We start from the raw sequence: 55,095 nt of genomic DNA on the forward strand, positions 1-55,095 counted from the left end.
GAGGATCACGCTGACGAAGTCCAACGGCCGTTGCTGGACGGGCTCGACCTTCGACAACGCAACCTGTCCCGAGCTGGACCTGCAGCGTTCCGGCAGCACCTGGGAGTCGGGGGCCGCTCTCACGTGGCAGAACGGCAACGGACAGCCGAACTTCACCAGCGGGACCTACACCCTGGTGGTGACCGTCACTGACACGGCCGGCAGGACGACGACGCAGACGACCACCTTCAGCATCAACGGCTCCTGAGCCTCGTCTCCGCCTCTCCAGAAGCGGGAGCCACTTCCCCTGTCCACGGATGGACACATCATGATGGTCCGGACATGTAGGGGGTGTACCCCAACGAAGGAGACACCCCCATGGACCTCGACGACCTGCTCGACCGTTCCGCACCGTCCGTGACCCCGCCGAGCGCCGAGCTCGAGAACGACCTCGGTGCGATGGTCCGGGCCAGCGCCCCGCGCGGCCCCGGCCGCCGCCCGATCCGCGTGCTGGTCGGGACCGGCGTAACGGCCGGGCTGCTCGGCCTGGGAGCGGTGGGCGCTGCGGCGGCCATCAACGGCGGAGTCCCGTGGTTCACCAGCACCGGTTCCGGCGAGAGCTGTGAGCTGGAGTTCGACGTACGGCCGGTGGGCCCGGAGGGCGCTGCCAGCGGGGAGCTTGCAGCCGTCATGGCGGGCCGGACCGCGTGGCCCAGCCTCGAGGAGCAGCAGGAGGTCGCCGTTGCGGCGCGCGACTACCTGGCCGCCTACGACTTCGACGCCGTCGACCGCGAGGCAGCGGTGCAGGACGCCGACGCAGCCCAGCGTCGGGTCCGCGCCGAGGCAGCACCGGAGGAGGCCCAGCAGCTCCTGACCGGTGACGACCTGGAGATGCACGCCGTCTCCCGGAAGGTCGTCGCCGACCTCACCGCGCACCTCGAGTCCCGGGGCATGGACCCGCACGTCATCGTCAGCACCGTCGGCAGCACGGGCGGGTGCGCGGAGTGAGCGCGGACTCCCTCCGCGTCGCACTGGAGGCGACGTCGGCCGACCTCCTCGCCTACTTCGAGCGTCGGGTCCTCGTCCGCGAGGACGCGGCCGACCTCCTCGCCGAGGTCATGCTGCAGTCGTGGCGCCGCGTCGACTCCCTCCCCGTGGAACCGCACCGGCGCCGGATGTGGCTGTTCACCATCGCGGCCCACGTCCTGGCGAACCAGCGCCGCGGGTCGCGCCGCCGCGCGGCGCTGGCGGACCGGGTCCGTCACCACCTGGCAGCCTCCCACGCGCCGGACCACGCGGAAGCCATCGCCGTCCAGGCCGCCGTCCGGGACCTGGCGGCGGCCCACCGCGAGCTGGTCATGCTGGTCCACTGGGACGGCCTCACCCTGGCCGAGGCAGCCGAGCTCCTCGGCCTGAACCCGTCCACGGCCCGCAGCCGCTACTCCGCGGCCCGGGAGGCACTGCGGGCCGCACTCGTCGACACCCGCGAGGTCGCCGGGACCGGGTGACGTCGGGTCCCGGTTGCGCTCCTGGCTGGTGAGTCGGGCCCTGTCGTACGGCGGGCGGTACGTCCAGGACACCCGACGGCGAAAGACCTGCACCCAGCGCGGCACGAGCGGACGGTTCGCGCAGTCCTCGCGTGCCGGGTCGTCGAACCGGACGGCTGGTGCCGTCGAGACCGGCGGCTTCAGACCCCGACCTGCACACTCGATGGGGATGAGCCCTCTACCGTCGGTCCATGACCACTCGACTGAACCCTTACCTGAGCTTCGCGGGTGATGCCTCCGCCGCCCTGGCGTTCTACCAGGACGTGTTCGGCGGCGATCTCACGATCAACCACTTCGGTGACTTCGGCACCGACGACCACGGCATTGGCGACCGGGTCATGCACGGTCAGCTCGAAACAACGTCTGGCCTCACGCTGATGGCCGCCGACATGCTGCCGGGCGAGACGTTGCGGCCCGGGAACAACCTCGCGGTCAGCCTCGGCGGGGACGACGCCGAGGAACTGCGCGGCTACTGGCGGGCGCTGTCGGACGGAGGGACCGTGACGGTCGAGCTGGCCACCCAGCCGTGGGGCGACGAGTTCGGGATGTGCGTCGACCGGTTCGGGACCTCGTGGTTGGTCAACATCGCCGGGAGCGGCTGACCTACCCGATCCGCGCTGCGCCCGGTCGGTCAGGCTGTCCGCCGGTACCGCAGGTCGGCGATGCCGCGGGCGGCGGCAGTCCCCTTGCGCTCGAACCTCGTCACCGGCCGCTCGGCCCAGCGATCGACCACGCCAAGTCGACCCGCAGGAGTGCAGTGATAGGCCCGACCGGCGGCACGAGCGGGTTCGCACGCCATGCCCACAGCGCGGCATGGTCGGGCGCTCCGCCCCGACAGCGGCATGGTCGGGCCTTCGGTGCTGCTATTGCAGCCCACGCCATGCCTCGGTGACGCACCCTTCCTCGTAGTAGCAACGACCCTCGGATTCGCCGCTGGCAAGGAGCGACTTCACTGAGGACTGCGGTGCGTCCGGCCCGATGTCCAGCGAGACCATGTTGACCGGACTCGACATTCCCTCGGCCTCAACGCCCAGGGGCGAGAACACGTCGAGGATGGCTTGGCGGTCGCCGTGGAGCGGGCCGTCCTCTCGCGGGATCACCCTGACGACGACGCGGCCCCCGCGCTCTCGAACCTCGGCGAACCAGAGCACGCCGTCAGCGTCTGGGTGCGCTTCGACTACATCGTCTGCGGCGACTCCTCTTACGAACCATGGCGTGTTGTCCAGTCGGTAGAGGTCGCCTCCAACTGGCACGGCCCAGAGTCCCTCGGACTCGGCGAGCGTCCACCCGTCCTGATCTCGCTCAAGCGCGAATCGGACCTTCACCGGCGTGCTCACGGATGCATCCTGCCCGAACGAGGAGTCGCCCGCTCATCGGCATGAGCGTGCGACAGGTCGGCTTGCTCCGGGTACCGATCACTCCGGCAGGTCGTCGCGGTCCGCCCAGTCCAGGAGCGGGGTGAGGTCGAAGACCTGGTCGTCGATGTCGTGGTGCAGGTCGCCGAGCTCGGCGAAGCGGGCGGGGACGGTGCGGATGGTGAAGTCGCGGGGGTCGGCGTCGTCGACCTCGTTCCAGCGGATCGGCGTCGACACCCGGGCGTCCGGCAGGCCGCGCACGGAGTAGGCGGCCGCGATGGTGTGGTCACATGTTGTTCTCTAACGTTGCAATACACCGAGCACAACCAGAACGCGTGACGTCATGCATTTCCATCGGCGACAAGCAGCCACGCTCCGCCGGCGTCGCTCGACGCCACCCACGGTCAGCGGCTGCGGAATCGCCCTGAGGCAGGCCGACGTGGCAAAACGGTGCTGTGCGAGAACACATCGAGGACATGCTCAAAGATCTGACCGAGGACGAGCGTGAGCATGTGGAACGGGTAGTGCGCAACTCTCGCGCACTGTCCCAGTCGCAGATCGACCGCCTAAATCGCCTGCGCTGTATGACCTCGTTGACCGAGATCACTCAGGCCAGATAGGAGTTGCCGTCCACGTACGCCGTGACGCTCTCAACGATGTGGCGGCCCAGGTCGCGCAACTCCAGCACAAAGGCCGCCACCGCATCGGCCGATCGATCAGGGCCGTTCAGCGCAAGATTCAACGGGAGGCGAGCGTGTGCAACGTCGTTTCGGATCTCCGCTAGTTCGCCGAGTGCCCGGCGCCAGGACAACTTCGGGATCGGAGAACCAGGCAACTCGTAGACGAGCCACAGACGAGCGATCATGGCGGGCTTTGGCGTACTGCTCCCTAGCGGCTGAATGAAGCCACGGGAGTCTGCGCGCGGCAACGCAGGCACGTCGCCGCTATTGTGCGCGTCGGCCACCTGCAGCCGCGACTCCCAAACTTTTTCGAGAGACGAACTCGAAGCAGAAGCGAATCGCGAGTCCAGATGGAGCATCCGCAGGCCCAGACGTAAGGCACCGACCGCGTGGCCCGACTGCTCAATGGCGCTGTTAACTTCCTCAACGCATGTCTTGATCAAGCACTCGAACTCGGCCATCGCCATGACCACGGCTCCGGCGCGAACATCGCGGCTCACCGACTTCCAACCGGCCACTTTGCCCAGCTGCAGGACGTCGGCGACCATGATCGAGAGCCAACACTGATCGAGGCGCTGCTCGAATCGAGCTTCCTGAGTTGCCAGCACCCTGGCTACTCCGGCTGCGCGCCAAGCAACAACTGGTACGACAAGTCGATGCGTTCGTCGAGTTTGCCAGGCGTGTTGTGCCCCCCGCCGGAAACAGCTCGAAGGCGCTTATCTTCCTTCCAGCCGGCCTGAGGTTGCGCGACCTGCTCAGAATCGGCAAGGCGGGCCGCCGCCAGAAGAGCAGCTTCGAACGGCACCATCGGCGTCGAGTGATAGTCGGCGCGAAGATAAGGACCGTCTGGAAAAACTGTCCGCAAGATGTCTACGGCACCGACGAACTCCTTGCGAAACTGCGCCTCGGGGAACTGCGTACGCCAAAGCTTCATGCAGTCGTTCAAGAACGGCTTGATGGGACCCCGGTAGGAAGCGCGGGCGTGGCGGTATCCGAAAAACTTGAGGACAGTCTCCTCAAGTGTTCCGTCCCGGAGACGCTGCTCATCGAGTCGTATCAAGGACCTGAACTTCGGCAGCGCAGCCATCTCATGAAGGAATGCAACGAAGGGTCCGCGGTAGACGGCGTTTCGGACTTCTTGGTTGGTAAGCCTGAGCGACCCTGCGTTCAGGCGGTCGAACAACTCGAATCGCACGTCGTAGTCCGACTTGTCTGTCAAGGCTGTCAACTGAAGTGTCGTCCGAGAGAAGTGTAGTTGCAGTTCTTTCGGTAGATCCGCGTAAGAGACGCCGTTAAGTTGCGGAACCGTCTCAAGTTCGTTCAGGACGAGTGCGCTGTCTTTACCTAGCGCCTTCAAGCTGTCCTTGGTCGGGTCCACGAAGTGCACCAACGTCGAGAGGCGCTGGAGCCCATCCACCACCTCGAGTGTGAAATCGTCGTTTGTCGCGACGAAGAGCGATGGCACCGGCAAACCAAGAATCAGAGATTCAATCAGCCGTGACTCGCTCTGCACATCCCAGCGGAAGAGGCGTTGATACTCCGGCGAGACGTTGAGCTCGCCTTCGCTCACCATCCGGACGAGCTCACGCACAGAAAAGTTGGTCGTCTGCACGTCGACGTTCCGTCGGCGCTCCGTGACTATGGCAGTGAGATCGGAGTAGTCCATTTGCAACCTTCTTTCGCGTCCACCCGAGCCTAGTTGAGAGCCTCTTGAGCGGCGCCAGCAGCCGAGATTTAGGGCGTGCCTTGCCCGTCCTCACCGTCGTCGCGGTCTGCCCACTCCAGCAGTGGACCCAGGTCGAAGACGTGGTTGTCAAGGGCCGCGTGCAGGTCACCTAGGACAGCGAACCGTGCCGGGACGGTTTTGATCGTGAGGTCGCGCGGGTCAGCGTCATCGATCTCATCCCACCGGATCGGTGTCGACACCCGTGCGTCTGGGACACCACGCACCGAATAGGCGCTCGCCACGGTCCTATCCCTGGCGTTCTGGTTGTAGTCGACGAAGACGGCCGCAGGGTCGCGGTCCTTCTTCCACCACTCGGTGGTGACCAGGTCGGGCGCGCGTCGCTCGACCTCGCGGGCGAAGGCGAGCGCGGCGCGGCGGACGCCCTTGTGGTCGTGCTCGGGCTTCACCCGCACGTAGACGTGGAGGCCCTTGCTGCCGCTGGTCTTCGGGTAGCCGACGGCACCGAGCTCGTCGAGGACCTCGTGCACGACGTGTGCGGTCCTCCGGACGTCGTCGTACGACGACTCCGGGCCCGGGTCGAGGTCGATGCGCCACTCGTCGGGCATCTCGGTGGCACCGCGGCGGCTGTTCCAGGGGTGGAACTCGACGGTCGACATCTGCACCGCCCAGATGACCGAGGCCAGCTCGGTCACGCAGAGCTCGTCGGCGGTGCGCTTCCACCGCGGGAAGAACAGCTCGACCGTCTCGACCCAGTCGGGGGCGCCGGAGGGGAGCCGCTTCTGGTGCACCTTGTCGCCGTCGAGCCCCTTCGGGAAGCGGTGCAGCATGCACGGCCGCTCGTAGAGGGCGTTGACGATGCCGTCGCCGACGGCGAGGTAGTACTCGACCAGGTCGAGCTTGGTCGCCCCGATCTCCGGGAAGTAGACGCGGTCGGGGTTGCTGACCCGGACGACGCGGCTCTCGACCTCGATCTCCACCGACGGGGACGCCATGGGGCGACACTAGTCGGGCCGGACCACGTGTCACGCGATGACGACCCCGGAGCGTCGAATGGGTGTGAAGGACAGCAGCACGAGCCAGCAGGCCGCGAAGTTCACCGCGTTCGTGCGGGAGACGGGCACGCAGCTCCACCGGGCGGCGATGTGCTCCTCACCGGGGACCACCACGCCGCCGAGGACCTCACCCAGGCGGCGTACGCGAAGGTGTTCGTCCACTGGCGCAAGGTACGACGCACGGAGAACCCGCTCGCGTACACCCGCACCGTCCTGCTCAACACCTTCCTGTCCCACCGCAGGCCGCGCCGCAGTGCGGAGGTCCCGGCGGAGGTCACACCGCCGGACACCGGCCACGAGCCCGACCCGGGGCAACGGGTCGACCTCCTCGCCGCGTTGCGCACCCTGGCGCCGGTCGACCGGGCCGTCGTGGTCCACCGCTACTGGGAGGACCGCAGCGTCGCGGAGACCGCGACCGACCTCGGGCTGACCGAGGCGGTCGTCCGCACCCGGGCCCGCCGCGCGCTGCAGCGCCTGCGCCCGCTCGTCGACATCCCCGAGAGGACCCTCCCGTGAGCACGAACGACCTGCCCGACCTCGAGAACAGCCTCGAGAACGGCCTCGACAACGGCCTCGAGACCGGCCTCGACACCCGCCTCGGCCCCGCGCTGCGGGACCGGATGGCCACCGAGCACCCCGACCTCGAGCACCTGGCCGCCGGGGCGCTGCGGCAGGGCCGGACGCAGCGACGCCGCCGCACGATCGGCGTCGCCGTCGGAGGCGTCGCGCTGGTCACGGCCGCCAGTCTCGGTGCCGCTGCACTGGCCGGCGGAGCCACGCCGGGCGCGGTCGACGAGACCCCTGTCGCGTCCGGGCCGGAGGAGGACGCGCCGACCACCGACGGGCTGACGGTCGGGCAGGTGCTCGACCTCGGTGACGGGCTGAGCGCCACCATCGCCGCCGACGACAAGGGCCTCTACCGGCTGGGGGCCAGCACCTCCCCCGGCCCCGGTCGCGGGTTCGTCGCGGTCGTCTCCGGACCCGTCGCCGCGCTGGACGCGTGGTGGGCCTCCGACGGCCTCGACCCGCTGCTGGAGGACTGGCCGGGGATCACCGTCGCGATCACCCAGACGGACGCCGGCGCGCTCGGCATGCTCGGCAAGGTCGACGAGGTCCCCGTGACGGTCGGCGCCGAATGGACCTGCGAGTGGTTCCTCGCCGACGACAGCGCCAGCTGCACCCGCACCGACGGCACCCTCGCCTCCCTGGTCGTCCGCGACGCCGCCGACCGCGACGCGTGGCTGGCCGACCCCGACAAGGGCGCCACGCCGGACGCCTGGGTCACCGAGGCACACGACGGCATCTTCATCTCCGTCCAGGCCGGCTCCAACGCCACTCCCGAGGACGTCGAAGAGCTCGGCCGCTCGCTCACCTGGGTCGACTGAGCACCACCATGCCGACGGCTGCCGCGCCCACCAGCGCGGCAGCCGGGGCCGCCACCGCCCCGGCCCCGCCGACCGACACGACTCCCGCGGCCAGGGCCGCACCGACGGCGATCCCGCCGTTGAAGAGCACCGGGATCAGCGCGCCGGCCATCGTGCGGTGCGTCGGGCCGGCCAGCCGGAGCACCAGCGTCTGCGCGAGCGGTGGCAGCGCGCCGGAAAGCACGCCCCACGCGACCACCGCGGCCAGCACGGGCCACCCCGCCGACCCGGCGGCACCGACCGCGAGGATCGCCGCCGCCGTGCCCGCCGTGGCGATGACCAGGCCGCCGCGGGTGTCGCCGGTGACCCGCCCGGCGAGCACCACGCCGACCGCCGACGCCAGGCCGAAGACCAGGAGCACGCTAGCCACGCCTCCCGGCAGCAGGTCGGCGGCGGGCTCACCGAGGCGCGTGATGAAGGTGTAGGCACCGTGGTGCCCGACCAGCGCCAGGGCCACGAGCGCGGTCACGACGACCATCGGCCACAGCGAGGTCCCCGGCGCCTGCTCCCCCGCGCCGGCTCCGGCAGCGTGCCCCTCCTCGGGCACGACGACCCGGACCAGCACGGCCGCCACGACGCTCGCCGCAGCCAGCACCCAGAAGGCGGCCCGCCAGCCGGCGAGGTCCGCGACGAACCGGCCCACCGGCGTGCCGAGCACCATGCCGAGCGTGGCGCCGCCGAGCACCACCGCCGTCGCACGCCCCAGCAGGCGGTCCGGGACGAGGTCGGCCACGTGGGCGTTGACGGTCGACCACAGCAGGCCGACGGACGCGGCACCGAGCGTGCGCGCACCGACCACGACGCCGTACGACGGAGCGAGGGCGGTCAACGCGGACGCGACCGCGAATGCGGCCAGGCTGCCGGTGATCACCGTGGTGCGGCGCCACCGGCGGGTCAGAGCCACCAGCGGGAAGCTCGCCACCACCACGACGGCCGCCCAGGCGCTCACCAGCAGCCCGCCCGCGGCGTCGCTGACGCCGAGGCCGCGGCTCATCGGACCGAGCACGGCGGTCGGCAGCATCTCGCCGGTCACCATGGTCAGGGTCGCTCCGCCGAGCACCAGCAGGGCCGGCCAAGGCAGGTCCGGCCCGACGACCGCAGGGGCCGGAGCGGGACGGGTCGGGGTGGGTCGAGAGCACGTCGTCGTCATGCTCTCGACGGTAAAGATTTACACTGATGTCAATGTCAAGGTCGAGATGACGACGTGAGGCGACGGACATGAAGATCGGCGAGCTGGCGGAGCGGACCGGGGTGGCCGCACGGCTGATCCGCTACTACGAGCAGCAGGGCCTCCTCGAGGCCGACCGGCTGCCCAACGGCTACCGGACTTACACCGACGAGCACGTCGAGCAGGTCGGGCGGATCGCCGGGCTCGTCCAGTCCGGCATCCCGACCCGGCTGGTCAGGGCACTGCTCGAGGCCGAGGCGGCCTGCGCGACCGAGGCCGCGGCCTGCTCGCGCGAGGTGGCCGCGCTCCTGGCCGCCGAGCTCGACGGCCTGGAGCAGCGGATCGCCTGCCTGGTCCGCAGCCGGGACACGATCCGGAAGGTGCTCGCCGCCCAGGACCGGTGACCCGTCCGGCTCAGCGCCAGCCGAGCTCCGGTGCGACGTGGGTGAGGATCGACTCCAGCACGTGTGCGTTGTAGTCGACGCCGAGCTGGTTCGGCACCGTCAGCAGCAGCGTGTCCGCCGCGGCGATCGCCTCGTCCTCGCGCAGCTGCTCGACCAGCTGGTCCGGCTCGGCGGCGTACGAGCGCCCGAAGATCGCGCGCATGTTGTCGATCTGGCCGACCTGGTCGCCCTCGGGACGGCCGCCGAAGTACATCCGGTCCTCGTCGGAGACGATCGGGAAGATCGACCGGCTCACCGAGACCCGCGGCTCCCCCGCGTGGCCGGCCTCGGCCCACGCCTCGCGGAAGACGCGGATCTGCTCGGCCTGCTGGACGTGGAACGGCTGCCCGCCCTCGTCCTCCTTGAGGGTGGAGCTCATCAGGTTCATGCCCAGCTCGGCGGTCCAGCGGGCGGTGCCGTTGGACGCGGCGCCCCACCAGATCCGCTCGCGCAGGCCCTCGGAGTGCGGCTCGAGACGGAGCAGACCCGGCGGGTTGGGGAACATCGGGCGCGGGTTCGGCGTCGCGAAGCCCTCGCCCTCCAGCAGGCGCAGGAAGACCTGGGTGTGGCGCCGCGCCATGTCGGCCTCGGTCTCGCCCTCCGCCGGGGCGAAGCCGAAGTAGCGCCAGCCGTCGACGACCTGCTCCGGTGAGCCCCGCGAGATGCCGAGCTGGAGCCTGCCGCCGGAGATGAGGTCGGCCGCGCCGGCGTCCTCGACCATGTACATGGGGTTCTCGTAGCGCATGTCGATCACGCCGGTGCCGATCTCGATCCGGCTGGTGCGCGCGCCGATGGCGGCGAGCAGCGGGAACGGGCTGGCCAGCTGGCGGGCGAAGTGGTGCACCCGGAAGTACGCGCCGTCCGCGCCGAGCTCCTCGGCCGCGACGGCCAGGTCGATCGACTGCAGCAGCGTGTCGGAGGCCGAGCGCGTCTGTGACTGCGGGCTCGGCGTCCAGTGCCCGAAGGAGAGGAACCCGATCTTCTTCATGACTGGTTGAACCGTCAACCTTCCCGGATCATTCCGTCACTGCTTGCGCAGCAGCGCGAGGAACATCGCGTCGGTGCCGTGGCGGTGCGGCCACAGCTGCAGGGTCCCGGGCAGCGGTCCGTCGGCGCCGCTGACGGCCGGCAGGACGGGGGCGAGGTCGTCGACCACGACGCCCTCGCGCCCGGAGGCGCGCGCCACGACCTCGGCGGTCTCGGCCAGCAGCGGCGAGCAGGTGGCGTAGAGCAACGCTCCCCCGGGGCGCAGCACGCGGACGGCCTCCTCGAGCAGAGCCTGCTGGAGCTCGACGAGCTCGGCCAGGTCCTCCGGAGTGCGGCGCCACCGGGCTTCGGGACGGCGGCGCAGCGCGCCGAGGCCGGTGCACGGGGCGTCGAGCAGGATGCGGTCGACCGAGTCGTCGGCGAAGGGTGCGCGGGTGCCGTCGGACTGCACGACGAGCACCCCGGGGTCGGCACCGACGGCCCGTCGTACCAGCCCGGCACGGTGGTGGTGGCGCTCGACGGCGACGAGGCGGGCGCCGCGCTGCGCGGCGAGGGCGGCGAGGAGCGAGGCCTTGCCACCGGGTCCGGCGCACAGGTCGACCCACGCCTCGTCGCGGCCCTCGACCGGCGCGTCCGCGGCGGCGAGCGCGACCAGCTGCGAGCCCTCGTCCTGCACCCCGGCGCGGCCCTCCGCGACGGCGGGCACCGCGGACGGGTCACCGCCCTCCAGCACCACCCCGTGCGGGGAGTACGACGTCGGGGTGCCGGGCAGCTCGTCGCGGGTCGCGCGACCGGGCCGGGCCACGAGCGTGACCCGCGGCGGCAGGTTGTCGGCGGCCAGCAGCTCCGGGAGCTCGCCGGACGCGTCGCGCAGCGCGGTCCGCAGCTCCTCGACCACCCACGCCGGGTGGCTGTGGGCCACGGCGAGGTCGCCCGGCGCGACCTGGGCGAGCCAGGCGTCGAGGTCCTGTGCGGCGACCTTGCGCAGCACCGCGTTGCAGAAGCCGGCGGCGCCCTGGTTCACCTTCGCCCGCACGAGCGTCACCGTGGTGTCGATCGCCGCATGGGTCGGGACCCGCATGCCCAGCACCTGGTGGGCGCCCAGGCGCAGCGCGTCGAGGACCTTGGCCTCGACCTTGCGCAGGGGTCGGTCGATGCAGGCGGCCAGCACGGCGTCGTACGTGCCCTGCCGGCGGATGGTGCCGGAGGCGAGCTCGGTGGCGAAGGCGGCGTCGCGACCGGTCAGGCCGTGCCGGGCGAGCGCGGCGGGCAGCAGGAGGTTGGCGTACCCGTCGTCGACGCGGACGCCCTTGAGGACCTCGAAGGCGGCGAGGCGAGCCGGGTCGACCCGCTTGCGCGCCGCGGTCACCGGAAGGTCGCGCTCTCCGGGAGCCGGACCCCACGGGCCCAGTCGGCCGCGCCCATCTGCTTCTTGCCGAACGCCTTGACGTCACCGAGGCGGACCGCGTCGGTGGCGGTGCCCACGAGGACGTGGTTCTTCGCGACCCGGATCGCACCGGGAGCGAGGTCGTCCACGCCGGCCTCGACGGTCACCGGGCCGAGCTTCACCCGGTCGTCGTCGAGGGTGGTCCACGCGCCGGGGCCCGGCGTGCAGGCACGGATCCGGCGGTCGACCGCGACGGCGGGCTCGGTCCAGTCGACGCGGGCGTCGTCGACGGAGATCTTCGGCGCCAGGCTGACCCCGTCCTCGGGCTGCTCGCGCGCCTCGAGGGAGCCGTCCTCGATGCCGTCGAGGGTCGCGACCAGCAGGCTGGAGCCGCCCTCGGCGAGCCGGGCGAGCAGGTCGCCGGCGGTGTCGGTCGGGCGGATCCGCTCGGTCATCACACCGAAGGTCGGCCCGGCGTCGAGCGCCTCGACGATGCGGAAGGTGGTGGCGCCGGTGAACTCGTCACCGGCCCAGATCGAGTGCTGCACGGGCGCGGCTCCGCGCCAGGCGGGCAGGACCGAGAAGTGCAGGTTGACCCAGCCGTGCTGCGGTATGTCGAGCGCGCTGCGCGGGATGAGCGCGCCGTAGGCGACGACCGGGCAGCAGTCGGGCTCGAGTGCGCGCAGCGCCTCCTGGAACTCCGGCTCGCGCGGGTGCGTCGGCTTCAGCACGGGTACGCCGAGCTCCTCGGCGCGCTGGGCGACCGGGCTCGGGGTGAGCTTGCGGCCGCGACCAGCCGGGGCGTCGGGACGGGTGACGACGCCGACCAGCTCGTGGCCCGACTTCGCGATCGCGTCGAGCGCGGGGACGGCGACCTCGGGGGTGCCGGCGAACACGACCCTCATCGGCCGAACCCTCCCGTCGCGTGCGGGGACACCTTGATCGTCGGCTTCTCCAGGCCGAACCACTCGGACTCGCGGATCTCCCGCATCGCGGCCTTGCGACCGGCGTCGTCGAGGCGGTCGATGAACAGGATGCCGTCGAGGTGGTCGGTCTCGTGCTGGATCGCCCGGGCGAGCAGCTCGGAGCCCTCGATGGTCACCGGGTCGCCGTGCATGTTGAAGCCGCGGGCGACGACCGACATCGCCCGCAGGCAGTCATAGGTCAGCTCCGGCAGGGACAGGCAGCCCTCGGGGCCGTCCTGGGTCTCCTCGGACAGGTCGAGGACCGGGTTGACGAGGTGGCCGACCTCGCCGTCGACGTACCAGGTGAACACGCGCAGCCCGACGCCGATCTGGGGCGCGGCGAGGCCGGCGCCCGGGGCGTCGAGCATGGTGTCGGTCAGGTCGGTGACGAGCTGGCGCAGCTCGGCGTCGAACTCCACGACCTCGATCGCGGGCTTGCGCAGGATCGGGTCGCCGAACAGGCGGATGGGTCGGATGGCCACCGCGTCATCCTAGTGAGGGAGCGGTCGCTCCCCCGCATCAGGCGATCTCGAGCGGGTCCAGCTGGACCCGCACCGGCTCCAGCTTGCGCGCCGAGCGCAGCCGTTGCGCTTCCGCGAGGGCCCGCGCGAGCGCCGCGCCCTGCGCGCGGGGCACCCGCACCACGAGCCGCTCGTCCTCGTCGTCGGCCGGGACCGGCCCCAGCACGTCGGCCGACTCCGGCAACGCCACGAGCGCCTGCAGGTCGTCCAGCGCGCCCGGCGCCCCGGTGAGGGTGGCGACCCGGGCGGCGGGTGGCAGGCGCGCGGCCCACCGGTCCTCGGCCTCGCGCCGCGCGAACCCCGCGGGGTCCCAGCGCACGAGCGCCTGCAGCACCGGCAGCGCGGGGTCGCCGACGGCGAGCGCCCGACCGCCGGGGCTGACCAGGCCGATGGCGTTGCACCAGCGGCGCAGCGCCTCCTCCTGGGCGCGCATGCTGTCGCGCCCCAGCGCCCACCAGGTGTCGAGGAGCAGGACCACGGCGTAGCCGCCGTCGGCGACCGGCTCGGCGCCGGGCGTGGCGACCACGATCCGGGGGCCGCCCGGGACCTCCGAGCGGATCCGCTCCCCCGACGAGGTGACCACCGGGACGGACGGGAAGCTGCGGCCGAGCTCGTCGGCGGTGCGGGCGTCGCCGAGGACGGGGGCGCGCAGGCCGGTGCCGCCGCACTCCGGGCACGACCAGTCGGTCGCCTCGGTGGCGCACCAGCGGCACCGGGGCGGCGAGGTCGGGCCGGTGAGCTCCAGCGGTCCGGTGCACTCCGCGCACCGCGCCGGCGTGCGGCACCGCTCGCAGGCCAGCTTCACGGCATAGCCGGCGCGCGGCGTCTGCACCAGCACGGGGCCGCGCTCCAGGCCCCAGCGGACCGCGTCGAAGGCCTCCTTCGGCATCCGCGCCGTCGACGCGAACGGGTCGCGGGCCAGCGCGTGGTCGGAGGCGCCGGTGATCCCGACGAGCACCCGCTCGCGCAGCGCGGCGCGGGGCAGCGCGAGCTCGTGCGCCCAGCCGGAGCGCAGCAGCTGGTCCGCCTCGACGGTCCGCGCGAAGCCGCCCACGAGCGCGGCGGCGCCCTCCGACTCGGAGCGGAGCAGCAGCACCTCGCGGGTGTGGGGGTACGGCGCACGCGGCTCGGCGTGCAGGTCGTCGCCGTCGTCCCAGATCACCACGAGGCCGAGGTCGTGGACCGGGGCGAACGCCGCCGAGCGGGTGCCGACGACGATCCGCCGGGTGCCGCGGCTGACGGCGAGGAAGTCGCGGTAGCGGGCGGCCGGTCCCGGCTCGGCGCGCAGTGTGACGTGGTGGCCCTCGCCGAGCAGCGCGGTCAGCGCGGCGTCGACGCGGGCGACGTCGCGGTGGTCGGGCAGGCACAGGATGCTGCCGCGGCCGGCGGCGAGCGCGGCGCCGGCGAGGTGGGCGAGCAGCGCGGGCCAGTCCTCGCCCGGACCGGCGCCCCAGACCGCCCGCGGGGCGCCGCCGTCGCGCAGGTGGGCGACGAACGCCCCCGCCGCGGGGTACGACGACCACGCCTCCTCGCACCGTCCCGGCTCGAGGTCGAGGGCCGGCTCGGCGGGCGACTCCTCCTTCTCGGTGGTGGCGTGCCGCGGCGGCACGGCCAGCCGGCGCACGTCGGCGCTGACGCCGGCGTACCGCTCCGCGACGCGGGTGCACAGCTCGGCGACGGCCGGGCTGAGCACCGGCTCGGGGCTGACCACGCGGCGCAGCGGGGCGAGCCGCCCGTCGTGCTCGGAGGCGGCGCTGCGGGCGACGACGAAGCCGTCGACGTCCTGGCCGCCGAAGCGGACCTTCACGCGGGCGCCGGGGACCGCACCCTCGGCCATCGCGACCGGCACGGCGTAGTCGAAGGGCCGGTCGAGGTGGGCCAGCGGCAGGTCGAGGACCACCCGGGCGACCGGGTCGACCTCGGCGATCTTCGCCTCCGCCGCCTTGCGGGCGCGGGTGGCGGCGGCCTTCGCGCGGCCCTCGGCGGCACGGTCGCGCACGAGGCCGGGCAGGTCGAGTGCCGGCTCCTCGTGCGTGGGCGTCATGGGCGCAGTTCTACCAGCGCTCCCAGACGCATCGAGCCCGCCGTCCACTGCGGGACGGCGGGCTCGTGCAGGACGACCGGGGTCGTGCGGGTCAGAGGCCCGCAGCGGCCTTCAGCGCCTCGGCGCGGTCGGTGCGCTCCCAGGTGAACTCCGGCAGCTCGCGGCCGAAGTGGCCGTAGGCAGCGGTCTTCGCGTAGATCGGGCGGCGCAGGTCGAGGTCGCGCAGGATCGCGGCGGGGCGGAGGTCGAAGACCTCGAGCACCGCCTCCTGGATCTTCTCGTCCGCGACGACGCCGGTGCCGAAGGTCTCGACGAAGACGCCGACGGGCTTCGCGACGCCGATCGCGTAGGCCACCTGGACCTCGGCGCGACGGGCCAGGCCTGCGGCGACGATGTTCTTCGCGACCCAGCGCATGGCGTAGGCAGCCGAGCGGTCCACCTTCGACGGGTCCTTGCCCGAGAAGGCGCCACCACCGTGGCGGGCCATGCCGCCGTAGGTGTCGACGATGATCTTGCGTCCGGTCAGGCCGGCGTCGCCCATCGGGCCACCGACGACGAACTTGCCGGTCGGGTTGATGTGCAGCTTGTAGCCGTCGAACGGGACGCTGGTCTTGAACTGCTCGAGGACCGGCTCGATGACCTTCGCGGTGACGTCGGCAGCGATCTGCTCCTGCGAGACGTCCTCGGAGTGCTGGGTCGACAGCACGACGGTGTCGACGCGCACGGCGCGGTCGTCCTCGTCGTACTCGATGGTGACCTGGGTCTTCCCGTCGGGGCGCAGGTAGGGCAGCGTGCCGTCCTTGCGCACCTCGGTGAGCTTCTCCGCGAGGGTCTGCGCGATCTTGATCGGCAGCGGGAAGAGCTCGGGCGTGTCGTCGCAGGCGTAGCCGAACATCAGGCCCTGGTCGCCCGCACCCTGGCGGTCGAGCTCGTCGGAGGAGCCGCCGAGGCGGACGTCCTCGGCGGTGTCGACGCCCTGGGCGATGTCGGGCGACTGCGCACCGATCGCGACCTGGACGCCGCACGAGTTGCCGTCGAAGCCCTTGTCGGAGGAGTCGTAGCCGATCTCGAGGATCTTCTCGCGCACCAGCTGGGCGACCGGGGCGTAGGCCTCGGTGGTCACCTCGCCGGCCACGACCACCAGGCCGGTGGTCAGCAGGGTCTCGACCGCGACGCGGCTGGAGGGGTCGTGCTCGAGGAGGTAGTCGAGCACGGTGTCGCTGATCTGGTCGGCGATCTTGTCCGGGTGACCCTCGGTCACCGACTCCGACGTGAACAGACGTCCGGTCATGGCGTGGGAACTCCTGGTTCTCATGTACCGCGGCGGAACCCCCTCGCCGGCGCGGTCAAGTGTCGTTTTCTACGTGTTGAACTCGGGTTGGTGCCGTTCCAACGATACGGACGGGCAGGGGTGATGCCCGAACGTCTCATCAACCAGAAGACGCCGGTCTCGACAGGCGAGCGACGACCTCGTCCCAGATCTGGTGGGCCAGCGCGGACTTCGACCCGTGGGGTACGTCGACCGCGGAGCCGTCCGCGCCGAGGATCACCGCCTCGTTGTCGGTGCTGCCGAAGACCGCTCCCCCGCTGACGTCGTTGACGACCAGCAGGTCACAGCCCTTGCGGGCCAGCTTGGCGCGCGCGAGGTCGAGCACGCTGCCCGTCGCGTCGCCGGTCTCGGCGGCGAACCCAACGACCACCTGGTCCGGGCGGGCCCGGTGGTGGGAGATCTCCTTGAGGATGTCGGGGTTCTGCTGCAGCGTGATCGAGGGTGCCGAACCGTCGTCGGCCTTCTTGATCTTGGTGTCGGAGGTCGTGGTCGGCCGGAAGTCGGACGGGGCGGCCGCCATCACGACCGCGTCGGCGCCGGCGGCCGCGGAGAGCACGGCGTCGCGCAGCTCGGCGGTCGACTCGACCCGCACCACCTTGACGCCGGCGGGGTCGGCGAGGGCCACGTTGGCGGCCACGAGGGTGACCTCCGCGCCCCGGGCGGCCGCGGCGCGGGCCAGGGCGTAGCCCTGCCGGCCCGAGGACCGGTTGCTGAGGAAGCGCACCGGGTCGAGGCGCTCCCGGGTGCCGCCGGCCGACACCACCACATGGCGACCGGCGAGGTCCGCTGCGCCCCCGGTCGCGGCGCTCGTGCCCGACGCGGCCCTGCCGAGCACGTCGCGGCAGACCTCGAAGATCTCCTCGGGGTCCGGCAGCCGGCCCTTGCCGGTGTCGGCACCGGTGAGCCGGCCCTCGGCGGGCTCGACGACGAGCACACCGCGCGAGCGCAGGGTGGCGACGTTGGCGGTCGTGGCCGGGTGCTCCCACATCTCGGTGTGCATCGCCGGGGCGAGCACGACCGGGCAGCGGGCCGTGAGCAGGGTGTTGGTGAGCAGGTCGTCCGCGAGGCCGTGCGCGGCCTTCGCGAGCAGGTCGGCGGTCGCCGGGGCGACCACGACCAGGTCGGCGGTCTGGCCGAGGCGGACGTGCGGCACCTCGTGCACGCCCGTCCACACCTCGGCGGAGACCGGCTTGCCCGACAGGGCGGCCCACGTCGGCGCGCCGACGAACTCGAGCGCCGCCGCGGTCGGCACGACGGTCACGTCGTGGCCGGACTCGGTGAACCGCCGCAGCAGCTCGCACGCCTTGTAGGCGGCGATACCGCCGGAGACGCCGAGCACCACGCGGGGCCGGGACATGTGGGTCGTCAGATCACTCGGCGTCGGCAGCCGGGGCCTCGGCGGCCTGGGCAGCAGCGGCCTGCTCGGCGGCGAGCTCGGCCGGGTCGACGTCCTCGCAGGTCAGCAGGTCCTCGTTGATCTCGCGCAGCGCGATCGAGAGGGGCTTCTCCTGCACGTGGGTCTCCACGAGCGGGCCGACGTACTCCAGCAGGCCCTCGCCGAGCTGGGAGTAGTAGGCGTTGATCTGCCGCGCGCGCTTGGCGCTGTAGAGGACCAGCTTGTACTTGCTGTCGGTCTTGGACAGCAGGTCGTCGATCGGGGGGTTGGTGACACCCTCGGCGGCGATGTTCGGGGCAGACACGTAGGTCCTCACTCGTTGTGGACGGAATCAACCATCAAGGCTACCAACTCCTCGACGGCAGCGTGAACTTCACGGTTGACGATGGTGACGTCGAACTCGGACTCGGCGGCCAGCTCCTGACGGGCGGTCGCGAGGCGGCGCTCGCGCTCCTCCTCGTCCTCGGTGCCGCGCCCGACGAGCCGGCGCACCAGCTCCTCCCAGGACGGCGGCTTGAGGAAGACGAAGACCGCCTCCGGCATCGACTCGCGCACCTGGCGCGCGCCCTGCAGGTCGATCTCGAGCAGCGCCGGACGACCGGCGGCGAGCGCCTCCTCGACCGGGCCGCGCGGGGTGCCGTACCGGTTGATGCCGTGCACGACGGCCCACTCGAGCATCTGGCCCTCGTCGACCAGCCGGTCGAACTCCTCGTGGGTGACGAAGTGGTAGTGCACGCCGTCGACCTCGCCCGGCCGCGGCTGGCGGGTCGTGGCGGAGACGGACAGGTAGATCTCGGGGTGCTGCTCGCGCATGGCGGCAGCGACCGTGCCCTTGCCGACGGCCGTCGGGCCGGCGAGGACGAAGAGCTTCGCCCGGCTCATCCTTCGGAGGAGAACTCGCGCTCCAGGGCGGCGACCTGCTTGGCGCCGAGCCCCCGGACCCGCCGCGACTCGGCGATGCCGAGGCGCTCCATCACCTGGCGGGCGCGGACCTTGCCCAGGCCGGGGACCGACGTGAGCAGGTCGACGACCTTCATCTTGCCGATGACCTCGTTGACCTGGCCCTGCTGCAGGACCTCGCTGATGGAGGCGCCGGAGTTCTTCAGCCGGTTCTTCACCTCGGCCCGCTCGCGGCGTGCGGCGGCTGCCTTCTCGAGGGCGGCCTGGCGCTGTTCGGGAGTGAGAGGGGGCAGGGCCACGAGGCAGGAGTCCTTCGGTGTTGATCGAGGTGGGACGGCGGGTGGGCCGACGCCGGTCAATCTAGCCATTCCCGAACTACCGGGGCAATCGGGGCCCTCGCCGCGGGACGCAGGTGTGACCTCCGAGACGCTCAGAGGCTCAGCGGCGTCTTGCAGACGTCGCGCGCCTGCTGCTCCACCCCGGTCAGGGCGGCCCTGGTGTCGGTGGCTCCGAGCCGGGTGGCCGCCGTGCGGATCGCGGACCGGTCCTCGTCGGAGAGGCCCTCCGGCGGGCGGGCCGGGTCGTACGACGCCGGTTCGACCCCCGCCGCGTCGAGTGCCTCCTCGAGCGCGCTGATCCGCTCGACGACGAGTCCCCACTCGTCGCGGATGTCGTCGGGCGCCTTGTCGGCGAGGTCCTCGAAGACCGGGAGCGCGCGCAGCAGGCCGGTCTCCTTGCCGGCCGACAGCGCGGCGCCGAGCTCGGCGCGGTGGTCCTCCACCGCCGAGCAGTACCTCGCGAACGGGTCGTCGGTCTCCTGTCCCCGCCACAGCAGGAAGCCCGCCACCACGACGGCGGCGAGCAGGAGGACGACGACGAGGGACGGCCGGCGCCGTCCCTCGCGCGCAGGCGCCTCGGCGTTCACCCCAGCAGCGCCCGGAGCTCGTCGTTGGCGCGCAGCACCGCGTCGCGCATCGCGACGGGATCCGGGCCGAGCCGCAGCACGCCGCGCGAGGACGACGCGACGACGTTGCGGGCGCTGGCGCCGAAGATGCGCAGGATGTCGCTGCTGGTGCCGCCCTGCTCGCCGTAGCCGGGCGCGAGGATCGGGCCATCGATGTCGAGGTCGAGGCCGCTGCCGTCGATGGTGGCGCCCACGACGGCACCGAAGGACCCGAGCGGCGTCGCGCCGGCGTTCAGCTCGCGCAGGTGGTCGAGCATCGCCGAGGCGACGGTGCGTCCGCCGAACGCCTCCGACGTGACGGCCTCCTGCACCTCAGGGCCCTCCTTGTTGGAGGTCGCGGCGAGCACGAACAGGCCCGCGTCGTGGCGACGCGCAGCGTCGACGAACGGCAGCAGCGAGCCGAAGCCGAGGTAGGGGCTGACCGTGATCGCGTCGGACGCCAGCGGCGAGGCCGGGTCGAGGTAGGCGTCGGCGTAGGCCTGCGACGTCGAGCCGATGTCACCGCGCTTGACGTCGAGCAGCACCAGGGCGCCCGCGGCGCGGGACTCGGCGATGACCCGCTCCAGCACGGCGATCCCACGGCTGCCGAAGCGCTCGTAGAAGGCGGACTGCGGCTTGACGACGCTGCAGTGCGGCGCCACCGCCTCGACCGCGCCCAGGGCGAACCGCTCGAGGCCGGAGAGGTCGTCGTCGTACCCCCAGTCGCGGAGCAGCGCGCCGTGCGGGTCGATGCCCACGCAGAGCTGGCCGCGCTCGGCGAGGGCGGCGGCGTAGCGGGTGCCGAAGGTCATCTGGTTCTCCTGGTCAGAGGGCCGCGAGGACGTGGCGGGGCCACCGGGGGCCACCGTAGATGAGGCCGCTGTAGACCTGCACGAGGTCGGCGCCGGCGTCGATGCGCTCGCGCGCGTCCGCCGGGGTCGTGATGCCGCCGACGCCGATGAGCACGAGCCGGTCCCCCACCTGCTCGCGCAGGATGCGCAGCACCTCGGTGGACCGCTCGCGCAGCGGCGCGCCGGAGAGGCCGCCCAGGCCGCACGCCTCGACGGTCGCCGGGGCCGAGCGCAGGCCCTCGCGGGCGATCGTGGTGTTGGTCGCGATGACACCGGCCAGGCGCAGGTCGAGCGCCATGTCGGCGACGGCGCGCACGTCGTCGTCGGACAGGTCGGGCGCGATCTTCACCAGCAGCGGCACGGTGCCGACGCCGGTCGCCTCGTCGGCGGTGCGCCGCACGTGGGCCAGCAGCGGCGCGAGCCGCTCGACGGCCTGCAGGTTACGCAGCCCCGGGGTGTTGGGCGAGCTGACGTTGACGACGAGGTAGTCGGCGTGCGGGGCGAGCAACCGGGTCGAGGTCTCGTAGTCGGCCTCGACGGCCTGCTGGTCCTCGTCCGGGACGACCTTCGACTTGCCGATGTTGACGCCGAGCACGAGGCCGCCGGGCTTGCGGCGGCGCTTCGCGAGCCGCCGGGCGACCGCCTCCGCGCCGTCGTTGTTGAAGCCCATCCGGTTGACGATCGCCCGGTCCTCGGGGAGCCGGAACAGCCGCGGCTTCGGGTTGCCGGGCTGGGGCAGCGCGGTGACCGTGCCGATCTCGACGTGCCCGAAGCCGAACGCGCCCATCCGGTCCCAGACCTCGGCGGTCTTGTCGAAGCCGGGCGCGAGGCCGAGCCGGTTGGGGAACGTCAGCCCCATCAGCTCGACCGGCTCTCCCCCGCGGACCGGCGTGCGCTTGAGCAGCGGGCCGCCGAGCCGCAGGGCGTCGTAGGTCAGGTGGTGCGCCTTCTCGGCGTCCATCCGGACCAGGACGTTGTCGAAGACCTTGTCGTACAGGGTCACCGCGCGTGCCACTCCTGGAGGGAGCGCACGCCGATGGACCCGGCGCGAATGGCCGCGATGCCCTGCACCGCGGCCGCGAGGCCCTGCACCGTGGTGATGCACGGGGTGCCGGTGAGCACCGCGGCGGCGCGGATCTCGTAGCCATCGACGCGCGAGTCGCCGCCACCGCCGGCGGCGGTGGTGTTGCCGTGCGGGGTGTTGACGATCAGGTCGATCTCGCCGTCGAGGATCATCTGCACGGTCGTCTTCTCGCCGTGCGGGCCGGGACCCTCGAAGTGCTTGCGCACGATCGTGGCCTGGATGCCGTTGCGGCGCAGCACCTCCGCGGTGCCCTGCGTGGCCAGGATCTCGAAGCCGTAGTCGGCCAGGACGCGGGCCGGGAAGATCATCGTCCGCTTGTCGCGGTTGGCGATGGAGATGAACACCTTGCCCTCGGTGGGCAGCGAGCCGTAGGCCGCGGCCTGCGACTTGCTGAACGCCGTGCCGAAGTCGGCGTCGAAGCCCATCACCTCGCCGGTCGACTTCATCTCGGGCCCGAGGACGGTGTCGACGAAGCTGCCCTCCTTCGTGCGGAACCGGTTGAACGGCAGCACCGCCTCCTTGACCGCGATCGGCGCGTCGGCCGGCAGCGTGCCGCCGTCGCCCTCGGCGGGCAGCGCCCCGGCCTGGCGGAGGTCGGCGATCGTCTCGCCGAGCATCACCCGGGCAGCGGCCTTGGCCAGCTGGGTGCCGGTGGCCTTGGAGACGAACGGGACCGTCCGCGACGCACGCGGGTTGGCCTCGATCACGTAGAGCACGTCGGCGCCGAGCGCGAACTGGATGTTGATCAGGCCGCGCACTCCCACGCCCCGGGCGATCGCCTCCGTCGCCTCGCGGATCCGCGCGATCTCGGCGTCACCGAGGGTGGCCGGCGGCAGGGCGCACGACGAGTCGCCGGAGTGGATGCCGGCTTCCTCGATGTGCTCCATCACGCCGCCGAGGAAGAGCTGCTCGCCGTCGTACAGCGCGTCGACGTCGATCTCGACCGCGTCGTCGATGAACCGGTCGACCAGCACCGGCCGGTCGGGGCTGATCTCGGTCGCGGCCTCGATGTAGGCCTTCAGCGCCGCGTCGCTGTAGACGATCTGCATGCCGCGGCCGCCGAGGACGTACGACGGACGCACCAGCACCGGGTAGCCGATGGCGTGCGCGATCTCCTGGGCGTCCTCGAAGGACACCGCGGTGCCGTGCTTGGGCGCGACCAGGCCGGCCTCGGCGAGCACCCGACCGAACGCGCCGCGCTCCTCGGCGAGGTCGATGGCCTCGGGGCTGGTGCCGACGATCGGCACGCCCGCGTCCTGCAGGCCCTGGGCCAGGCCCAGCGGCGTCTGGCCGCCGAGGGTGGCGATGACGCCGGCGATCGGGCCAGCGGCCTTCTCGGCCTCGTAGATCTCGAGCACGTCCTCCAGGGTGAGCGGCTCGAAGTAGAGCCGGTCGGAGGTGTCGTAGTCGGTCGAGACGGTCTCCGGGTTGCAGTTGACCATGATCGTCTCGTAGCCGGCCTCCGCCAGCGCGAGCGAGGCGTGCACGCACGAGTAGTCGAACTCGATGCCCTGGCCGATCCGGTTCGGGCCCGAGCCGAGGATGATCACGGCCTGCTTGCCCTCGGCCCGCGGGAGGACCTCGGTCTCCTCGTCGTAGGAGGAGTAGTAGTACGGCGTCTTGGCCGCGAACTCCGCCGCGCACGTGTCGACGGTCTTGTAGACCGGCCGGACGCCGAGCTCGCCACGCAGCGCGCGGACCTCGGCCTCGTCCAGGCCCCGGAGCCCGGCGACCTGGGCGTCGGAGAAGCCGTGGCGCTTGGCCCGGCGCAGCACGGCGGCGTCCAGCTCGGGCGCCTCCGCGACCGCCTGCGCGACCTCGTCGATGAGGAAGAGCTGGTCGACGTACCACGGGTCGATCTTCGTCGCGTCGAAGATCTCCTCCGGCGTCGCGCCGGCGCGGATGGCCTGCATCAGCTTCTGGATGCGGCCGTCGTGGGGGCGCTGCACGTCGGCGAGGAGCGCGTCCTTGTCGCCGGGCTCGCCGACCCAGGTGAACGCCGAGCCCTTCGACTCCAGCGAGCGCAAGGCCTTGTTCAGCGCCTCGGAGAAGTTGCGGCCGATCGCCATCGCCTCGCCGACCGACTTCATGTGCGTGGTCAGCGTCGAGTCGGCGGTCGGGAACTTCTCGAACGCGAACCGGGGCACCTTGACCACGACGTAGTCGAGGGTCGGCTCGAACGAGGCCGCGGTCGAACCCTGCGGGCCGGCGGTGATGTCGTTCTCGATCTCGTCGAGGGTGTAGCCGATGGCGACCTTCGCCGCGATCTTGGCGATCGGGTAGCCGGTGGCCTTCGAGGCGAGCGCCGAGGAGCGCGAGACCCGCGGGTTCATCTCGATGACGATGACCCGGCCGTTCTCGGGGTTGACGGCGTACTGGATGTTGCAGCCGCCGGTGTCGACGCCGACCTCGCGGATGACGCCGATCGCCAGGTTGCGCAGGTGCTGGTACTCGCGGTCGGTCAGCGTCATCGCGGGCGCGACGGTGATCGAGTCGCCGGTGTGCACGCCGACCGGGTCGAAGTTCTCGATGGAGCAGATGATGACGACGTTGTCGTTCTTGTCGCGCATCACCTCCAGCTCGTACTCCTTCCAGCCGAGGATCGACTCCTCGATGAGCACCTCGGTGGTCGGCGAGGCCGACAGGCCGGCGCCGGCGATGCGGTGCAGGTCCTCGTCGTCGAAGGCGATGCCGGAGCCCAGGCCGCCCATGGTGAAGGAGGGGCGCACGACGACCGGGAACCCGAGCTCCTCGGTGGCCTTCTCGACCTCGTCCATCGAGTGGCAGATGAAGGAGCGGGCGACCTCACCGCCGACCTTGCGGACGATGTCGTTGAACATCTCGCGGTTCTCGCCGCGGTGGATGGCCTCGAAGGAGGCGCCGATCATCTCGACGCCGTACTTCTCCAGCACGCCGTTCTCGTGCAGCGCCGTCGCGGTGTTGAGCGCCGTCTGGCCGCCGAGGGTCGGCAGGATCGCGTCAGGGCGCTCCTTGGCGATGACCTTCTCGACGAACTCCGGGGTGATCGGCTCGACGTAGGTGGCGTCGGCGAACTCCGGGTCGGTCATGATCGTGGCCGGGTTGGAGTTCACCAGGACGACCCGCAGGCCCTCCTCCTTGAGCACGCGGCAGGCCTGGGTGCCGGAGTAGTCGAACTCGCAGGCCTGGCCGATGACGATCGGGCCGGAGCCGATGACCAGGACCGACTTGATGTCGTCGCGCTTCGGCACGTCAGTTCTCCTCACTGGTCGAGCGGGCGGTGAGCAGCTCGACGAAACGGTCGAAGAGGTACGCCGCGTCGTGCGGGCCGGCGGCGGCCTCCGGGTGGTACTGGACGGAGAAGCTCTTGAGCGCACCGGAGGCGTCGCGGAGCTCGAGGCCCTCGACGACGTCGTCGTTGAGGCAGACGTGGCTGACCGTCGCGCTGCCGTACGGCGTCTCGGCGGCCCGGTCGAGAGGGGCGTCGACCGCGAAGCCGTGGTTGTGCGCGGTCACCTCGACCTTGCGGGTCGTGAGGTCCATGACCGGCTGGTTGATGCCGCGGTGGCCGTACTTCAGCTTATAGGTGCCGAAGCCGAGCGCGCGGCCGAAGAGCTGGTTGCCGAAGCAGATGCCGAAGTAGGGCAGCTCGCGACCCAGCGCCTCCTTCAGCAGCTCGACCTGGCCGGTGGTCGCAGCCGGGTCGCCGGGGCCGTTGGAGAAGAACAGCCCGTCCGGCTGGACCGCGAGGACGTCCTCGATGGAGGAGGTCGCGGGCAGCACGTGCACCTCGATGCCGCGCTCGCTCATCCGGTAGGGCGTCATGTCCTTGATGCCGAGGTCGAGGGCGGCCACGGTGAACCGCTTCTCCCCCTGCGCCGGGACGACGTAGGCCTCGGCCGTCGAGACGGCATCGGACAGGTTGGCGCCGGTCATCCCGGCGGACGCCTTGACCTTCTCCAGCAGCTTCGCCGGGTCGGTCTCGACCGTGGAGATGCCCACCCGCATCGCGCCGCGCTCACGCAGGTGGCGGGTCAGCGCACGGGTGTCGATGCCGGAGATGCCGACCACGCCCTGGGCCGCGAGCTCCTCGTCGAGGGTGCGCCGCGAGCGCCAGCTGCTCGGGACGCGGGCGGGGTCGCGCACGACGTAGCCGGCGACCCAGATCTTCCGGGACTCCGGGTCCTCGTCGTTCATGCCGGTGTTGCCGATGTGCGGCGCGGTCATCACGACCACCTGGCGGTGGTAGGAGGGGTCGGTCAGCGTCTCCTGGTAGCCGGTCATGCCGGTGTTGAAGACGGCCTCGCCGAAGGTCTCCCCCTCGGCGCCGTAGGCCTCGCCGTGGAAGGTGCGTCCGTCCTCGAGGACGAGCAGGGCTGGGGCGGTCATGCGAGGGCTCCTTCCAGCACGGTCGGCGTGCCACGCAGGAGCGTGGCGATCACCCGACCCGTGAGCTTGCGGTCGTGCCAGGGGTTGTTGCGGCTCAGCGAGACGCTGGCGGCGCGGTCGACGACCACCTGGGCGGAGGGGTCGACGAGGGTCAGGTTGGCGGGCTCGCCCACCGCGACCGGGCGGCCCTGGGGGCGGTCGCCGTCCGCGAGGCCGGCGATCCGGGCGGGGTTGGTGCTCATGACGCGGGCGACGCCGGCCCAGTCGAGCAGGCCGTTCTCGACCATCACCGTGGTGACGACCGGCAGTGCCGTCTCGAGGCCGAGCATCCCGAAGGCCGCGTCGACGAAGGCGTGCTCCTTGTCGTGGCGGGCGTGGGGGGCGTGGTCGGTCGCGACGGCGTCGATGGTGCCGTCGGCGAGCGCCGTGCGCAGCGCCTCGACGTCCTCGGACGGGCGCAGCGGCGGGTTCACCTTGAACGTGGGGTCGTACCCGGCCAGCAGGTCGGTGGTGAGCAGCAGGTGGTGCGGGGTGACCTCGGCGGTGACGTCGATCCCCTGCGCCTTCGCCCAGCGGATCACCTCGACGCTGCCGGCGGTCGAGACGTGCGCGACGTGGACGCGGCTGCCGGTGTGGCGGGCGAGCATCACGTCGCGGGCGACGATGACCTCCTCGGCCACGCCGGGCCAGCCGGGCAGGCCGAGGCGGCCGGAGAGCTCGCCCTCGTGGCAGCACGCGGTCGGTCCGGCGAGGGCCGGGTCCTGGCTGTGCTGGCTGACGACGCCGCCGAACGCCTTGACGTACTCCAGCGCGCGGCGCATGACGCGGGCGTCGTGGACGCACTTGCCGTCGTCGGAGAACACCCGCACCTTCGCGCGGGAGCGGGCCATCAGGCCGAGCTCGGCGAGCTCCTCGCCGGCGAGCCCCTTGGTGACCGCGCCCACCGGCTGCACGTCGACCAGGCCGGCGGCCCGGCCGAGGTCGAGCACCCGCTCGGCAGCCTCGGCGGTGTCGGTGACCGGGTTGGTGTTGGCCATGGCCAGGACGGCGGTGTAGCCGCCGACCGCCGCGGCGCGGGAGCCGGTCAGGACGGTCTCGGCGTCCTCGCGGCCGGGCTCGCGCAGGTGTGTGTGCAGGTCGACGAAGCCGGGCAGCAGGCGCAGGCCGTCGGCGTCGATGGTGCGCTCGGCGGTCGCGGAGACCTTGCCGATCTCGGCGATGACACCGTCGGCGACGAGGACGTCGCTCGTGGTGCCGTCGGGCAGGGTGGCGCCCTTGATCAGGGTGCTCATGCGGTGGCTCCCTCGTTCTGGCCGTCGCCGGCGAGCAGGTGGTAGAGCACGGACATCCGCACCGCGACGCCGGCCGAGACCTGGTCGAGGACCAGGCTGTCGGCGGCGTCGGCGGCGTCCGGCGAGATCTCCAGGCCGCGGTTCATCGGGCCCGGGTGGAGGATCGGCGCTCCGGGTCGCAGCAGCGCGAGCCGGTCGCGGGTCAGGCCGTAGCCGACGGTGTACTCGCGGGCAGTGGGGAAGAACCCGCCGCTCATCCGCTCGCGCTGGACACGCAGCATCATCACCGCGTCCGCCTGGGGCAGCACCGCGTCGAGGTCGTACGACGTCGCGAACCCGGCCGCCTTCGACCAGTCCCCCACGCCGGCGGGCATGAGCGTCGGCGGGGCGACGACGGTGACGCTGGCGCCGAGCTTGACCAGGCTCTTGACGTTGCTGCGGAACACCCGGCTGTGCGTCACGTCGCCGACGATCGCGACGTGCTTGCCCTCGAGCGAACCGAGGCGGCGGGTCAGCGCGTAGGCGTCGAGCAGCGCCTGGGTGGGGTGCTCGTGGGTGCCGTCGCCGGCGTTGATGACCGGCACGTCGATCCAGCGGCTGATCTGCTCGGCGGCCCCACTGGCCGCATGCCGCACGACCAGGCCGTCGATGCCCATCGCGGTCACCGTGAGCGCGGTGTCGCGCAGCGACTCGCCCTTGCTGGCGCTGCTCCCCTTCGCGGAGAGGTTGATGACGTCGGCGGAGAGCCACTTGCCCGCGATCTCGAAGCTCGAACGGGTGCGGGTGGAGTCCTCGAAGAAGAGGTTGATGACGGTGCGGCCGCGCAGGGCGGGCAGCTTCTTCACCGCACGCTTCTGCACGTCGTGCATCTCGGTGGCGGTGGTGAGGATCTCGTGGATCTCCTCGACCGTCAGGTCGTCGATGCTGAGCAGGTGGCGGGTCACTGGATCGTCACCCCGTCCTCCCCGTCGATCTCGCTGAGGCGCAGGCTGACGCGTTCGCTGCGCGCGGTGGGCAGGTTCTTGCCGACGTGGTCGGCGCGGATCGGGAGCTCGCGGTGACCGCGGTCGACGAGCACGGCGAGCCGGACCACGGCGGGCCGGCCCAGGTCGGACAGGGCGTCGAGTGCGGCCCGGATGGTGCGCCCGGAGTAGAGCACGTCGTCGACGAGCACGACGGTCTTGCCGTCGATGCCACCGGCGGGCAGCTCGGTGCGGTGCGGTGCCCGCGTCGGGTGCGACTTCAGGTCGTCGCGGTACATCGTCACGTCGAGCGACCCGGTCGCGACGGTGGTGCCCTCGACGGACGCGATGTTGGCCGCGATCCGGTGGGCGAGCGGGACGCCGCGGGTGTGCAGCCCCAGAAGCAGGAGATCCTCGGCGCCCTTGTTGCGCTCGAGGATCTCGTGGGAAATGCGGGTCAACGCCCGGTTGATGTCACCGGCGTCGAGGACGACGCGGCCCTCTGCGGGGACCTGCGCGTGGGTAGGCATATGTGTGCCTGACCTCCTTCTCCGCCTCACAGGACGGCTCCTTAAAGGATGTCTGAACGGGTGTCACCCTACCGGTCCCGGCGCCGTCCGGCCGAACCGGTCCACGTGTGCCGCGCGACACTTGCCTCAGCCGGCGCGCAGCTTCTCCAGCAGCGGTCCGGCCACCTCGTCGAGGAACTGCTGCTGGTAGCGGTCCCCCACCTGGACCAGCGCGACGTCGGTGAAACCCGCCTTCGGGAACGCGAGGACCGCCTCGGCGATGGCGTCCAGATCGGGTCCGCACGGGATCGACCCGGCGACGTCCTCGGGCCGTACGAACTGGCTGGCGGCAGCGAACCCGGCCGGCGTCGGCAGGTCGGCGTTGACGCTCCAGCCACCGCCGAACCAGCGGAACTCGTCGTGCGCGAGCTGCACCGCCGACTCCTCGTCGGGCGCCCAGCAGATCGGCACCTGCCCGATCGCCCGCGCGCCACCGTCACCGACCCGCGGGGCGCCGTCGGTCCGGTTCCACTGCTCGACGTACTCCCCCTTGGGCTCGACGGCGACGAGGTGGTCGGCGAGCGGTGCCAGCGCCTCGATCGCGCGATCACCCCCGACCGCGACGCCGATCTGGACCGGGTCGTCGGGCAGGTCCCAGACCCGCGCGGACTCGACGTCGAAGAACTCCCCGTGGTGGTCGACCAGCTCCCCCGTGTGCAGGGCGCGGATCACCTCGATCGCCTCGGCCAGCATCTCCTGGCGCGTCCCGACGCCGGGCCAGCCTCCGCCGACGACGTGCTCGTTGAGGCTCTCCCCGGTGCCGACCCCGAGGGTGAACCGACCCTCCGACAGCACGGCGAGGGTGGCGGCCTTCTGCGCCACCACCGCAGGGTGGTACCTCGTGGTCGGGCAGGTCACGTAGGTCATCAGCTGCAGGTCCGAGGTGGCCTGCGCGACGGCCCCGAGGACGGTCCACGCGTACGGCGCGTGCCCCTGCTCCACCAGCCAGGGCGAGTAGTGGTCGCTGCAGACGGCGAAGTCGAAGCCGGTCCGCTCAGCGTCCTGCGCGTAGGAGACGAGCTCACGCGGCCCGCTCTGCTCGGTCATCAGGGTGTAGCCGAATCGCGTCATGGCCGGCCGGTACCCGGCGGGTCGGCGGCCAACGCTCCGCCCCGGACAGGACGAAGGGGCTCCGTGTCCCCGGAGCCCCTTCGCGTCTCTCTCGTGCTGACCCTCAAGCTGTCACTTGAAGGCGTCCTTGACCTTCTCGCCGGCCTGCTTGAGGTTGCCCTTGAGCTGGTCGCCCTTGCCCTCGGCCTCGAGGTCCTCGTTGTCCGTGGCCTTGCCGAAGGCCTCCTTGGCCTTGCCGCCCTTCTCCTCGGCGGCGTTGCTGATCTTGTCGTCGAGCCCCATGGTGCTCTCCTCTCGATCGTCGGGTGCGATGCGCTCGTGGTACCCCCGCTCGCGTGGCTGATCCGGGTCCGTTTTGTTGCCCGGCTCACTCCCGGCGGGTGGTCGGGTCCGGCGGGTCGGCTTGCGGTCGCGTAGGTCCCTGATCTCTGCGGGCTGCGGTTGCGTAGTCGGCACAGTTCCGAAAGGCAGCGACGAGGGAGTACGGCGGGTGGCTGGCTCCGGCGGTCGGCCTGCGGTCGCGTCGGCACCGCCGGCTCCCGGTGGTTGAGGTGCGAGGCGCCCCAGCGCCGAGCCTCGAAACCACCGGGCCTTGAAGCCGGACCGTCGATGGAGACTTGGGAGAATCGCCAGTCCACAGGCGGGTTTCCGGCCCACCTTTTGTCGGTGGTGTCTGGAAGAATCCAGTCATGGATCTCGGAACCAGCGCTCCCTCGGTGGAGCAGTACGACGGCCACTCGGTCGCCGAGCTGTTCACCGAGCTCCGCACTGGAGCCCGGATCCGCACCACCGCGATGATCAACGAGTGGATCGCCATCGTCGCCTGGGCCGACCAGAACGTGATTGAGACCGAAGAGGGTGCGGCGACGCTGCTGGACGGTGTCGTGGACACTGGTGTCCCGATCGCCGGCCCCGGCGCACCTCTGGTGTCGGAGTTCGCGTTGATGGAGCTCATCGCCGTCCTCGGCCGCTCACCCATCGGTGGCCGTGCCTACGTCGGACAAGTCATCGAGTGCGCCTGGCGACTGCCCCGCCTCTACCAGGCCGTCGTCGCCGGACGCGTCGACACCTGGAAGGCCCAGCGCATCGCGGACGTCACCCACCCTCTGTGCCCCGAAGCGGTCGAGTTCGTGGACCGACAGCTCGACGCCGCGATTGATGACGTCGGCTGGAAGCAGCTCGAGAGGTTGGTTGCCGAAGCGATCCTGAGGTTCGACCCGGACCAGGCGGAGGCCGAGCGGCAGCGGGCCAGCGACCACCGGCACTTCGACGTCGACGAGCCCAGCGACACCGGCCACGTCGTGATCCACGGCCTGATGGACGCAGTCGACGGCCACGACCTCGACGAAGCCATCAACCGCCGCGCGGTCCTGCTCGGCTAGTGCGGGGACGAGTCCTCCCTCGACGTCCGTCGCTCCAAGGCAGCCGCCGAGCTGGCACGGCAGGACCTGTCGCTGGACCTGTTGTTCGCCGACCCCGACACGCGCGAGGTCATCGCCACCTCCCCCGGCCGGCGCGTCACGCTCAACGTCCACGTCACCGACACCACCCTCACCGGCGACAACCCCGTCGCCCGCTGCGAGGAGACCGGCACCCCGGTCCTCGCCAGCCAGGTGAAGGAGTGGCTCCAGGCACCGAGGACGACCGTCATCGTCCGCCCGGTCATCGACCTGGCCGACTGCATCCCCGTCGACTCCTACGAGATCCCCGACCGCCACCGCCAACGGGTCCAGCTGCGCGACCACACCTGCAGGTTCCCCGGCNGGACACGTGGAAGGCGCAGCGGATCTCCGACCTCACCCACCCGCTCAGTCCTGAGGCGGCCGAGTTCGTCGACCGGCAGCTCGACGCCGCCGTCGACGACGTCGGCTGGAAGCAGCTCGAGAGGTTGGTGGCCGAAGCCGTCGTTCGGTTCGACCCGGACCACGCGGAGGCCGAGCGGCAGCGGGCCAGCGACCACCGCCACTTCGACGTCGACGAGCCCAGCGACACCGGCCACGTGATCGTGCACGGCCTGATGGACGCCGCCGACGGCCACGACCTCGACCAGGCCGTCACCCGCCGCGCGGTCCTGCTCGGCAAGTGCGGGGACGACTCCTCCCTCGACGTCCGCCGGTCCAAGGCCGCCGCGGAGCTGGCCCGGCAGGACCTGTCGCTGGACCTCCTGTTCGCCGACCCCGACACCGGCGAGATCCTCGCCACCGCACCCGGCCGACGCGTCACGTTGAACGTCCACGTCACCGACGCCACGCTGACCGGCGACAACCCCGTCGCCCGCTGCGAGGAAACCGGCGGACCGGTCCTCGCCAGCCAGGTGAAGGAGTGGCTGCAGGCACCGAGGACGACTGTGATCGTGCGCCCGGTGATCGACCTGGCCGACTGCGTTCCGGTGGACTCGTACGAGATCCCCGACCGCCACCGGCAGCGGGTCCAGCTGCGCGACCACACCTGCAGGTTCCCCGGCTGCACCATCAGCGCGAGCCGCTGCGACCTCGACCACACGATCGAGCACAACAAGGGCGGACCCACCTGCCCCTGCAACCTCGTCCCGCTCTGTCGACGCCACCACCGCGCCAAGACCTTCAGCCTCTGGCGCTACGTGACCGTCGAGCCGGGTCTCTACCTGTGGCTGTCGCCGACCGGCCGTCACTTCCTGGTGGGACCGAAGGGGACGCGGGTCCTCGACGCCCCGCGCCGCCTCGACCCCGACGACTACTAGCTCCCACGCTTCGCGCCCCGCCCACGAGCACCACCGGGGGGGGGGGGGGGGGGGGGGCTGTGGCATGCCCGGGTGGTGACGGCGCCGAGCGACGCCTACCCGATCCTGGGTACGTCTGCCGGCGATGCTCTCCTCGCCAGGCGTCGGACGGGGGAGTGGTACCTGACCGGACGGAGAGTCGCATGCGTGCAACGCGTTGGGTGGTGGGCCTGCTCGCGATCGCGGGCGTCGTCGCCCAGCTCTGGGTCCAGGTCGACTGGATCGGCGGACTCAGCGAGCACTGCGACTACCCCGAGGACTGCGAGACGCGCTGGTTGCCGGACGCCTTCGCGGCCGCGCAGCTCGTCTGGCTGGCGACCGCCGCCTGCGACATCGCGACCCTGCTCCTCGCACTCCGCCTCGGCCAGGGCCGAGCGTCGCTGGGGGCTGCAGCGGCCGCGACCTTCCTCGCGCTGGTCGCCTACTTCTTCACGGACGCATGGCAGTGGCGAGGCGATGTGGACGGCCTCGTCCCTGTGCACGGCCCTCGCTGGGACAACGGCTACCGACTCGCCCTGCTGCTGTGGACGCTGAGCCTGGCGCTGCACGCCTTCGCCCTCGGGCAGGCAGCCGGCCGGGACCACCGTGCCGGTCGCCGTGACGCCCCCGCGGTGGCCGCTTCGCATCGCGCCCGCTGACGCACCCGCCGCGCGTCGCCGTCAGCGCCGAGCCCCTCAGGTCGCGTCCGGGGCCCCCGAATCCTCGACCCCCACCGTCGGGCCGCTCCGGTGCTCCCTGCGCCACTGGCTCCAGTGCCAGGACAGGAAGCGGTCGGTGGCGCGGACCAGGTGCTGGGAGCGGATGGACGGGAAGATGTCGAAGGCGTGCTGGGCGCCGGGGAGCTCGGCGTACACGACGGTCCGCTTCGAGGTGGCACGCAGCGCGGCGACGAAGGAGCGGGCCTGGCCGGGGTCGACGAGGGTGTCCTTGGAGCCGTGGATGACGAAGAAGTCCGGGTCGTCGGGGGTGACGCGCAGCAGGGGAGAGGCCTGTTCGTAGACCTCGGGGTGCTCGCTGAACTTCTCCTTGACCACCCAGCCCTGCAGGAAGCGGTCGCGCATGAGGCGTGCTGTCTTGAGGCCGCTCGCGCCGGCCCAGTCGTAGACGCCGTAGTAGGGGACCGCGGCCTGCAGCGAGGTGTCGGCGTCCTCGAAGCCGGGCTGGAACTCGGGCTCGTTGGGGGTGGTGGCGGCCAGGGCGGTGAGGTGGCCGCCGGCGGAGCCGCCGGTGATCGCGATGTAGTCGGGGTCGCCGCCGTACTCGGCGATGTTCTCCCGGATCCACGCGATCGCGGCCTTCACGTCGACGATCTGCGCGGGCCACCGGCTGCGGGGGGCGAGGCGGTAGTTGATCGCGACGCACACCCAGCCCTTGGCGGCCATGTGCTGCATGAGGGGCAGCCCCTGCTGGTCCTTGTTGCCGATCGTCCACCCGCCGCCGTGCACCTGCAGCAGGACGGGCGCGCCGCTGGCGGGGGTGACCTCGGAGGTGTAGACGTCGAGCAGCCCGCGGGGGCCGTACGGCGCGTAGGAGATGTTGCGGTGCACCTCGATGCCGGCCTTGCGGGCGGCGCGGCGGAAGGCGAACGGGTTCGCGATCCGGCCCCACGGGGTGGCGAGCTCGGCGGGGGTCGGCTTCGCGTCGAGCTGCTCGACGTAGTCGACGCCGAGGCCCTCGACGAGGGCGTCCTCGGCGACGGTGACCGCCTGGCGGCTCTGGTGGACCAGGTAGGCCAGTCCCGCGGCCGACGCGCCGGCCAGGGCGAGGCCGCGCCAGTCACGGCGCGAGCCCGTCAGGTGGGCGGCGGCGTCGGCGGCGGTGAGGCCCAGCACGTGCGGGGCGAGCTCACCGGTGAGCCAGCCGGCGAAGAAGGCCGGGATCCCGGCGCGGAAGCCGGGCAGGGGACGGATGGCGTTGGCAGTCAGCGCGGCGGTGATGGCCTGTCGCCGTACGAATCCCATGACCCGAGCGTATCCGGATCGTTGTGGGAAACTGGTACCCGTTCTACTTCATGGGGGAGTTTGCTGGATGGACCGGTTGTCGGGGCTCGACGCGAGCTTCCTGTACCTCGAGACTCCCGCGCAGCTCATGCACGTGTGCGCCGTGATGGTGCTCGACCCGGCGACGATGACGACGCCGTACTCGTTCGCCGCCCTGCAGGAGCAGGTCGACCGCCGGGTGCGCGACGTGCCCGGCTTCACCCGCAAGATCCGCGGCGTCCCGCTCGGCCTCGACCACCCGGTGTGGGTGCGTGACCAGGGCTTCGACGTCGAGCGGCACCTCCACCGCCTCGCGCTGCCGGCGCCGGGCGGGTACGCCGAGCTGATGGACCTGTGCGCGCACCTGGCCTCGCTCCCGCTGGACCGCTCCCGCCCGCTGTGGGAGATGTGGGTCATCGAGGGCTACCGCCCCGGCCCCGAGGCGGGGGAGAAGGTCGTCGTGTTCGCGAAGATGCACCACGCGACCGTCGACGGCGTCTCCGGCGCCAACCTGCTCTCGCACCTGTGCTCCATCGAGCCCGACGCCGAGCCGCTCGGTCCCGGCGAGGTGCGCCACCCCCGCGACCCCGGTCGCGGTGAGCTGCTCGGCCGCGCCGTCGTCGGTACGGCGGCCCGTCCGGTCACCCTCGCCCGGGTGCTCAAGCCGTCGGTGGAGCTGGTCGCCAAGAGCGTCGGCCGCGTCCGCCGGGGCACGGCGATGGCAGCGCCCTTCTCGGCGCCGCGCACGTCGTTCAACGGCACGATCACCTCCCACCGCTCGATCGCGATGACCGACCTCGACCTCGACGAGATCCGGCGGGTCAAGAAGGCGACCGGCACGACGGTCAACGACGTGGTGCTCTCGGTCGCGGGCGGCGCGCTGCGGCGCTACCTCGCCGAGCGCGGCGAGCTGCCGTCGTCCTCGCTGCTCGCCACGGTCCCGGTCAGCGTCCGCGACAGCTCGCGGCGCGAGGGCGGCGCCAACAAGGTGTCCGCGCTGTTCACCAAGCTGGGCACCGACGTCGAGGACCCGGTGGAGCGGCTGCAGATGATGGCGCAGCGCAACAAGCACGCCAAGGAGCACCACAACGCGATCAGCGCCGACGCGCTCCAGGACTGGGCGGAGTTCGCCGCGCCGCGCACCTTCGGCCTCGCGGTGCGCACCTACGCCAACCTGCGCCTCGCCGAGCGGCACCCGGTCGTGCACAACCTGGTCATCTCGAACGTCCCCGGCCCGCCCATCCCGCTCTACTTCATGGGCGCCCGGATCGACGCGCTCTGCCCGCTCGGCCCGGTCTTCCACGGCGCCGGCCTGAACATCACCGTGATGTCCAACGCCGGCCACATGCACGTCGGGGCGATCGCCTGCCGTGAGTCGGTCCCGGACGCCGACGCCCTGGTCCGGCACTTCCCGGCCGAGCTCGGCCGGCTCACCGCCAGGGTCGGCGCCGGCTGATCCGTCCCCGGGGCCCCGGGACAGTGGTCGATGTGGCAGGTCAGGCTACGCTTCCCTCGCCTTTCCCTACTCCACGAGGACCCCCATGATTCTCCGGACCTTCGGCTGGTCTTTCCTCTTCACCGCCCTCGGCGTGCTCGGCGCACTGTGGTATGGCGGCATCGAGGGCATCGCCCTCGCCCTCATCCTGATCATCCTCGAGATCTCGTTGTCGTTCGACAACGCCGTGGTCAACGCCAAGGTCCTCGAGCGGATGTCCGACTTCTGGCAGAAGATCTTCCTCACCGTCGGCATCGTCATCGCCGTCTTCGGCATGCGCCTGGTTTTCCCCTTCGTGGTCGTCGCGATGGCCGCGGGGCTGTCTCCGGTCGAGGTGATCGAACTGGCGCTCGAGAAGGGTGACCCGGAGACGCCGGGCACCTACGGCTACTACCTCGCCGACGCGCACCACACGATCGCCGCGTTCGGCGGCATGTTCCTCCTGATGATCTTCCTCAACTTCCTGTTCGAGGAGAAGGACGTCACCTGGCTGTCCTGGATCGAGAAGCCGCTGGAGAAGGCCGGCAAGGTCGAGGCGCTGTCCATCATCGTCGCCGTCGGCATCCTCTTCGTCGCCGCCCGCACCATCGGCGACGAGCACGAGGCCAGCGTGCTGACCGCCGGCCTCGCCGGCCTGCTGACCTACCTCGTCGTCAACGGTCTCGCCGAGGCCTTCGGCCCCGACGAGGAGGAGCTCGAGCACCTCGGCGAGGACGCCAACGGCAACGTGATGAAGGTCGTCGGCAAGGCCGCGTTCTTCCTGTTCCTCTACCTCGAGGTGCTCGACGCCAGCTTCAGCTTCGACGGCGTCATCGGTGCCTTCGCGGTCACGACCGACCCGATCATCATCGCCATCGGCCTCGGTGTCGGCGCGTTCTACGTCCGTTCGGTGACCATCTACCTGGTCCACCAGGGCACGCTGTCGGACTACCGCTACCTCGACCACGGCGCGCACTGGGCGATCGGTGCCCTCGCGGCCCTGCTGATCGTCTCGATCGGCTACCACGTGCCCGAGGTGATCACCGGCCTGATCGGCGTCGCCTTCATCGGCGCCGCGTTCTTCATGAGCATCCGAGCCAACAAGCGCGAGGCCGCCGCCGAGGCGCAGGACGAGCCGGAGGCCGTGTCCTCCTGAGGCACGCCCCCCGCTGACCTCGTACGACGGCCGCTGCCCGCCCGGGTGGCGGCCGTCGTCGTGTCCGCGGGTCCTGCGTGCGCAAAGAACTAGAACACGTTACAGTTTGCTCCGTGGATGCTGAGGCGATCAACGCAGTTCGCGCCGTCGTCGGCGAGGTGCTCGAGCGCGAGTCGGACGCCCGGGAGTGGTCGGCCTGGGCCGCCGCCGGGCTGACCGCGCTCCCGGTGCCCGAGGAGCACGGCGGCGAGGGACTCGGCCTGACCGAGGTCGCGGTGCTGCTGCGCGAGGCCGGGCGCCGCGGCGTGCAGGTGCCGGCGTGGGAGACGCTGTGCTGCGGCGCACTCACCCTGGCGTCGTACGGCACGGACGCGCAGCGCAAGGAGCTGCTGCCCGGCGTCGCCTCCGGCGAGGTGGTGCTGACGCCGGCGCTCCGGGGCACCGCCGTGCACGACGGTGGCCGGGTCTCCGGCCGCAAGCTGGCCGTGACGCACGCGGACACCGCCCACCGGCTGCTGGTGGTCGCGGCCGAGGGTGGCCGTGAGGTCGTCGCGCTGGTCGACCCGCGGGGCGAGGGCGTCGAGCTGCTCCCCGCGAGCGCCTCCAGTGGCACGCCCCAGCACACCGTGGTCCTCGACGGTGCCCCGGCTGACCTGCTCGAGGACGGCGCCGCCGCGCGGCTGCTCGACCTCGCCCGCGCGGGGCTGGCCGTGACCGCGGCCGGTGTCCTGGCCGGGGCCCGCGACCTGACGGCCGACTACGTGAAGGGCCGCCGCCAGTTCGGCCGCGCGCTGGCCGAGTTCCAGGCCGTCTCGCTGCAGATGGCCGACGTCTACATCACCTCCCGCACCCTCGACCTCGCCGCCGACAACGCGGTCTGGCGGGTCGCCGAGGGCCTGCCGGCCGGTGACGACCTCGCGGTCGCGGGCTACTGGGCGAGCCAGGTGGCGCCGTACGCGCTGCGCACCTGCCACCACCTGCACGGCGGCATGGGCGTCGACATCACCTACCCGCTCGTCGGGCTCACGACGTGGGGCACCGACCTCGCGCACGCCCTCGACACCACCGCGAGCCAGGTCCCCGTCGAGGACCCCGCGACCAAGAACCTCGAGCTCACCGAGGAGCAGCGCGCGCTCAAGGCGCGCCTGCGCGACTACTTCGGCCAGGTCGCCGAGGAGTTCCACGGCCAGAACGACCCGGACCCGGTCGAGGGCGCCTGGGACCGGCACGGCCCGACCTACGAGCGGCTGATCCGCCGCCTCGGCAGCGACGGCTGGATGGGCGTCGGCTGGCCGAAGGAGTACGGCGGCCACGGGCTCGGCGAGGTCGAGCAGACGATCTTCGCCAACGAAGCGCAGTACGCCGACGTGCACCTGCCGTCGGTCACCCTGCAGACCGTCGGCCCGACGCTCATCCGCTACGGCTCGGAGAAGCAGAAGGAGATGTTCCTGTCGCGGATCCTCGCCGGCGACGTCCACTTCGCGATCGGCTACAGCGAGCCCGATGCCGGCACCGACCTCGCCTCGCTGCGCACCACCGCGCGCCGCGACGGCGACCACTACGTCGTCAACGGCCAGAAGCTGTGGACCACCGGCGGCCACCAGGCCGACTACATCTGGCTCGCGGTGCGCACGGACCCCGACGCGCCGAAGCACAAGGGCATCTCGATCCTGATCGTCGACACGAAGGACCCCGGCTACAGCTGGACGCCGATCATCACCGCCGACGGCTCGCACCACGTCAACGCGACGTACTTCAACGACGTCCGGGTGCCCGTCGACATGCTCGTCGGTGAGGAGAACCAGGGCTGGAGGCTGATCACCACCCAGCTCAACCACGAGCGGGTCATGCTCGGCCCGGCCGGCCGCATCGAGGGCCTGCGCGACCGCGTCGTGCGCTGGGCCGACGCCGCCGGCGTCCGCGACGAGGCCGACGTGCGCGAGGTCCTCGGCCGCACCACCGCGGTGGTCCGGATCAACGAGCTCCTCAACTGGGAGGTCGCCCGCGCAGCCGCCGCCGGCGAGATCGAGGTCGCTGACGCGTCCTCCTCGAAGGTCTTCGCCTCCGACCAGGTCCAGCACCTGCTCGCCGACCTGGTCAGCCTGGTCCACCGCCACGGCGACCCCGGCGACCCGGCGACCCGGGAGCTGCTCGACTACCTCGACGCCCAGGCCAAGCGGAACCTCGTCCTCACGTTCGGGGGCGGCGTCCAGGAGGTCCAGCGCGAGCTGATCTCCATGTTCGGCCTCGGCCTGCCGCGGGTGCCGCGATGAGCGCCCCGGCACTGCAGCAGGAGCTCGTCCCCGCGGACGTGCACGCGCACGTGATGGCGGAGGCGGAGCGGATCAAGGCCTGGGGCGAGGCCGCCGAGCGGCGCGCCCGCGACGACGTCAACCAGCCCACGATCAACAACTGGCTCGAGGCGATGGGCTTGGACAACCCCCGCTTCAAGGCGGGCGAGGCGCCCCCGTCGATGGCGCAGGTGTGGACCATGTACGGCCTCGGCGGCAAGCCCGCCGACGACGACCCGCTGCACTCGATGATGCGGGTCCTCACCGACGCCGGCTTCACCGCCGTGCTCGGCACCAACTGCGAGCAGTCCTACGACCGCTACCTGACGGTGGGGGAGCAGGTCCGGGTCACCACCGCGCTCGACTCCGTCGTCGGTCCCAAGGCCACCGGCATGGGCGTCGGCTACTTCGTGACCTCCCGCAACACGTGGTACGTCGACCACCCGGACGGCACGAGCGAGCGGGTCGCCACCATGCTCTTCCGCGTGCTCAAGTTCGTGCCGAAGGCCCGGTCGAAGGACGCGGAGGTCCCGGCGTGAGCGGCCCGGTGCGCCCGGTCGTCAACCGGGACAACGCGTACTTCTTCGAGGGCACCCGGCAGCGGGAGCTCCGCATCCAGCAGTGCAACGCCTGCGGCGCGCTGCGCCACCCGCCCGGACCGGCCTGCCCCGACTGCGGCGCCCTCGACCGCGGCCACGTGGTGGCGAAGGGGGAGGGCACCGTCTTCTCCTGGATCGTCCACCACGCGCCGCAGGTGCCCGGCAAGCAGCTGCCCCTGGTCATCGCGCTCGTCGACCTCGACGAGGGCGTGCGGATGGTCGCCGAGGTGACCGGTGTGCCGCCGGAGGGGCCGGACGGGCTGCAGATCGGCGACCGGCTCGCCGTGGACTGGAACGTCGTCGACGACGAGCTGACCCTGCCGATCTGGCGGCGGGTCGAGGGAGGTGCCCGATGAAGGTCGGAGACAAGCTGCCCGAGTGGACGCTGCCGATCACCCCGACCCTGGTGGTCTCGACGGCAATCGCGACCCGCGACTTCCAGGACGTCCACCACGACCGCGACGTCGCGCAGGCGGCCGGCTCGAAGGACATCTTCGTCAACATCCTGACGTCCACGGCGCTCTGCGAGCGCTACGTGACCGACTGGGCGGGCCACGACGTCCAGATCAAGGGGATCGCCATCCGCCTCGGAGCGCCGGCGTACCCCTACGACACCTTCACCTTCACCGGCGAGGTCACCGAGGTCACCGGCGGCGAGGCCACGATCAAGGTCGTCGGCTCGGTGTCCCTCGGCGACCATGTGGTCGGCACGGTCCGGGTGGCCGCATGAGCGCCGCGACTGACCGGACCCTGTCCGGCAAGGCGGCGATCGTCGGCATCGGCGCTACCGAGTTCTCCAAGGACTCCGGCCGCTCCGAGCTGCAGCTGTCCGTCGAGGCCATCGGCCACGCCCTCGCCGACTGCGGCCTCACCGCGGCCGACGTCGACGGCCTGGTCACCTTCACCATGGACACCTCCTCGGAGATCGCGGTGGCCCGCGAGCTCGGCATCCCCGAGCTGCGCTTCTTCAGCCGGATCAACTACGGCGGCGGCGCCGCTTGCGCGACCGTGCAGCAGGCCGCGATGGCCGTCGCCACCGGTGTCGCCGACGTCGTCGTGGCCTACCGCGGCTTCAACGAGCGCTCCGGGCAGCGCTTCGGACAGGTGCAGAGCTGGGCCGCCGTGCAGGTCAACACCAACGGCCTCGACAACGCCTGGACCTACCCGCTGGGCCTGTCCACGCCCGCGGCGACCGTGGCCATGCAGGCCCGGCGCTACATGCACGAGTACGGCGCCACCTCCGAGGACTTCGGCCGGGTGGCCGTCGCCGACCGCCGCCACGCGGCGACCAACCCGGCGGCGTTCTTCCACGGCAAGCCGATCACCCTCGAGGACCACCAGGCCTCACGGATGATCGCCGACCCCCTGCACCTGCTCGACTGCTGCCAAGAGTCCGACGGTGCGGTGGCCCTCGTGGTCGTCTCCCCCGAACGTGCCCGCGACCTCCGGCAGAAGCCGGCGTTCGTCCGGGCCGCTGCCCAGGGCTCGGGGCGCGACCAGTTCGTCATGACGTCCTACTACCGCGACGACATCGGGATCCCCGAGATCGGCGTCGTGGGGCGGGAGCTGTGGAAGCAATCCGGTCTCACCCCCTCGGACATGCCGATGGCCATCCTCTACGACCACTTCACGCCGTACGTCCTCATGCAGCTCGAGGAGCTCGGCTTCTGCGGTCGCGGGGAGGCGAAGGACTTCATCCGCGACGGTGCGATCGAGGTCGGCGGCAGGCTGCCGATCAACACCCACGGCGGCCAGCTCGGCGAGGCCTACATCCACGGCATGAACGGCATCGCGGAGGCCGTGCGCCAGGTGCGCGGCACCTCGGTCAATCCGGTGCCGGACGTCGAGAACGTGCTGGTCACGGCGGGGACGGGTGTCCCGACGAGCGGGCTCATCGTCGGCGCGTGAGCCCCGGCGCCCGGGTCACTCCGACTTCGTCCCGGAGCCGAGGCCGATGCCCAGCGCGACGCCCACCAGCACGCCGAGCACGAGCAGGACGAACCGGTCCGTGGCGAACCACAGGAGCACCCCGGCGAGGCAGCCGACCCCGAGCCACGTCCAGTTCATCCCTCGAACCTAGCCGGGGCGTCCACGTGACCGGGCCCACATCCGCGAACTCCCACGGTTGTGCCACCATGTTCCCCAAGAGCTCGCGTGCTCTGGGGTCGGTGAAACTCCGAGCCGGCGGTGAAGGACGAAGCCCAGCTGAGTCCGAAGTCCGCGACCCGATCACAGCCAGTGGTCGGTTGACCAGGTGGGATTCCTGGACCGACGGTCAAAGTCCGGATGGGAAGTGCACGCACGAGCGTCCGACGACGGCCCGCCCGCCGCAGCCTCGTCGAACGTCCTGCAAGCCCCGGAGTCCGCAAGCGCCACGGACGTCGGAGAGGCCAGCAGTGACCAGCACAACGGGATTCGCCCGCGAGTACGACGCGATGCGTCGCGCGCTCGCGCTGGCCGCCAGTCCCGGTGTCCCCCTCCACCCGAACCCGCGAGTCGGCTGCGTGCTGCTCGCCGAGGACGGTTCCGTGGTCGGCGAGGGCTACCACCACGGTGCGGGCACGCCGCACGCCGAGGTCGAGGCGCTGCAGGCCGCCGGTGACCGAGCCCGGGGCGCGACCGCGGTCGTCACCCTCGAGCCCTGCAACCACACCGGCCGCACCGGCCCGTGCTCGCAAGCGCTCCTCGCTGCCGGCGTACGACGGGTCGTCATCGCCCAGCGCGACCCCAACCCGCTCGCCTCGGGCGGCATGGAGACCCTGCTCGACGCCGGGCTCGAGGTCGAGGCCGGCCTGCTCGCCGAGGAGGCGGAGGAGGTCAACCGGGCGTGGAGCTTCGCCCACCGCCACGGCCGCCCCTTCGTCACCTGGAAGTTCGCCACCACCCTTGACGGACGCAGCGCCGCCGCCGACGGCACCTCGCGCTGGATCTCGTCGCCGGCCGCGCGGCGCGACACTCACCTGCTGCGTGGCCTGTGCGACACCATGCTCGTCGGCACCGGCACGGTCGAGGCCGACGACCCGCGGCTCACCGTCCGCGACGACGAGGACCAGCCGCTGGCGAACCAGCCGCTGCGCGTGGTCATGGGGGAGCGCGACGTCGACCCCGGCCGCAAGGTCCTCGACGACGCCGCCGAGACGGTCCACCTCCGCACCCACGACCCGCTCGCCGCGCTGGGCACGCTCTACCGCGACCACCAGCGCTTCCACGTCTTCCTGGAGGGCGGGCCGACGCTGGCCGCCGCCTTCCTCCGCGCCGGCCTCGTCGACGAGGTCGTCGCCTACGTCGCGCCCGTCCTGCTGGGTGCCGGGAGGTCCGCCGTCGGCGACCTCGGCATCGGCACCATCGGCGACGCGCTGCGCCTCCACGTCACCGACACGACCGTCGTCGGGGAGGGCGCGGACGCCAACGTCCGCCTGCTGCTCCGACCGACCGCCCGACCCACCACCAAGGAGCAGTGAAGTGTTCACCGGCATCGTCGAGGAGCTCGGCACCATCGAGGCGATCGAGGACCAGGGCGACGCGATCCGCCTCACCGTCGCCTCCGACGTCACCCTGTCCGACGCCGGGCTCGGCGACTCGATCGCGGTCAACGGCTGCTGCCTGACCGTGGCCGAGCGCACCGACGCCACCTGGACCGCGGACGTGATGGCCGAGACCCTCGCCAAGACCAGCCTCGGCGACCTCGCCGTCGGCGACCGGGTCAACCTGGAGCGCGCGGTCACCGCGGAGAAGCGGCTCGGCGGCCACATCGTGCAGGGCCACGTCGACGGGGTCGGAGAGGTGCTCTCCCGCACCCCCAGCGAGCACTGGGAGGTCGTCGAGATCTCGCTGCCGGCCGACCTGGCGCGCTACCTGGTCGACAAGGGCTCGATCACGGTCGACGGCACGTCGCTGACCGTCGTGGAGGCGAAGCACGACCGCTTCACCGTCAGCCTCATCCCCGAGACGCTCGCCCGCACCACCCTCGGCTTCCGGGAGCCCGGCAGCCGCGTCAACCTCGAGGTCGACGTCATCGCCAAGCACGTGGAGAAGCTCGTCCGGGCCTACACCGGCGAGGCCAGCAAGGAGAACAACGCATGAGTGACGCCAGCACCAGGGTCCGCCTCGACGACGTCGAGCGCGCGATCGCCGACATCGCGGCCGGACGGGCCGTGGTCGTCGTCGACGACGAGGACCGCGAGAACGAGGGCGACATCATCTTCGCCGCCAGCAAGGCCACCCCCGAGCTGATGGCGTGGACGATCCGCTACTCCAGTGGCGTCATCTGCGCACCGATGCCCGGCGCCATGCTGGACCGGCTCGAGATCCCGCTGATGACCCCCCACAACAAGGACGCCTACCGCACGGCGTACACGATCTCGGTCGACGCCCGCGACGGCACCACGACCGGCATCTCGGCCGCCGACCGCGCCCGCACCGTGCGCACCCTGGCCGACTCCGCCACCGAGCCGTGGGAGCTCACCCGGCCCGGCCACGTCTTCCCGCTGCGCTACCGCGAGGGCGGCGTGCTGGTGCGCCGCGGCCACACCGAGGCCGCCGTCGACCTGTGCCGCCTCGCCGGCCTCACGCCCGCCGGCGTGCTGGTCGAGGTCGTCAACGACGACGGCACGATGAAGCGCGCCCCCGAGCTGCGCGAGTTCGCCGACGAGCACGGCCTGGCGATGATCTCGATCGAGGACCTCGTCCGCTACCGCCGCCGCGTCGAGCGCCACGTCGTCCGCGAGGCCGAGACCCGGCTGCCCACCCGCCACGGCGACTTCACCGCCATCGGCTACACGATCACCGTCGACGGCAGCGAGCACGTCGCCCTCGTGCACGGCGACCCCGAGACCATCACCGAGGACGGCCCGGTGCTCACCCGGGTCCACTCCGAGTGCCTGACCGGCGACGTGTTCGGCAGCCGCCGCTGCGACTGCGGCCCGCAGCTCGACGAGGCGCTCGCCCGCATCGTCGAGGAGGGGCGCGGCGTCGTCGTCTACCTGCGCGGCCACGAGGGCCGCGGCATCGGGCTGGTCGCCAAGCTGCAGGCCTACCAGCTGCAGGACGGCGGCCGCGACACGGTCGACGCCAACCTCGACCTCGGCCTGCCGGCCGACGCCCGCCACTACGGTGCGGCCACCCAGATCCTCAAGGACCTCGGCATCGACGAGGTCCGCCTGCTGACCAACAACCCCGACAAGGTCAGCTCGCTGGAGGACTACGGGATCAAGGTGGCCGAGCGGGTCCCGCTCACGCCGCACCCCAACGACCACAACCTCGCCTACCTGCTGACCAAGCGCGACCGCATGGGTCACGACCTGCCCGACCTCGAAGGAGACAGCTGACATGGCCGGACACGGCGCCCCCGACATCGCCCCCGTCGACTGCCACGACCTGCGGGTCGCGGTCGTCGCCGCTAGCTGGCACAACGAGGTCATGGACGGCCTGATCGCCGGCGCGCAGCGGGCCTTCGCCGACCACAAGCTCGAGGCGCCCGTCGTGGTCCGCGTCCCCGGCGTCTTCGAGCTGCCCGTCACCGCGGGCGCCCTCGCGCCGTCGTACGACGCCGTGATCGCGCTCGGCGTCGTCATCCGCGGCGGCACCCCGCACTTCGACTACGTGTGCAACGCGGCGACCGACGGGCTCACCCGGGTCTCGCTCGACCACCACACCCCCGTCGGCTTCGGCGTGCTCACCTGCGACAACGAGGAGCAGGCGCTGGACCGGGCGGGCCTGGCAGGTTCGCGCGAGGACAAGGGCTACGAGGCGGCCGCCGCCGCGCTGCAGACCGCGGCCACGCTGAAGAAGATCCGCAGCCGCGGCTTCGTGGGCTGATCCGGCGGACCCGGGTCGCCTGGGTGAGACCGGGGGAGGCGTGGCGCCCGCCACGCCGTAGGCTGGACCCCCGTGAAGACGTTCGACGAGCTGTTCGCAGAGCTCAGCGAGAAGGCACAGACGCGGCCCGAGGGCTCCGGCACGGTCCGGGCGCTCGACGCCGGCGTCCATGCGATCGGCAAGAAGCTGATCGAGGAGGCCGCTGAGTCCTGGATGGCCGCCGAGCACGAGGGCAAGGAAGCCACCGCGCTGGAGATCAGCCAGCTGCTCTACCACGCCCAGGTCCTCATGATCGCGAGCGGACTCACGCTCGAGGACGTCTACACCCACCTCTGAGGAACCCCATGCTCAAGATCGCCGTCCCCAACAAGGGGGCCTTGTCCGAGGCAGCGTCGACGATGCTGCGCGAGGCGGGCTACGCCCAGCGCTCGGACTCCAAGCAGCTCACGAAGATCGACCCCGACAACGGCGTCGAGTTCTTCTACCTCCGCCCGCGTGACATCGCGCTGTACGTCGGGGAGGGCACGCTCGACGCCGGCATCACCGGCCGCGACCTGCTGCTCGACTCCCGGGCGAACGCCCACGAGTCGCTGCAGCTCGGCTTCGGCCGCTCGAAGTTCCGCTTCGCGGCCCGGCCCGGCACCGCCGAGGCGGTCCAGGACCTCGCCGGCAAGCGGATCGCCACGTCGTACGACGGCGTGGTGAAGGCCTACCTCGCCGAGCAGGGCGTCGACGCCACCGTCGTCCGCCTCGACGGCGCGGTCGAGACGAGCATCCAGCTCGGCGTCGCGGACGCCATCGCCGATGTCGTCGAGACCGGCAGCACCCTGCGCAACGCCGGCCTCGAGGTGTTCGGCGACGTCATCCTCGAGTCCGAGGCGGTCATGATCACCCGCCCCGACGCCGACCCGGCCGCGCTCGAGGTGTTCACCCGCCGCCTCCAGGGCGTGCTGGTCGCCCGGGCCTACGTGATGATGGACTACGACATCCGCGCGGAGAAGGTCGAGCAGGCCATCGCCCTCACCCCGGGCATCGAGAGCCCCACGGTGAGCCCGCTGCACCGCGAGGGCTGGGTCGCCGTGCGCTCGATGGTCCAGCGCGCCACCGCACAGCGCACGATGGACGAGCTGTTCGCCCTGGGCGCCCGCGCGATCCTCACCACCGACATCCACGCCTGCCGGCTCTGATGACCGGCGATCCCGCGCCGGCCCCGGCGCCCGCCCTGCCGCGCACCTGGCGTCCGCTCGGCCCGCGCATCGCCGCGGTCGTCTTCGGAGCGGTGCTCGTCGGCGGCTTCGCCTGGCTCTGGGTCAACTTCGACCCGGAGACCCAGGCCTCGGTCAACATCTTCCAGAAGGGCACCGTCATCGGGCTGGTGCTGCTCGGCCTCGCGCTGCTCAACGCCCTCGCCCGGTCGCGGGTCGTGGCGGACGAGGCCGGCCTGACGGTCGTCAACGGGTACCGCCGCCGCAGGCTCACCTGGGCCGAGGTCGGACGGGTGCGGATGCCGCGCGGCGCCCCGTGGCCCTTCCTCGAGCAGGACGAGGACGAGCGGATCGCCCTGATGGGCATCCACTCCTCCGACGGCCAGCGCGCGGCCGTCGCGCTGCGCGAGCTGCGCGCCGTGGTCGCCGAGCGCACCGACCGCTGACCTCGCAGCTGACCTGCCTTGCTGGTCTGGCCTGCCCAGCGTCACGCGGGCGAGCCGTCCTGTTCACCGGGCGTTCTCACGAGCGTGGTTTGCTGCGATCCGTGGTGGGCAGTTGTGGCGTTGTCTAGAGTCAGTCCTGCCCGATCCCTGCTGCGAAAAGGACCAAGCACCAATGGCTGTTTCCCTCACCAAGGGTGGCAATGTCTCCCTGACCAAGGAGGCCCCCGGCCTCACGGCCGTCGACGTCGGCCTCGGCTGGGACGCGAACTCGTTCTCCGGAGGGGAGTTCGACCTCGACGCGTCCGCGATCATGCTCACGGCGGCCGGCAAGGCCCTGTCGGACTCGCACTTCATCTTCTTCAACAACCTCAACAGCCCCGACGGCTCCGTCTCGCACACCGGTGACAACACCACCGGCGAGGGCGACGGCGACGACGAGCTGATCAAGGTCAACCTCGGCGTGGTCCCCCCGGACGTCGACAAGATCGTCTTCCCGGTCTCGATCTACGACGCCGACGCCCGCGGCCAGAACTTCGGCATGGTCCGCAACGCCTACATCCGGGTCATGAACCAGACCGGCGGCACGGAGATCGCGCGCTACGACCTCAGCGAGGACGCCTCGACCGAGACCGCGATGGTCTTCGGCGAGCTCTACCGCAACGGCACGGAGTGGAAGTTCCGCGCGGTCGGCCAGGGCTACGCCTCGGGCCTGCGCGGCATCGCGCAGGACTTCGGCGTCAACGTCTGACAACCCGCTGCGTCGGCGCCGGCCCGGGCTCGTCCCGGACCGGCGCCCACCGGCACCACACCCCCAGGAGCTGACCCATGGTCGACTACGTCAAGCGGCCGAAGTCCACGCCGCCCCCGCCGCCCCCGCCGTCCCCGGCCGGTGGCTCGGCCACCCCGCCCCCGCCCCCTCCGCCGCCCACGGCGACCGGTGGCGGCGTGAACCTGTCCAAGGTGTCGCTGACCAAGTCCAGCCCCACCGTCTCGCTGACCAAGGGCGGCGGTGGCGCCAGCGGCCAGCTCCGGATCAACCTCAACTGGACCCAGGGCGGCGCCAAGCCGTCCGGCGGCTTCCTCAAGCGGGCCATGGGTGGAGGCGGCGGCAGCGTCGACCTCGACCTCGGCTGCCTGTTCGAGCTCAACAGCGGTGAGAAGGGCGTCGTCCAGGCGCTCGGCAACTCCTTCGGCGCGCTCGACCGCCCGCCGTTCGTCTTCCTCGACGGCGACGACCGCTCCGGCACCGCCCAGGGCGGCGAGAACCTGATCGTCAACCTCGACCGGCTCGACCAGATCCGCCGGGTCCTGGTCTTCGCCTACATCTACGAGGGCGTCCCGAACTGGGCTGCGGCCGACGGTGTCGTCACGATGTTCCCGGTGGGCGCCGCGCCGATCGAGATCCGGCTCGACGAGCCCGCCAACGACAAGCGGTTCTGCGCGATCGCGATGCTCACCAACACCGGTGGCGACGTGCGCATCGACCGCCAGGTCCAGTACATCGCCGGCACCCAGCGCAACGTCGACGAGGCCTACGGCTGGGGCATGAACTGGACGGCCGCACGCAAGTGAAGCAGCCGGTCGGGTGAGGCACTTCGCCTACCTCGCAGACGACGTTCGGGACCGTCTGTTCGAGGTGGCGCCCGAGGACGTCACTCCCGACAGCGACCGGCAACGGATCGCGCTCGCCCTGGGCGCGACGCTCTACATGCCCGGCACGCGCCCCGACCTGGTCGGCGACTCCCTGCGGGTCGCCTCGGTCGGGGCGACGTCCGTGGTGTGGTGCCTCGAGGACGCGATCGAGCACGCCCTCCTCGGCCGGGCCGAGGAGGGCGTGGTCGACGCCCTCGCCGCGATCCGGGCCATGGACCCGGCCCGGCGCGAGCAGATGCCGCTGGTCTTCGTCCGGGTCCGCGACGCCGACCAGATCCGGCGCCTCGCCGCGGCTGCCGGGGAGGCGCTGACCGGCCTGACCGGCTTCAGCCTCGCGAAGGCCGAGGTCGGGCGCGTCGAGCCGATGCTCGCCGCCACCCGGGAGGTGTCGGCCGGCCTGCACCGCCCCATGTACGCGATGCCGATCCTGGAGAGCCCGGAGATCGCCTACGTCGAGTCGCGCCGCGACACGCTGGGACGGCTCGCGGAGCTGTTCTCGTCGTACCGCGAGAACGTGCTGTGCGTGCGCGTCGGCGGCACCGACCTGTCGGGCATCTTCGGCCTGCGCCGCGACCGTGACACGACCATCTGGGACGTGGCGGTGGTGCGCGACGCACTCGCCGACATCCTCAACCAGTTCACCCGCAACGGTGACCACGTCGTCACCGGGCCGGTGTGGGAGCACATCCCCGGCCCCCGTTTCCTCAAGCCCCAGCTGCGCACGACCCCCTTCGCCGAGCACCACGCGACGTCGCTGCGCCGGCAGCTGGTGCTGAACGACGTCGACGCGCTGATGCGCGAGATCAACCTCGACAAGACGAACGGCATGTACGGCAAGACGGTCATCCACCCCTCGCACATCTCCGTGGTCAACAGCCTGCTCGCCGTCCACGTCGACGAGTACGACGACGCCGTCTCCATCGCCCGCCTGCGCGGCCGCGGTGGCGTCGCCGCCTCGCGCCACGGCCGGATGAACGAGGTGGGCCCCCACGCCCGCTGGGCCGACCAGCTGCTGGCCCGCGCAGCCGTCTACGGCGTGCTCGCCGACGACGCATCCCTCCTCGACCTGCTCGCCATCGGCCAGCGGGTCGCCGCCGACGAGTTCAACCTCGGTGACGCCCCCGTGCGGGTGGTCTCGTGATCCTGCCCGGGCCGGCCGTGACGGAGCCGGCGGACGTGCGTGCCCTGCTCGGCCTGGGGATCCGGACCGGGGGCGCGGTCGGCTTCGACGAGCTGGCCGGCCTCGCCCTGCGCGACAACCCGCGCCGGGCGCACCTGATCGTCTCGAGGGTGCTCGGCAAGCACATCCCGGTGCACCCCGCGCTCGTCCTCGACGCCGGCCACCGCCTCGCCGAGGTCGTCGCCGCCGAGCTCGGCGGGCTCGACGACGGGTGGGTCGCCGGAGCCCTCGCCGTCGGCTACTGCGAGACCGCCACCGGTCTCGGCCACGCGGTCGCGCAACGCCTGGGCACGGCGTACCTCCACTCCACCCGCGCCCCGGTCGCCGACCTGCCGATCGCGGTGAGCTTCGAGGAGGAGCACTCCCACGCCGTCGCGCACCACCTGCAGCCGGGGCCGGACGTCAGCCTCGCCGGCGACGGACCGCTGGTCCTCGTCGACGACGAGCTGACCACCGGCCGCACCGCCCTCAACACGATCGAGGCGCTGCACGCGCACCACCCGCGCCCGACCTACGTTGTCGCGGCGCTCATCGACGCCCGCACGCCCGCGCAGCAGGACGCCTTCGCCAAGCGTGCCGCCGAGATCGGCGTCGACGTCCGGGTGGCCTCGCTCGCCGCGATTGCCGTCGACGTCCCTGACGACGTCCTCGACCGCGCCGTCCGTGCCCGGCAGCAGCTGGCCGGCCCGGCGCCGCTGCCGACGCGCCCGCCCGCCACCGTCCGCGTGTACGACGACCGGTGGCCCGCGCACCAGCCGACGGGCGCCCGCAACGGGCTGACCGCGCAGGGGACCGCACGCCTCGACGAGGCCGCCGCGGAGACCGCCCGGTGGCTGGGCTGGGAGCTGGCCGGCCGGGTGCTGGTCGTCGGCACCGAGGAGCTGATGTTCCTGCCGACCCTGATCGGCGCCCACCTCGCCGAGCAGCACCCCGACCTCGACGTGGTCACCCAGTCGACCACCCGCTCCCCGGTGCACGCTGCCGACCAGCCCGGCTACGCGGTGCGGCGCACCCTGGAGTTCCCCGCGCCGACCGAGCCCGGCCGGCCCGCCCGCCTCCACAACGTCGTGGACCCCACGGCGACGCCTGCCGACGGCACGGCCTGGTCCCAGCTGCACCACGACCACGTCGTCGTGGTCGTCGACGCGTCTGCCGACGACAGTGCACCGCTCGCCGAGGCGCTGCGCCCGTTCGCCGACGTCGTGCACGTCGTCACCGTCACCGGAGGCTCCCGATGACCACCACCGGCACCGCCCCCGCCGCGCCGGCGCGCTTCGGCTCCTACCCGCCCGAGGACGTCACCTGGTTGCTGAGCGACCTCTCCGACGTCGCGCTCGAGCGCAGCACCGAGGAGCGCGAGCGGGCCATCCAGGGCGGCACCCACTACTCCGAGATGCTCCCGGTCGAGTTCCAGCCGGACGCGGCCTACCTCGAGCTCTTCCACGAGGCGCTCGAGACGAGCGCCGAGCGGGTCGCCACCGCCGCCGGCGTGGTCGGCGAGCTGCTCTGGCAGCGGCACGCCGCCCGCGGCCACCAGCCGGTGCTGGTGTCGTTGGCCCGCGCCGGCACACCGATCGGTGTCCTGCTGCGCCGCTGGTTCGCCGAGGCCCACGGTGCCGACGTGGCGCACTACACGATCTCGATCATCCGCGGCCGCGGCATCGACGAGGTCGCGCTCGCCCACGTCCTCGACCGGCACCCCGCCGGAGCGGTCGCCTTCGTCGACGGCTGGACCGGCAAGGGCGCGATCCAGCGCGAGCTCGACGAGGCCGTCGGCGGCTGGGTCGCGGCCCACCCCGAGCACGCGGACCTCGACCCCGAGCTCGCAGTGCTGGCCGACCCGGGAGGCTGCACCTCGGTCCACGGCACCCGCGACGACTTCCTCATCCCGTCGGCCTGCCTGAACTCCACGGTCTCCGGGCTGGTCTCGCGCACCGTCTACCGCGACGACCTCATCGGCGAGGGCATGTTCCACGGCGCGAAGTTCTACGCCGAGTGGGCGGACGAGGACGTGTCCAACCTCTTCGTCGACACCGTCGCCGCACGCTTCGGCGACGTCCGGGACGCGGTCGCGGCGGGCCTCGCGACCGACCCGGCGACCCGCGCGGTCACCTGGGCCGGCCTGCGCTCGGTCGAGCAGGTCGCCCGCGCGTACGGCATCACCGACGTCAACCTGGCCAAGCCGGGCGTGGGGGAGACCACGCGGGTGCTGCTGCGCCGCGTGCCGTGGCAGGTGCTCGTGCGCCCGGACCGGCTGGCGGACCTGCGCCACGTGCTGGCGCTCGCCGAGGCCCGCGACGTCCCGGTCGTGCCGACCCCCGACCTGCCGTACTCCTGCATCGGCCTGATCCGGCAGGTGACCTGACGTGGCCGGCTCCTTCCTCGTCGCGCTCGACCTCGACCGCACCCTGATCTACTCCGCCGCCTCTGCCGGGCCGGACGCACCGGCCGACGCCCGCGTCGTCGAGGTGTACGGCGGCGCGCCACTCTCGCGGATGACGCAGCGCGCCTGGGCGCTGCTCGGCGAGCTGGCCGCCCGCGCCGAGGTGGTCCCCGTGACCACCCGGAGCCCCGCCCAGCTCCAGCGGGTCGGGCTGCCCTCCGCCGCCCGGCACGCGATCTGCGCCAATGGCGGGGTGCTGCTCGTCGACGGCGTCGCCGACCCGGGGTGGCTCGAGGAGTCGCGGACCCTCGCGGCCGCCTCCGCGCCGCTCGCCGACGCACGGGCCGCGCTGGACGCGGTCGCGCACGAGCCGTGGGTCAAGCTGGTCCGCGACGTCGAGGACCTGTTCTGCTACCTCGTCGCCCACGACCGTGACGCGATCCCCGAGGCCTGGGTCGCCGGGCTCGAGGACTTCGCCGCCGGCGCGGGCTGGACCGTCTCGGTGCAGGGCCGCAAGGTCTACGTCGTGCCGCAGGGCATCGGCAAGGGCAGCGGGGTCGAGCGGTTGCGGCGCCGGCTCCCGGACGGGGCGGCGACGACCGTGCTGGCCAGCGGCGACAGCCTGCTCGACGCGGAGATGCTGCTGGTCGCCGACCACGCGCTGCGACCGGCACACGGCGAGCTGCACGACGCCGGCTGGACGGCCCCGGGTGTCGGGGTGACCAGGTCGTCGGGCATCCTCGCGGCCGAGGAGGTCCTCGCCTGGGCGCTCGAGCGCGTCGGGGCGGTCAGTGCCCCCGTGCCGTCCTGATCATCGCGTCCAGCCCGGCCTCGATCGAGTCGGCTTCGGCGACGATCGCGCCCCAGTTCGGGCGCGTGGCCGAGACCTGGTCGACGAGCCCCTCGGTGCGCCGGGCCAGCGCGTCCAGCGTCGGCCCGTAGCGGGTCGGGTCGCCGGGCAGCCCGTCGAGGAACCGGCGGGCGTCGACGAGCCGACGCCGCAGCCGCTCCAGCAGCGCGCCCGGGTCGTCGGCCAGCGAGTCGAGCCGCTGCAGCCGGTCGGTGGCGTTGCGCAGGTCCTGGTTGGCGTCGTTGATCGCGGTGCGCACGCTGGTGAGCAGGTCGGTCGCGGCCGGCACGTCGAGCGGCGCCTGCGCGACCAGCCGGTCCAGCTCGACCAGCCCGTCCTCGATCACCTTCAGCGCCGCCTCGACCCGCTGGGGTGCGCCGTCGACGTCGCGCCAGGCGTCGAAGGTGTAGCGCCGGCGCAGGTTGCTCATCACCTCGGGCAGCCGGGCGTGCTGGGTGCGGATGGCGTCGCGCCGGGTGCGCACGGAGAGCAGCCCGGTGCGCACCCGCTCGGCCCGGTCGGGCAGGTCCCGCGCGAGCCGGAGCGCGGACTCGGCCGCCTCGACGGCGTCGGCCGCGGCGGTGTGCGCGTCGACCCAGCGCCGCTCCTCCGACGCCGCCCGCGCCGCGGCGATCCCGGTGCCGGCCCGTGCCAGCGACGAGGTGGCGTCGTCGTCGCGCAACCCGAGCCCCGACGCCTCGGCGAGCACCTGCCGGGCCTCGGTGCGTGCGGCGTCGGCCCGCTCGACCAGGTCCGGCGTCTCGTCGCGCCACGCGGCAGCCGCCTCCAGGCCGGCGGCGTGCACGGCGCGGAAGCGCTCGACGTCGGGGAAGAGGGCGCGAAGCCGGGCGGCCGTGGCCGTGAACCCGTCGGCGAACCGGCGCGCCTCGGCCTCCTCGTGGTCCACCCGCGGGTCGTAGGCCGCGTCGAGCTCGTAGAACTGCAGCGCCACGATGCCGGTCTCGACCGACAGCCGGTCCCAGTCCTGCGAGAGCGGGGTGGTGAAGCCGACCCGGTCGGCCCCGGCGCGCGCGGCCGCGGCGGCCGCGTCGATCTCGCTCAGCTCGGTGAGGTCGACCTCGAGGGACTCGAGGTGCGTCATCGCCCGGGCGGCGTCGGCCTGGGCGGCGCGGGCGTCCTGCTGGGCGAGGTCACGGGAACGGCGCCACCAGCGGACGCCGCTGCCGCCAGCATCGCTCGTGGCCATCCTCGTCCGTCCCGTCCCGTCAGTTCGGCTGATCGCCCCCCAACGTTATCGACCGTGCGGTCAGCCGACGGCAGCGATGCCCCACGTCGCCG

59 protein-coding genes, 1 pseudogene and 1 riboswitch (2 of these 61 cut by a window edge) are annotated in these 55,095 nt (G+C 72.1%); of the genes and pseudogenes, 30 read left to right on the plus strand and 30 right to left on the minus strand.

What is annotated here, in order from left to right:
- The 4 genes from NOCJ54_RS0102135 to NOCJ54_RS0102150 form a co-directional block, all read left to right on the plus strand.
- On the plus strand, positions 1-247 hold the 3' end of the coding sequence (locus NOCJ54_RS0102135; RefSeq protein ID WP_036516516.1) for a hypothetical protein. The gene continues 1,160 nt to the left of window position 1, outside the view; only the last 247 of its 1,407 coding nucleotides appear in the window; its start codon lies off the left edge, out of view; it ends in the stop codon at positions 245-247.
- A gap of 110 nt (positions 248-357) precedes the next feature.
- Positions 358-987: a hypothetical protein gene (locus NOCJ54_RS0102140; protein WP_028654151.1), complete on the plus strand. Its 630-nt coding sequence runs from the start codon at positions 358-360 to the stop codon at positions 985-987.
- On the plus strand, positions 984-1,487 hold the full coding sequence (locus NOCJ54_RS0102145; protein ID WP_028654152.1) for an RNA polymerase sigma factor: 504 nt from the start codon (positions 984-986) through the stop codon (positions 1,485-1,487). Before NOCJ54_RS0102140 ends, NOCJ54_RS0102145 begins: the two co-directional genes overlap by 4 nt.
- Positions 1,488-1,717: 230 nt before the next feature.
- A complete protein-coding gene (locus NOCJ54_RS0102150; protein ID WP_028654153.1) occupies positions 1,718-2,128 on the plus strand; it encodes a VOC family protein in 411 nt (136 codons plus the stop codon).
- Positions 2,129-2,389: 261 nt separating this feature from the next.
- On the opposite strand, the gene NOCJ54_RS0102155 is transcribed toward NOCJ54_RS0102150, so the two are convergent.
- From NOCJ54_RS0102155 to ligD (NOCJ54_RS0102175), 5 genes and pseudogenes are all read right to left on the minus strand, one after another.
- Positions 2,390-2,863 (minus strand): DUF4265 domain-containing protein, encoded by a 474-nt coding sequence (locus tag NOCJ54_RS0102155; protein WP_036516518.1) that lies wholly within the window; start codon positions 2,861-2,863, stop codon positions 2,390-2,392.
- A 78-nt stretch (positions 2,864-2,941) separates the two neighbouring features.
- Positions 2,942-3,163 (minus strand): annotated as a pseudogene (gene ligD, locus NOCJ54_RS0102160) (non-homologous end-joining DNA ligase LigD); the annotation flags it as partial.
- Positions 3,164-3,488: 325 nt separating this feature from the next.
- Complete coding sequence (locus NOCJ54_RS0102165) at positions 3,489-4,109, minus strand: hypothetical protein (protein ID WP_157514768.1); 621 nt, start codon at positions 4,107-4,109, stop codon at positions 3,489-3,491.
- Between the two features lie 65 nt (positions 4,110-4,174).
- Positions 4,175-5,227 carry a DUF262 domain-containing protein gene (locus NOCJ54_RS0102170; protein ID WP_036516520.1) on the minus strand — a complete coding sequence of 351 codons (1,053 nt, stop codon included), beginning with the start codon at positions 5,225-5,227 and terminating at the stop codon, positions 4,175-4,177.
- Positions 5,228-5,295: 68 nt separating this feature from the next.
- On the minus strand, positions 5,296-6,240 hold the full coding sequence (ligD, locus tag NOCJ54_RS0102175; protein ID WP_028654158.1) for a non-homologous end-joining DNA ligase: 945 nt from the start codon (positions 6,238-6,240) through the stop codon (positions 5,296-5,298).
- Positions 6,241-6,390: 150 nt separating this feature from the next.
- Here ligD (NOCJ54_RS0102175) and NOCJ54_RS23405 point away from each other — a divergent pair, with 150 nt between their 5' ends.
- The gene (locus tag NOCJ54_RS23405) at positions 6,391-6,816 is read left to right on the plus strand and encodes a sigma-70 family RNA polymerase sigma factor (RefSeq protein WP_232221652.1); all 426 of its coding nucleotides are present in this window, start codon (positions 6,391-6,393) and stop codon (positions 6,814-6,816) included.
- Positions 6,813-7,685 carry a hypothetical protein gene (locus NOCJ54_RS0102190; RefSeq protein WP_028654159.1) on the plus strand — a complete coding sequence of 291 codons (873 nt, stop codon included), beginning with the start codon at positions 6,813-6,815 and terminating at the stop codon, positions 7,683-7,685. The genes NOCJ54_RS23405 and NOCJ54_RS0102190 overlap by 4 nt, the downstream gene beginning before the upstream one ends.
- Here NOCJ54_RS0102190 and NOCJ54_RS0102195 read toward each other — a convergent pair.
- Positions 7,669-8,874 carry an MFS transporter gene (locus NOCJ54_RS0102195; RefSeq protein ID WP_028654160.1) on the minus strand — a complete coding sequence of 402 codons (1,206 nt, stop codon included), beginning with the start codon at positions 8,872-8,874 and terminating at the stop codon, positions 7,669-7,671. The two genes, NOCJ54_RS0102190 and NOCJ54_RS0102195, sit on opposite strands and share 17 nt — an antisense overlap.
- A gap of 68 nt (positions 8,875-8,942) precedes the next feature.
- Between NOCJ54_RS0102195 and NOCJ54_RS0102200 the strand changes: the two genes are divergently transcribed.
- Positions 8,943-9,296, plus strand: coding sequence for a MerR family transcriptional regulator (locus NOCJ54_RS0102200; protein WP_028654161.1), 354 nt, complete (start codon positions 8,943-8,945; stop codon positions 9,294-9,296).
- 10 nt (positions 9,297-9,306) lie between these two features.
- Here the strand turns inward: NOCJ54_RS0102200 and NOCJ54_RS0102205 are convergent, their stop codons facing one another.
- From NOCJ54_RS0102205 to NOCJ54_RS23415, 20 genes are all read right to left on the minus strand, one after another.
- On the minus strand, positions 9,307-10,323 hold the full coding sequence (locus tag NOCJ54_RS0102205) for an LLM class flavin-dependent oxidoreductase (RefSeq protein ID WP_028654162.1): 1,017 nt from the start codon (positions 10,321-10,323) through the stop codon (positions 9,307-9,309).
- Between the two features lie 36 nt (positions 10,324-10,359).
- Positions 10,360-11,691, minus strand: a complete 1,332-nt coding sequence (locus NOCJ54_RS0102210; protein WP_028654163.1) for an RsmB/NOP family class I SAM-dependent RNA methyltransferase — start codon at positions 11,689-11,691, stop codon at positions 10,360-10,362.
- Complete coding sequence (fmt, locus tag NOCJ54_RS0102215) at positions 11,688-12,614, minus strand: methionyl-tRNA formyltransferase (RefSeq protein ID WP_028654164.1); 927 nt, start codon at positions 12,612-12,614, stop codon at positions 11,688-11,690. Before fmt ends, NOCJ54_RS0102210 begins: the two co-directional genes overlap by 4 nt.
- Positions 12,611-13,156: a peptide deformylase gene (def, locus tag NOCJ54_RS0102220; RefSeq protein ID WP_028654165.1), complete on the minus strand. Its 546-nt coding sequence runs from the start codon at positions 13,154-13,156 to the stop codon at positions 12,611-12,613. Before def ends, fmt begins: the two co-directional genes overlap by 4 nt.
- A 37-nt stretch (positions 13,157-13,193) precedes the next feature.
- Positions 13,194-15,239, minus strand: coding sequence for a primosomal protein N' (locus NOCJ54_RS0102225; protein WP_186449945.1), 2,046 nt, complete (start codon positions 15,237-15,239; stop codon positions 13,194-13,196).
- Between the two features lie 91 nt (positions 15,240-15,330).
- Positions 15,331-16,530: a methionine adenosyltransferase gene (metK, locus tag NOCJ54_RS0102230; protein WP_028654167.1), complete on the minus strand. Its 1,200-nt coding sequence runs from the start codon at positions 16,528-16,530 to the stop codon at positions 15,331-15,333.
- Between the two features lie 139 nt (positions 16,531-16,669).
- Complete coding sequence (gene coaBC, locus NOCJ54_RS0102235) at positions 16,670-17,926, minus strand: bifunctional phosphopantothenoylcysteine decarboxylase/phosphopantothenate--cysteine ligase CoaBC (protein ID WP_028654168.1); 1,257 nt, start codon at positions 17,924-17,926, stop codon at positions 16,670-16,672.
- 13 nt (positions 17,927-17,939) lie between these two features.
- Entirely contained in the window at positions 17,940-18,269 is a 330-nt protein-coding gene (gene rpoZ / locus NOCJ54_RS0102240; protein WP_028654169.1) for a DNA-directed RNA polymerase subunit omega, read from the minus strand.
- Positions 18,270-18,277: 8 nt separating this feature from the next.
- Positions 18,278-18,847 carry a guanylate kinase gene (gmk, locus tag NOCJ54_RS23410; protein WP_036516523.1) on the minus strand — a complete coding sequence of 190 codons (570 nt, stop codon included), beginning with the start codon at positions 18,845-18,847 and terminating at the stop codon, positions 18,278-18,280.
- The gene (gene mihF, locus NOCJ54_RS0102250; protein WP_028654170.1) at positions 18,844-19,164 is read right to left on the minus strand and encodes an integration host factor, actinobacterial type; all 321 of its coding nucleotides are present in this window, start codon (positions 19,162-19,164) and stop codon (positions 18,844-18,846) included. Before mihF ends, gmk begins: the two co-directional genes overlap by 4 nt.
- Positions 19,165-19,295: 131 nt before the next feature.
- The gene (locus NOCJ54_RS0102255) at positions 19,296-19,790 is read right to left on the minus strand and encodes a hypothetical protein (RefSeq protein ID WP_028654171.1); all 495 of its coding nucleotides are present in this window, start codon (positions 19,788-19,790) and stop codon (positions 19,296-19,298) included.
- On the minus strand, positions 19,787-20,620 hold the full coding sequence (pyrF, locus tag NOCJ54_RS0102260; protein ID WP_028654172.1) for an orotidine-5'-phosphate decarboxylase: 834 nt from the start codon (positions 20,618-20,620) through the stop codon (positions 19,787-19,789). The genes NOCJ54_RS0102255 and pyrF overlap by 4 nt, the downstream gene beginning before the upstream one ends.
- A 13-nt stretch (positions 20,621-20,633) precedes the next feature.
- Complete coding sequence (locus NOCJ54_RS0102265; RefSeq protein ID WP_232221653.1) at positions 20,634-21,662, minus strand: quinone-dependent dihydroorotate dehydrogenase; 1,029 nt, start codon at positions 21,660-21,662, stop codon at positions 20,634-20,636.
- Complete coding sequence (gene carB / locus NOCJ54_RS0102270; RefSeq protein ID WP_028654174.1) at positions 21,659-24,973, minus strand: carbamoyl-phosphate synthase large subunit; 3,315 nt, start codon at positions 24,971-24,973, stop codon at positions 21,659-21,661. Before carB ends, NOCJ54_RS0102265 begins: the two co-directional genes overlap by 4 nt.
- A 1-nt stretch (position 24,974) precedes the next feature.
- Positions 24,975-26,111, minus strand: a complete 1,137-nt coding sequence (gene carA, locus NOCJ54_RS0102275) for a glutamine-hydrolyzing carbamoyl-phosphate synthase small subunit (RefSeq protein ID WP_028654175.1) — start codon at positions 26,109-26,111, stop codon at positions 24,975-24,977.
- A complete protein-coding gene (locus tag NOCJ54_RS0102280; protein WP_028654176.1) occupies positions 26,108-27,403 on the minus strand; it encodes a dihydroorotase in 1,296 nt (431 codons plus the stop codon). Before NOCJ54_RS0102280 ends, carA begins: the two co-directional genes overlap by 4 nt.
- Positions 27,400-28,347: an aspartate carbamoyltransferase catalytic subunit gene (locus tag NOCJ54_RS0102285; protein WP_028654177.1), complete on the minus strand. Its 948-nt coding sequence runs from the start codon at positions 28,345-28,347 to the stop codon at positions 27,400-27,402. Before NOCJ54_RS0102285 ends, NOCJ54_RS0102280 begins: the two co-directional genes overlap by 4 nt.
- Positions 28,344-28,895 (minus strand): bifunctional pyr operon transcriptional regulator/uracil phosphoribosyltransferase PyrR, encoded by a 552-nt coding sequence (gene pyrR / locus NOCJ54_RS0102290; protein WP_028654178.1) that lies wholly within the window; start codon positions 28,893-28,895, stop codon positions 28,344-28,346. The genes NOCJ54_RS0102285 and pyrR overlap by 4 nt, the downstream gene beginning before the upstream one ends.
- 126 nt (positions 28,896-29,021) lie before the next feature.
- Positions 29,022-30,005, minus strand: a complete 984-nt coding sequence (locus NOCJ54_RS0102295; protein WP_028654179.1) for a TIGR03557 family F420-dependent LLM class oxidoreductase — start codon at positions 30,003-30,005, stop codon at positions 29,022-29,024.
- Between the two features lie 111 nt (positions 30,006-30,116).
- Positions 30,117-30,287 carry a CsbD family protein gene (locus NOCJ54_RS23415; RefSeq protein WP_036516525.1) on the minus strand — a complete coding sequence of 57 codons (171 nt, stop codon included), beginning with the start codon at positions 30,285-30,287 and terminating at the stop codon, positions 30,117-30,119.
- Positions 30,288-30,694: 407 nt separating this feature from the next.
- Between NOCJ54_RS23415 and NOCJ54_RS0102305 the strand changes: the two genes are divergently transcribed.
- From NOCJ54_RS0102305 to NOCJ54_RS0102320, 3 genes are all read left to right on the plus strand, one after another.
- Positions 30,695-31,387 (plus strand): DUF222 domain-containing protein, encoded by a 693-nt coding sequence (locus tag NOCJ54_RS0102305; protein WP_084254873.1) that lies wholly within the window; start codon positions 30,695-30,697, stop codon positions 31,385-31,387.
- Positions 31,388-31,896: 509 nt separating this feature from the next.
- On the plus strand, positions 31,897-32,724 hold the full coding sequence (locus tag NOCJ54_RS0102315; RefSeq protein ID WP_028654182.1) for an HNH endonuclease signature motif containing protein: 828 nt from the start codon (positions 31,897-31,899) through the stop codon (positions 32,722-32,724).
- Positions 32,725-32,906: 182 nt separating this feature from the next.
- Entirely contained in the window at positions 32,907-33,401 is a 495-nt protein-coding gene (locus NOCJ54_RS0102320) for a hypothetical protein (protein WP_157514770.1), read from the plus strand.
- Between the two features lie 36 nt (positions 33,402-33,437).
- On the opposite strand, the gene NOCJ54_RS23420 is transcribed toward NOCJ54_RS0102320, so the two are convergent.
- Positions 33,438-34,724: an alpha/beta hydrolase gene (locus NOCJ54_RS23420; protein WP_051485381.1), complete on the minus strand. Its 1,287-nt coding sequence runs from the start codon at positions 34,722-34,724 to the stop codon at positions 33,438-33,440.
- A gap of 67 nt (positions 34,725-34,791) precedes the next feature.
- On the opposite strand from NOCJ54_RS23420, the gene NOCJ54_RS0102330 reads away from it, so the two are divergent.
- The 7 genes from NOCJ54_RS0102330 to NOCJ54_RS0102360 all read left to right on the plus strand — a co-directional run bounded on the left by NOCJ54_RS0102330 (position 34,792) and on the right by NOCJ54_RS0102360 (position 42,170).
- On the plus strand, positions 34,792-36,198 hold the full coding sequence (locus NOCJ54_RS0102330) for a WS/DGAT/MGAT family O-acyltransferase (RefSeq protein ID WP_028654184.1): 1,407 nt from the start codon (positions 34,792-34,794) through the stop codon (positions 36,196-36,198).
- 85 nt (positions 36,199-36,283) lie between these two features.
- Positions 36,284-37,372, plus strand: coding sequence for a DUF475 domain-containing protein (locus NOCJ54_RS0102335; RefSeq protein WP_028654185.1), 1,089 nt, complete (start codon positions 36,284-36,286; stop codon positions 37,370-37,372).
- A gap of 113 nt (positions 37,373-37,485) precedes the next feature.
- Positions 37,486-39,645, plus strand: coding sequence for an acyl-CoA dehydrogenase (locus NOCJ54_RS0102340; RefSeq protein WP_028654186.1), 2,160 nt, complete (start codon positions 37,486-37,488; stop codon positions 39,643-39,645).
- Positions 39,642-40,202 (plus strand): MaoC family dehydratase N-terminal domain-containing protein, encoded by a 561-nt coding sequence (locus NOCJ54_RS29760; protein WP_028654187.1) that lies wholly within the window; start codon positions 39,642-39,644, stop codon positions 40,200-40,202. The genes NOCJ54_RS0102340 and NOCJ54_RS29760 overlap by 4 nt, the downstream gene beginning before the upstream one ends.
- On the plus strand, positions 40,199-40,618 hold the full coding sequence (locus NOCJ54_RS29765; protein ID WP_028654188.1) for a Zn-ribbon domain-containing OB-fold protein: 420 nt from the start codon (positions 40,199-40,201) through the stop codon (positions 40,616-40,618). The genes NOCJ54_RS29760 and NOCJ54_RS29765 overlap by 4 nt, the downstream gene beginning before the upstream one ends.
- Positions 40,615-40,992, plus strand: coding sequence for a MaoC family dehydratase (locus tag NOCJ54_RS0102355; protein ID WP_028654189.1), 378 nt, complete (start codon positions 40,615-40,617; stop codon positions 40,990-40,992). The genes NOCJ54_RS29765 and NOCJ54_RS0102355 overlap by 4 nt, the downstream gene beginning before the upstream one ends.
- On the plus strand, positions 40,989-42,170 hold the full coding sequence (locus NOCJ54_RS0102360; RefSeq protein ID WP_028654190.1) for a lipid-transfer protein: 1,182 nt from the start codon (positions 40,989-40,991) through the stop codon (positions 42,168-42,170). Before NOCJ54_RS0102355 ends, NOCJ54_RS0102360 begins: the two co-directional genes overlap by 4 nt.
- Positions 42,171-42,185: 15 nt before the next feature.
- Here the strand turns inward: NOCJ54_RS0102360 and NOCJ54_RS29300 are convergent, their stop codons facing one another.
- Complete coding sequence (locus NOCJ54_RS29300) at positions 42,186-42,329, minus strand: hypothetical protein (protein WP_157514771.1); 144 nt, start codon at positions 42,327-42,329, stop codon at positions 42,186-42,188.
- Positions 42,330-42,412: 83 nt separating this feature from the next.
- Positions 42,413-42,565, plus strand: a riboswitch (FMN riboswitch).
- Positions 42,566-42,697: 132 nt separating this feature from the next.
- Here NOCJ54_RS29300 and ribD point away from each other — a divergent pair.
- The 13 genes from ribD (at position 42,698) to NOCJ54_RS0102430 (ending at position 53,757) form a co-directional block, all read left to right on the plus strand.
- On the plus strand, positions 42,698-43,723 hold the full coding sequence (gene ribD / locus NOCJ54_RS23425; protein ID WP_036516528.1) for a bifunctional diaminohydroxyphosphoribosylaminopyrimidine deaminase/5-amino-6-(5-phosphoribosylamino)uracil reductase RibD: 1,026 nt from the start codon (positions 42,698-42,700) through the stop codon (positions 43,721-43,723).
- A 1-nt stretch (position 43,724) separates the two neighbouring features.
- The gene (locus tag NOCJ54_RS0102375) at positions 43,725-44,345 is read left to right on the plus strand and encodes a riboflavin synthase (RefSeq protein WP_028654191.1); all 621 of its coding nucleotides are present in this window, start codon (positions 43,725-43,727) and stop codon (positions 44,343-44,345) included.
- Entirely contained in the window at positions 44,342-45,589 is a 1,248-nt protein-coding gene (locus NOCJ54_RS0102380) for a bifunctional 3,4-dihydroxy-2-butanone-4-phosphate synthase/GTP cyclohydrolase II (protein ID WP_028654192.1), read from the plus strand. The genes NOCJ54_RS0102375 and NOCJ54_RS0102380 overlap by 4 nt, the downstream gene beginning before the upstream one ends.
- Before the next feature lies 1 nt (position 45,590).
- Positions 45,591-46,079 (plus strand): 6,7-dimethyl-8-ribityllumazine synthase, encoded by a 489-nt coding sequence (ribH, locus tag NOCJ54_RS0102385; protein ID WP_028654193.1) that lies wholly within the window; start codon positions 45,591-45,593, stop codon positions 46,077-46,079.
- Positions 46,080-46,151: 72 nt separating this feature from the next.
- Positions 46,152-46,415: a phosphoribosyl-ATP diphosphatase gene (locus NOCJ54_RS0102390; protein ID WP_028654194.1), complete on the plus strand. Its 264-nt coding sequence runs from the start codon at positions 46,152-46,154 to the stop codon at positions 46,413-46,415.
- Positions 46,416-46,423: 8 nt separating this feature from the next.
- Positions 46,424-47,266 carry an ATP phosphoribosyltransferase gene (gene hisG / locus NOCJ54_RS0102395; protein ID WP_028654195.1) on the plus strand — a complete coding sequence of 281 codons (843 nt, stop codon included), beginning with the start codon at positions 46,424-46,426 and terminating at the stop codon, positions 47,264-47,266.
- Positions 47,266-47,730, plus strand: coding sequence for a PH domain-containing protein (locus tag NOCJ54_RS0102400; protein ID WP_036516531.1), 465 nt, complete (start codon positions 47,266-47,268; stop codon positions 47,728-47,730). The genes hisG and NOCJ54_RS0102400 overlap by 1 nt, the downstream gene beginning before the upstream one ends.
- A gap of 172 nt (positions 47,731-47,902) precedes the next feature.
- On the plus strand, positions 47,903-48,478 hold the full coding sequence (locus tag NOCJ54_RS0102405; protein WP_028654197.1) for a TerD family protein: 576 nt from the start codon (positions 47,903-47,905) through the stop codon (positions 48,476-48,478).
- A gap of 77 nt (positions 48,479-48,555) precedes the next feature.
- Positions 48,556-49,302: a TerD family protein gene (locus NOCJ54_RS0102410; protein WP_198020067.1), complete on the plus strand. Its 747-nt coding sequence runs from the start codon at positions 48,556-48,558 to the stop codon at positions 49,300-49,302.
- Positions 49,303-49,315: 13 nt separating this feature from the next.
- Entirely contained in the window at positions 49,316-50,524 is a 1,209-nt protein-coding gene (locus tag NOCJ54_RS23430; RefSeq protein WP_051485382.1) for an HpcH/HpaI aldolase/citrate lyase family protein, read from the plus strand.
- 17 nt (positions 50,525-50,541) lie between these two features.
- Positions 50,542-51,801, plus strand: coding sequence for a phosphoribosyltransferase domain-containing protein (locus NOCJ54_RS23435; RefSeq protein ID WP_198020068.1), 1,260 nt, complete (start codon positions 50,542-50,544; stop codon positions 51,799-51,801).
- Positions 51,798-52,928, plus strand: coding sequence for a cysteine protease StiP family protein (locus tag NOCJ54_RS0102425; protein WP_028654199.1), 1,131 nt, complete (start codon positions 51,798-51,800; stop codon positions 52,926-52,928). Before NOCJ54_RS23435 ends, NOCJ54_RS0102425 begins: the two co-directional genes overlap by 4 nt.
- 1 nt (position 52,929) lies before the next feature.
- Entirely contained in the window at positions 52,930-53,757 is an 828-nt protein-coding gene (locus tag NOCJ54_RS0102430; RefSeq protein WP_028654200.1) for a hypothetical protein, read from the plus strand.
- Here the strand turns inward: NOCJ54_RS0102430 and NOCJ54_RS23440 are convergent.
- Positions 53,735-55,003 (minus strand): hypothetical protein, encoded by a 1,269-nt coding sequence (locus tag NOCJ54_RS23440; RefSeq protein WP_036516534.1) that lies wholly within the window; start codon positions 55,001-55,003, stop codon positions 53,735-53,737. The two genes, NOCJ54_RS0102430 and NOCJ54_RS23440, sit on opposite strands and share 23 nt — an antisense overlap.
- A gap of 60 nt (positions 55,004-55,063) precedes the next feature.
- Positions 55,064-55,095, minus strand: partial view of an aldose 1-epimerase family protein gene (locus tag NOCJ54_RS0102440; RefSeq protein WP_028654201.1) — the end only. It continues 859 nt past the right edge of the window; 32 of the gene's 891 nt are visible here — the last part of the coding sequence; the start codon falls outside the window, past its right edge; the stop codon is at positions 55,064-55,066.

The sequence above is a fragment of the Nocardioides sp. J54 genome, assembly GCF_000519005.1.
In the GTDB taxonomy this organism is placed as follows: Bacteria; Actinomycetota; Actinomycetes; order Propionibacteriales; family Nocardioidaceae; genus Nocardioides.

Coding starts and splice junctions, on each gene's coding strand:
- NOCJ54_RS0102295 (WP_028654179.1), bottom strand. CDS start 30,005: ATGACGCGATTCGGCTACACCCTGATGACCGAGCAGAGCGGGCCGCGT.
- NOCJ54_RS23415 (WP_036516525.1), bottom strand. CDS start 30,287: ATGGGGCTCGACGACAAGATCAGCAACGCCGCCGAGGAGAAGGGCGGC.
- NOCJ54_RS23440 (WP_036516534.1), bottom strand. CDS start 55,003: ATGGCCACGAGCGATGCTGGCGGCAGCGGCGTCCGCTGGTGGCGCCGT.
- NOCJ54_RS0102355 (WP_028654189.1), top strand. CDS start 40,615: ATGAAGGTCGGAGACAAGCTGCCCGAGTGGACGCTGCCGATCACCCCG.
- ligD (WP_028654158.1), bottom strand. CDS start 6,240: ATGGCGTCCCCGTCGGTGGAGATCGAGGTCGAGAGCCGCGTCGTCCGG.
- hisG (WP_028654195.1), top strand. CDS start 46,424: ATGCTCAAGATCGCCGTCCCCAACAAGGGGGCCTTGTCCGAGGCAGCG.
- pyrR (WP_028654178.1), bottom strand. CDS start 28,895: ATGCCTACCCACGCGCAGGTCCCCGCAGAGGGCCGCGTCGTCCTCGAC.
- NOCJ54_RS0102200 (WP_028654161.1), top strand. CDS start 8,943: ATGAAGATCGGCGAGCTGGCGGAGCGGACCGGGGTGGCCGCACGGCTG.
- NOCJ54_RS0102205 (WP_028654162.1), bottom strand. CDS start 10,323: ATGAAGAAGATCGGGTTCCTCTCCTTCGGGCACTGGACGCCGAGCCCG.
- NOCJ54_RS0102410 (WP_198020067.1), top strand. CDS start 48,556: ATGGTCGACTACGTCAAGCGGCCGAAGTCCACGCCGCCCCCGCCGCCC.
- NOCJ54_RS0102330 (WP_028654184.1), top strand. CDS start 34,792: ATGGACCGGTTGTCGGGGCTCGACGCGAGCTTCCTGTACCTCGAGACT.
- ribD (WP_036516528.1), top strand. CDS start 42,698: ATGCGTCGCGCGCTCGCGCTGGCCGCCAGTCCCGGTGTCCCCCTCCAC.
- NOCJ54_RS0102280 (WP_028654176.1), bottom strand. CDS start 27,403: ATGAGCACCCTGATCAAGGGCGCCACCCTGCCCGACGGCACCACGAGC.
- ribH (WP_028654193.1), top strand. CDS start 45,591: ATGGCCGGACACGGCGCCCCCGACATCGCCCCCGTCGACTGCCACGAC.
- NOCJ54_RS0102320 (WP_157514770.1), top strand. CDS start 32,907: ATGCGTGCAACGCGTTGGGTGGTGGGCCTGCTCGCGATCGCGGGCGTC.
- NOCJ54_RS0102360 (WP_028654190.1), top strand. CDS start 40,989: ATGAGCGCCGCGACTGACCGGACCCTGTCCGGCAAGGCGGCGATCGTC.
- NOCJ54_RS0102140 (WP_028654151.1), top strand. CDS start 358: ATGGACCTCGACGACCTGCTCGACCGTTCCGCACCGTCCGTGACCCCG.
- NOCJ54_RS0102150 (WP_028654153.1), top strand. CDS start 1,718: ATGACCACTCGACTGAACCCTTACCTGAGCTTCGCGGGTGATGCCTCC.
- NOCJ54_RS0102405 (WP_028654197.1), top strand. CDS start 47,903: ATGGCTGTTTCCCTCACCAAGGGTGGCAATGTCTCCCTGACCAAGGAG.
- NOCJ54_RS23420 (WP_051485381.1), bottom strand. CDS start 34,724: ATGGGATTCGTACGGCGACAGGCCATCACCGCCGCGCTGACTGCCAAC.
- fmt (WP_028654164.1), bottom strand. CDS start 12,614: ATGAGGGTCGTGTTCGCCGGCACCCCCGAGGTCGCCGTCCCCGCGCTC.
- NOCJ54_RS0102425 (WP_028654199.1), top strand. CDS start 51,798: ATGACCACCACCGGCACCGCCCCCGCCGCGCCGGCGCGCTTCGGCTCC.
- NOCJ54_RS0102225 (WP_186449945.1), bottom strand. CDS start 15,239: ATGACGCCCACGCACGAGGAGCCGGCACTCGACCTGCCCGGCCTCGTG.
- carA (WP_028654175.1), bottom strand. CDS start 26,111: ATGACCGCCCCAGCCCTGCTCGTCCTCGAGGACGGACGCACCTTCCAC.
- NOCJ54_RS0102195 (WP_028654160.1), bottom strand. CDS start 8,874: ATGACGACGACGTGCTCTCGACCCACCCCGACCCGTCCCGCTCCGGCC.
- NOCJ54_RS0102335 (WP_028654185.1), top strand. CDS start 36,284: ATGATTCTCCGGACCTTCGGCTGGTCTTTCCTCTTCACCGCCCTCGGC.
- pyrF (WP_028654172.1), bottom strand. CDS start 20,620: ATGACCTTCGGCACCCGCTACGCCGCCGCCCTCGCCGAGCGCGGCCAG.
- metK (WP_028654167.1), bottom strand. CDS start 16,530: ATGACCGGACGTCTGTTCACGTCGGAGTCGGTGACCGAGGGTCACCCG.
- gmk (WP_036516523.1), bottom strand. CDS start 18,847: ATGAGCCGGGCGAAGCTCTTCGTCCTCGCCGGCCCGACGGCCGTCGGC.
- NOCJ54_RS29760 (WP_028654187.1), top strand. CDS start 39,642: ATGAGCGCCCCGGCACTGCAGCAGGAGCTCGTCCCCGCGGACGTGCAC.
- NOCJ54_RS29300 (WP_157514771.1), bottom strand. CDS start 42,329: ATGAACTGGACGTGGCTCGGGGTCGGCTGCCTCGCCGGGGTGCTCCTG.
- NOCJ54_RS0102380 (WP_028654192.1), top strand. CDS start 44,342: ATGAGTGACGCCAGCACCAGGGTCCGCCTCGACGACGTCGAGCGCGCG.
- NOCJ54_RS0102400 (WP_036516531.1), top strand. CDS start 47,266: ATGACCGGCGATCCCGCGCCGGCCCCGGCGCCCGCCCTGCCGCGCACC.
- NOCJ54_RS0102165 (WP_157514768.1), bottom strand. CDS start 4,109: ATGGTCGCCGACGTCCTGCAGCTGGGCAAAGTGGCCGGTTGGAAGTCG.
- coaBC (WP_028654168.1), bottom strand. CDS start 17,926: ATGTCCCGGCCCCGCGTGGTGCTCGGCGTCTCCGGCGGTATCGCCGCC.
- NOCJ54_RS0102170 (WP_036516520.1), bottom strand. CDS start 5,227: ATGGACTACTCCGATCTCACTGCCATAGTCACGGAGCGCCGACGGAAC.
- NOCJ54_RS0102305 (WP_084254873.1), top strand. CDS start 30,695: ATGGATCTCGGAACCAGCGCTCCCTCGGTGGAGCAGTACGACGGCCAC.